Genomic DNA, 55,412 nt, shown 5'->3' on the forward strand with positions numbered 1-55,412 from the left:
GCCAAGCCCGGGGTCTCGAACCTGCTCGTGATCTACGCGGCCCTGACCGGCCGCCAGATCCCGTCCATCGAGGACGAGTACGCCGGCCGCGGCTACGGCGACTTCAAGAAGGGTCTCGCCGAGGTCGTCGTGAACGAGTTCGGCCCGGTCCGTTCCCGTGCTCTCGAACTGCTGGACGACCCCGCCGAGCTCGACCGCGTCCTCGCCGTCAACGCCGGCAAGGCGTCCGAGGTCGCCGAGCGCACGCTCGCCGACGTCTACGACAAGGTCGGCCTCCTCCGCCGCTCCCGCTGACGCCGGACGGATGCTGCGGCCCCGCGCCGCAGCATCCGTCCCCTCTCGTTCTGGCATCTGCCGCCGTCGCGATCACCGCAGCCGGCCGCCACCCGCCAGCCGCCGGCTGTTCGCAACTCAGGATCGATGCTCGCCAACCCGGGGATCAGCACCTCGAACCCGCATCCGTCCTGAATTACGAACGAAGCCGCGATCCTGCTGCCGAACCCTGCGCTTCTGGCGAGCGACCCCGTGTTGTGCGCAACTCAGGATCAATGCTCGCAAAGCCCGCAAACGCGCCTCGCACGGGCGTGCGTCCTGAGTTACGAACGCGACTGCGATCGAACGCTTCGCCCCTTGGCGGCGATGGCGCGCGAGCGGGAAGAATGGCGGCCACGGGTCGCGACGAGCCCGCGCAGGGCGGAGAGCACTTCGTCCGGTCGCTCCATGATGTCCTTTGCGGTCAAGCGCAGAACCGCGAATCCGCGCTGCGCGAGCCTGAGGTCGCGGGTGTAGTCCTTGACTCGCTGGTCCCAGTCGGCGTGATGTTGCCGGCTGTCGCACTCCACCACGAGCCAGCCGTTGGCGACGATGTCCACGAAGCCGACACCGTCGAACTCGACCTGCAGATCGACCGTGCATCCCAGTCCGAGAAGCATCAGTCGCACGAGCGTCTCCGGACCGGATTGTGCCCTGCCGTCGACGAGTGACCGGAGCACCTCGTACTTTGCGGGAAGGATGTCGAAGATGGTCGCGACGTCTTCGGTCTGTATGAGGCCCTTGTTCACGGCGCTGTCGATCGAGGCGATGGCCGCCCGCGGCGCCTGGCAAAGTACGGCATGAGCGAGTGCCACGACGACGCTCGCGCATGTGGCAGCGCCCGCATCCTCGCGAGGCGCGAGCCAGTGGAGCCGGGTCCCGTGGAGCTTCGCCAAGTTGAGCCGATGAGAGCGATCATGCGGCGACCGCATCCGGCTCATCCGTGGCGCCAGTTGCACGTGAAGTCGGCTGTTCGTCAGCACGAAGACCTCGTGCAGCCTCAGCAACGACAGACAGGTGAGCCGCCCACCCACTCGCACCGCACGGACAACCTCGTCCGGAGCGTCAGCCGGCAAGTAGCGGTCACGTCGTGCACGGATGAGCTCACCCGCCTTGACCGCAGCCGTGATCTGACGGCCGGACAGGCCGTCGGCCAACAGGTCGGCCCGCGTTCGATGAGTGTGCCACACGCTTCAGACGTTGGCGGAGCGCGCCCGGAGTGGGGCGGCAAACGTCAGAACCTGTGGGGGAACCCCTCGGTGAGCCTGTTGGGGAGGAGAGGACATGTTCGTAACTCAGGACGGTTGCCGTCTGCGGACTCGTCCGTGCTCGTCAGGAGACAACCATCCTGAGTTGCGAACCGAGGTTCGGCCCTGACCAGTGCCGCGACGCGCGGCGGCGCGCTGGCGCGGTGGCGGGCGTGCGGCAAGCCTTGGCCTGTACCGCGGACGGCCGGCGATCCCCGCCAGTCGGCTCCGGTTGCCGGGGAGGGGGCGGGGCCGCTGCGGGCACCCCATAGGGTGGGCGGATGGAGCCCGTGACCCTGCGCACCGCGCGCCTGGAGCTGTCCGCACCGCGCACGGACGACGTCGACGCGATCTACGAGGCATGCCAGGACCCCCACATTCAGCGGTACACGCGCGTGCCGTCGCCGTACACGCGCGAGGACGCCGAGAAGTTCATCGGCGCGGTCGCAGAGCAGTGGGCGGGCGAGCAGCACCGCACGTGGGTCATCCGCGAGGGTGCGACGCTCGTCGGCACGATCGGGTTCTACCGCCTCGACGGGCAGGGCAACGGCGAGATCGGGTACTGGATCGCTCCGGGCCGGCGCGGTGGCGGACGCCTCCGCGAAGCCGCGAACGCCGTGATCGACTGGGCCTTCTCGCCCGACGGCGCGGGCCTCACCCGCATCGAGTGGCGTGCGGTCGTCGGCAACGAGGCATCGGCGCGCGTGGCCCGCGCGCTGGGCTTCCGCTTCGAGGGAACCCTCCGCCAGGCCCTGGTCAGCGCCAACGGTCGCGACGACGGCTGGATCGCGGGACTCCTGAAGCAGGACGAACGGATGCCGCGGCCCTGGCCCGTCCTCGGGGACTGACGACCGGGCCGCTCAGGTTGCGCGGCCGCGTCCTGCCGACCGCCGTCGACCGGCCCGCGTGTCGCCGCGGCATGACAGGATGAGCGCATGCCCGAGATGCCCGAGGTGCAGGGACTCGTCGACTTCCTCGGCGAGCGGCTGGCCGGCGTGCAGATCACGCGCGCGACCGTCGCGAACATCGCCGCGCTGAAGACGTACGACCCGCCGATCGATGCCCTCCACGGCCAGGAGATCACGGGCGCCTCGCGCCACGGAAAGTTCATCGACCTCGCGACGACGGGCCCCCACCTCGTGTTCCACCTCGCGAAGGCGGGCTGGCTCCGCTGGTACGACGAGCTGCCGAAGACGATCATCCGCCCCGGCAAGACGCCGATCGCGCTGCGGGTGGCCCTGTCGGACGGAGCGGGGTTCGACCTCACCGAGGCCGGCACGAAGAAGTCCCTCGCCGTCTACGTCGTGCGCGAACCCGCCGATGTGCCCGGCATCGCCCGCCTCGGCCCCGACCCGCTCGATCCCTCCTTCACCCGCGACACCTTCGCCGAGCTGATCGCGGGTCGCCGCACGCAGATCAAGGGGGTGCTGCGCGACCAGATGATCATCGCGGGCGTCGGCAACGCCTACTCCGACGAGATCCTGCACGCGGCGAAGATGTCGCCGTACGCGCTCGCCTCGTCGCTGTCGGACGACGACGTCACGCGCCTGTTCGACGCCATGACCGCGACCTTGACGGATGCTGTCGCCGAGGCATCCGGAAAGCCACCTGCCGAGCTGAAGGACGCGAAGCGCCGGGGCATGCAGGTCCACGGGCGAAGGGGCGAGAAATGCCCGGTGTGCGGCGACGAGGTGCGCAGCGTGTTCTTCGCCGACAACTCGCTCGAGTACTGCCCCACGTGCCAGACCGGCGGAAAGATCCTCGCCGATCGCCGCCTCTCGCGCCTGCTGAAGTAGGGCGTCAGTCCCCTGTCGTGCCCATCAGCACTCGGGCGTCGTCGTCGACCCAGTCGAGCGACTTCGACACGGCCTTGCGCCACTGCCGGTAGCGGCGCTCGCGCTCGTCCTCGGGCATGCGCGGCTCGAATCGCACGTCTTCCCGCCAGTGCGCGCGCAGCTCGTCCAGGCTGCTCCACACGCCGGTCGCGAGACCCGCGGCGTACGCGGCGCCGAGCGCGGTCGTCTCGACGACCTTCGGGCGCACGACGGGGATGCCGAGGATGTCTGCCTGGAACTGCATCAGGAGGTCGTCGCGCGTCATGCCTCCGTCGACGCGCAGCTCGTCGAGCGTGCGGCCGGTGTCGGCGACGACCGCCTCGATGACGTCGCGCGTCTGGAACGCCGTCGACTCGAGCGCCGCGCGGGCGATGTGCGCCTTGTTGACGTAGCGCGTGAGGCCGACCAGTGCGCCGCGCGCGTCGGGGCGCCAGTACGGCGCGAACAGCCCCGAGAACGCCGGCACGAAGTAGGCGCCGCCGTTGTCGTCCACGCTCGCCGCGAGCGTCTCGACGTCTTCGGACCGCTGGATGATGCCGAGGTTGTCGCGCAGCCACTGCACGAGCGAGCCGGTCACCGCGATCGATCCTTCGAGTGCGTAGCGCGCGGGCTCGTCGCCGATCCGGTAGCCGACGGTGGTGATGAGGCCGCTGCCGGAACGCACGATCTCGGTCCCGGTGTTCACGAGGAGGAAGTTCCCGGTGCCGTAGGTGTTCTTCGACTCCCCCGCGTCGAACGCGGCCTGACCGAAGGTCGCCGCCTGCTGGTCGCCCAGGATGCCGGCGATGGGCACCCCGTCGAGCACCGAGGGCAGCGAGGAGTGCCCGACGACCTCGGACGAAGAGCGGATCTCGGGCATCATCGCGCGCGGGATGCCCCACACGGCGAGCAGCTCGTCCGACCAGTCGAGGGTGCGCAGATCCATCAGCAGCGTGCGCGATGCGTTGGTGACGTCGGTGACGTGGATGCCGCCCCGCGCGCCGCCGGTGAGGTTCCACGCCACCCACGTGTCGGGCGTGCCGAACAGCAGCTCGCCGGCTTCGGCGGCGGCGCGCGCGCCGTCCACGTTGTCGAGGATCCACGCGACCTTCGACGCCGAGAAGTAGGTCGCGAGCGGCAGCCCGGTGGTGTCGGCGAAACGATCGGCACCGCCCTCGCCCGCCAGTTCGTCGATGCGCGGCTGCGTGCGGGTGTCCTGCCACACGAGCGCGTTGTGCACGGGGCGCCCGGTGCGCTTCTCCCAGACGATGGCCGTCTCGCGCTGGTTGGTCACGCCGATCGCGGCGACGTCGGATGCTGCGAGCCCGGCGCGCGAGAGACACGACGCGATGACCCACTCGGTGTTGGTCCAGATCTCGACGGGGTCGTGCTCCACGCGTCCGGCCCGGGGGAAGATCTGCTCGTGCTCGCGCTGCGACACGGCGACCACGCCGCCGCCGGCGTCGAACACGATCGCGCGGGTCGAGGTCGTGCCCTGGTCGATGGACAGCACGTGGTCGGGCAACGTCGTCTCCTTGCTCGGCGGGCGGCATCGCCCGCGCGGTGGGCGGCGCGCCGAGGCGCGCGTGCGGTCAGGCTATCGCGCGCCGGTCGGCGTCCAGGACGGATCCGCGGCATGGACCCGGGCGAGCGCGCGCTCCACCTCGAGGGCCGTTCGTGCGGCGTCCCAGTCGAGCACCGGCGCGACCGCTTCCGCCGCCGCGGCCACCCCGTCCGCCGTCGCCTCGCCGACGAAGGCGATGCTGGTGCGCCGCAGCAGGAGATCGTCGAGGTGGGCGACGTCCTCGGTCGCCGCGAGGTGGCGCAGCTCGGCCGAGCTGTAGCCGGGCAGGTGCTCGAGCAGCGCGTCGTCGGGGTCTGCGGCGATCGCGTCGACGACGGCCTCGGCGACCGTGCCGTAGCGGTCGAGCAGCATCGCCACGCGGGCGGCGGGCACGTCGCCGGCATGCGCCGCGATCCACTGCTGACGCGTGCGCTCCGTCGTGGGGTAGCCGCGTCCACCGCCGATCGGCACTCCGCGGGTCGAGGTGCGGCGCGGGCGTGCGAGCAGATCCAGCACGCGGTCGGCGAGATGTTCGGCCGACGCCCGGAACGTCGTCCATTTGCCGCCGATGAGGCTCAGGACCGTGGCATCCCCACCGACCAGCGGCGCAGACTCGACGCGGTAGTCACGAGAGACGAATCCCGGCGAGACGTCGTCATGGCCGGGGAGCGGCCGCACGCCGGCGAACCGGTAGACGATCTGCGAGCGCTCGACCGGGATCGTCGGCAGCACCTGCCCGATCAGCTCGATGAAGTAGTCGACCTCCGCCTCGGTGCAGACGACGGGGTCGGCCATGTCGTGCTCGAGGTCGGTGGTGCCGACGAGGACGCGCCCCTTGAGCGGGTAGATGAGCACGATGCGGCCGTCCTCGTTCTCGAAGAACAGCTCCCGGCCGCCGGTCGCCGCGAGAAGCTCGGGGTGGTCGAGCACGATGTGCGAGCCCTTCGTCCCGCCCATGTACCGCGTCGGGTCGCCGAGGGCGAGGTTCGTGAGGTCGGTCCACGGACCGCTCGCGTTGACGATGACGGATGCCGTGAACCGGGTCTCCTCACCGGTCAGCGCGTCGCGCAGCACGACCCGCCCGCCGTCGACGCCGACGGCCGCGGTGTAGTTGGCGGCGCGGGCGCGGTCGCCGCCGGCGGCGCGCCCGTCACGGAGCACGTCGATGGCGAGGCGCTCGGGATCGTGGAGGGACGCGTCCCAGTACGTCGCTGTGTACTTCACGTCGGGGTTCAGTCGAGGCAGCTGCGCGAGCGACCGCTTGCGCCCGTGGAACGTGTGCCGCGGCACGGTGCCCGTGCCGAACACGCCGCCGCCACGCGAGAACGAGTCGTAGATCACGAGACCGATCTTGATGAGCGCGGCACCGCGCTCGTGGTGCCGGCCGCCGTGGCGCAGGAATCGCAGTGGCGCCGACAGCACCCCCGAGAACGTCGAGAAGATCGGGATGGTGGTCTGCAGCGGCCGCACGTAGTGCGGGGCGATGCGCAGCAGCCCGTTGCGCTCGGTCACCGCCTCGTGCACGAGCCGGAACTCACCGTTCTCGAGGTAGCGGATGCCGCCATGGATCATGTGCGACGAGGCCGCCGACGCGCCGCTGACGAAATCGTCGCGCTCCACGAGCGCGACGTCCACCCCCTGCATCGCGAGGTCGCGGAAGGTGGCGAGGCCGTTGATGCCGCCGCCGACGATCAGCACGTCCGCATACGGCCGCTCCGCCAGCGTCGTCCGTCCTCGTTCCGCAGCCCGTGCCGCCATCGCGTCCCCCATCGTCGTGCTGTCCGCTCTTCTATGATGGCACCGCTGGACGTCCTTGCAGGCGAGATGCACATACGTGCACGATGAGACCATGGACCAGATCGGCGACGCCCGCACGATGCAGCGTGCGCTCACGGCCGCGCACCTCTATTACGTGCAGGACCGCACCATGGACGCGATCGCGCGGGAGCTCGGCACGTCGCGCTCGACGGTGTCGCGGCTGCTCACGCACGCCCGCGCGACGGGGATCGTCGACATCCGCATCCGGTCTCCCTTCGCCGCGCCGCAGCGCCTCGAAGAACGCCTGGCGGAGCGCTTCGGCATCCTCGCGCAGGTCGTTCCCGTCCCCGACGACGCCACCGAGGTCGACCGTCTCCAGCGCGTCGCCGTCGCAGCCGCGCACGCGCTCCTCGACCTCGTGCAGGACGACATGACCGTGGGCGTCGCGTGGGGCTCGACGACCGCGGCGGTGAGCAGGCATCTCGTTCCGACGTCGGTGCACGGCGCGACATTCGTGCAGCTGAACGGCTCGGGCAACACCCATTCGACGGGCCTCCTGTACGCGAGCGAGATCCTGAGCCGGTTCGCCGCCGCGTACGACGGGAGCGCCCAGCAGTTCCCCGTCCCCGCGTTCTTCGACGACCCCGCCACGAAGGACGCGATGTGGCGTGAACGCAGCACGCGGCGCATCCTCGACATGCTGCCCACGATGGACCTCGTGCTCTTCAGCACCGGGTCGGCCGGCTCCCGCGTACCGAGCCACGTGTACAGCGGCGGCTATCTCGAGCCCGCCGAGCTCGACCAGCTCACCGAGGAGGGCGTCGTCGGCGATGTGGCGACGGTCTTCTACCGCGCCGACGGCTCGAGCGACGGCATCGCCCTGAACGACCGGGCCACCGGACCCAGCCTCGACCTGCTGCGCGGCATCCCCCGACGCGTCTGCGTCGTATCGGGGGTGTCGAAGCTCGCGAGCCTCCGAGGCGCCCTCGCGGCGCGGATCGCGACCGATCTCGTCGTCGACGAGGCGACGGCGCGGGCCCTCCTGGAGTGAGGTTCCGGCGACACGGCGTGCGCCTCGACTTCATGCGACGACATGGAATGAATGGACGGATGCCGCGTTGACTACACTCGTGAGCATCAACGTGCTCCGGGGTCGGTGAGAATCCGAACCGGCGGTGACAGTCCGCGAGCCAAGGCATCAGCATTCGATTCGGATGCCGCCGCGGCCGATCCGGTGGAATTCCGGAACCGACGGTGATGCGACTGGTCTCCTCAGGAGGCGGGTCGCTAGTCCGGATGGGAGGCAGCACTGAGGCGACGCCATGCGCGCCTCCGCTTCCCGTGCCCCGGAGCGTCGAGAACGACGAGACGAGGGGCCGGATGGCGAGCACAGCGGAACACGACGCGATGCGTCGGGCGCTGACGATCGCGCAGCGCGGTCCGCGCGGGGTCAACCCGCAGGTCGGCGCGCTCCTGCTGTCCCCCGACGGCGAGGTGCTCGCCGAGGGCTGGCACCGCGGCGCCGGAACCCCGCACGCCGAGGTCGACGCACTGGCGAAGCTCGCCCCGGGCGCCGCGCGCGGCGCGACCGCGATCGTGACTCTCGAGCCCTGCAACCACACGGGGCGCACCGGACCCTGCTCCGAGGCGCTCATCGCGGCGGGCATCACGCGGGTCGTGTACGCCATCGCGGACCCCGGCGACCACTCCTCAGGCGGTGGGACGCGCCTGCGCGCGGCCGGCGTCGAGGTCGAGGCTGGCCTCCTCGCCGCAGAGGCGACCGTCCTCCTCGACTCGTGGCTGACCGTCCAGCGCCTGGGCCGCCCGCACGTGACCGTCAAGTGGGCGCAGAGCCTCGACGGCCGGGCAGCCGCGTCCGACGGCACGAGCCAGTGGATCACCGGACCGCGGGCGCGCTCCGATGTCCACCGACGCCGCTCCGCGGCCGACGCGATCGTCGCCGGCACCGGGACGGTCCTCGCGGACGACCCGGCGCTCACCGCGCGCGCCGAGGACGGCTCGCTCCTCGCGCACCAGCCGGTTCCCGTGGTCGTCGGCGCACGTGCCGTGCCCGACGCGGCGGCCGTGCGGCAGCATCCCCATGCCTTCCTGCAGTACCCCGGCGACGACGCCTCGGGCGGCCTGCCCGCCATGCTCGAAGACCTGCGCCGCCGCGGCGTGCAGCGCGTCTTCGTCGAGGGCGGCCCCGCCGTCGCCGCGTCGTTCCTGCGTGAGCGGCTCGCCGACGAGCTGCTCGTCTACATCGCACCGGTGCTGCTCGGCGGCGACCGCCTCGCACTGCAGGACATCGGGGTCACGACCATCGGCGAGGCACGACGCCTTGCCGTGGCATCCGTCATACCCCTCGGCGACGATCTGCTGCTCGTCGCCTCCCCCACGTCGGAAGGAGACGAGTGATGTTCACCGGAATCGTCGAAGAGGTCGGCGAGGTCACCGCCGTGGCGCCGTCGGGAGACGGCGTGCGCGTGACGGTGCGCGGGCCGAAGGCCGTGTCGGATGCTGCGCACGGCGACTCGATCTCCGTCAGCGGCGTGTGCCTCACCGTCGTCGATCAGGGGCCCGACTGGTTCACCGCCGACGTGATGAAGCAGACGCTCGACATGTCGACGCTGGAGGGCGTCGCCCCGGGCCGCGTCGTGAACCTCGAACGCGCGACGGCCGCGCATGGCCGTCTCGGCGGGCACATCGTGCAGGGCCACATCGACGGCACCGGCGAGGTGCTCGAGGTGCGCCCGGGCGCCGAGTGGCAGGTGCTGCGCATCTCGGTGCCCGCCGAGCTCGCACCCCTCGTCGTCGACAAGGGCTCGATCGCCGTCGACGGCGTCTCGCTCACGGTGAGCGGCGCCAGCCCCGCCGCCCCCGGCGACGGCTGGTTCGAGGTCTCCCTCATCCCCGAGACCCTCGCCGCGACGACGCTCGGCGCCCGTGTGCCGGGCGACCGCGTCAACCTCGAGACCGACATACTGGCGCGCCACGTGCAGCGGCTGCTCTCTTTCACGGCACCGGCCGCGCCCGAACTGCCCGCGGACTCGTCCGCACCCACGGAAGGAGGCTCGAAATGAGCCTTGCCACGATCCCCGACGCCCTGGAGGCGCTGCGCGCCGGCCGGCCCGTCATCGTCGCCGACGATGAGAACCGCGAGAACGAGGGCGACGTCATCCTCTCGGCGCAGCTCGCCACGCCCGAGTGGGTCGCGTGGACCGTCCGCTGGACGAGCGGCTTCCTATGCGCGCCGATGCCCGCCGACTGGGCCGACCGCCTCGACCTGCCACCGATGGTGGAGAACAACGAGGACGCGCGGGGCACGGCCTACACGGTGAGCGTGGACGCCGCCGACCGCGTGTCGACGGGCATCAGCGCCGCCGACCGCGCCCACACGCTCAACGTGCTCGCGGACCCCGAGTCGACCCCCACGAGCGTGATCCGCCCCGGCCACATCCTGCCGCTGCGCGCCGTCGACGGCGGCGTGCGCGAGCGTGCCGGCCACACCGAGGCCGCCGTCGAGCTCATGAAGCTCGCCGACCTCGCACCGGTCGGCGTCATCGGCGAGGTCGTCGCCGAGGACGGCAGCATGATGCGCCTGCCCGGCCTGCAGGAGCTGGGGGCAGAGTACGGCATCCCGGTCATCACGATCGAGCAGCTCGCCGCCTACCTCGACGAGAACGTGCCGTGCGACCCCGCGATCCGCAACGCCCACAAGCGCCGCGTGAGCCTTCGTGCCGAGGCGCACGTGCCCACCGCGCACGGCGAGTTCCGGTTCCTCGCGTACAAGGACCGCATCACCGGCACCGACCACATCGCCGTCGTCTCGGGCGAGCTCGGCGACGCGCCGCTCGTGCGCGTGCACTCGGAGTGCCTCACGGGTGAGGCGTTCGGCTCGCTCAAGTGCGAATGCGGCCCGCAGCTCGAGGCCGCGCTGGACGCCATCGAGCAGGACGGCGGCGTGGTCATCTACATGCGCGGCCACGAGGGTCGCGGGATCGGCCTCATCAACAAGCTCCGCGCCTACTCGCTGCAGGAGCGCGGCCTCGACACCGTCGACGCCAACCTCGCGCTGGGCCTTCCGGCCGACGCCCGCGACTACGCGGCGGCCGCCGGCATCCTCACCGACCTCGGCATCGAGAAGGTGCGCCTGCTGACCAACAACACCGACAAGGTCAAGCAGCTGCGGGAGCTCGGCCTCGACATCGTCGAGCAGGTGCCGCTCCTGGTCGGCGTCGGCCCGAACAACCACCAGTACCTGGAGACGAAGCGCGACCGCATGGGCCACCTCATCGCGGAAGAGGACCTGGCCGACGCGCTGGCGCAGATGCACGAAGGAGCAGAACGATGAGCGGCAAGGGCGCACCCGAGGCGACCGCACCCGTCGACGGCAGCGGACTCGACGTGGTCGTCGTCGCGGGCACGTGGCACGAGACGATCACCGACGGCCTGATCGCCGGCGCCGAGCGCGCCGCCGCGGCCGCGGGCGCCTCGCACCGGCTGGTGCGCGTGCCCGGGTCGTTCGAGCTCCCCGTCGTGGCGAAGGCGGCGCTGGAGGCCGGAGCCGACGCGGTCGTGGCGCTGGGCGTCATCATCCGCGGCGGCACGCCCCACTTCGAGTTCGTCTCGAACGCGGCGACCGACGGCCTGACGCGGGTCGCGCTCGACACCGGCAAGCCGGTCGGCTTCGGCGTGCTGACGCTCGATGACGAGGCTCAGGGCATCGCCCGCGCGGGACTCGAGGGCTCCGTCGAGGACAAGGGCTTCGAAGCCGCCGACGCGGCCATCCGCACCGCCGTCGTGCTCCGCGACCTGCGCGCCTGACGCCGTGCGGAGATCTACCCTTTCGCGATTCCCAGACTTCTGGAAACCCGCGAGAGGGGAGATCTCCGCACATCTGGCGACCAAGCAACCTTCAGCTAGACTGATGGCATGGAAATCCTCCGCCACGTCGTCGTGCTCGTCCACCTCGTGGGCTTCGCCATCCTCTTCGGCGCCTGGGTCGTCGAAGCGGTGAACGGAAAGCACCAGATCACGCGCCTCATGAACTGGGGCCTCGCGATCGCCGGCCTCGCCGGCCTCATCCTCGCCGCCCCGTGGGGCATCGATTACGAGCTGAACTACGTCAAGATCGGCGTGAAGCTCGTCATCCTCGTCGTCATCGGCGCGCTCCTCGGCATCGGCGCGGGCCGGCAGCGCAAGACCGGCTCGGTGCCCGGCGCGATCTTCTGGTCGATCGGCGTGCTGACCTTCGCGAACGCCGCGATCGCCGTGCTCTGGCGCTGACCGCCTGATTCACGGAACGGATGCTGCAGCCCTGGGCCGCAGCATCCGTTTTCCGTCTCCGCGCACGGCGCGCGATCGCGGGAGTAGGCTGGTTGTTCGTGCCGGGCGACCACGCCTGCACCCACGGTGATCCAGTGCAGTGCCGCCCGACGCGTCACCCTGCGCCCGGCGACCGCCCACCGCCGCATCCCATCCGGATGCCCCGCTCCGCGCATGCCCAGGTGAATATGTCCTCCCCCACCACCGCCACCACGGCGGCTCCTGCCAATCCCCGTTCCCGCGTCATCCTGGCGAGCCTCGTCGGCACCACGATCGAGTTCTACGACTTCTACGTCTACGCGACCGCCGCCGTCCTCGTCTTCCCGATCCTCTTCTTCCCGACCGGCAACGACACCACGTCGCTGCTGCTGTCGTTCAGCGTCTTCGGCGCCGCGATGATCGCGCGTCCGCTCGGCGCCATCGTCTTCGGCCACTTCGGCGACCGGTTCGGCCGCAAGGCGACCCTCGTCGCGTCGCTGCTCACGATGGGTATCGCGACCTTCCTCATCGGGTGCCTGCCGACGTTCAACGAGATCGGCGTGTGGGCCGCGGTGCTGCTGCTCGTGCTGCGACTCGCCCAGGGCTTCGCGCTCGGTGGCGAGTGGTCGGGAGCAGCCCTCGTCGCGACCGAGAACGCGCCCAAGGGCAAGCGCGCCTGGTACGGCACGTTCCCGCAGCTGGGCGCACCGCTCGGCTTCATCATCGCGAACTCGGTGTTCCTGGCGATCAACTACCTGCTCCCCCACCCGGATGGCGCCGGTCAGCGGTCGGCCGACTTCCTCGCGTGGGGCTGGCGCGTGCCGTTCCTGTTCTCAGCCGTCATGGTGGTCATCGGCCTGTGGGTGCGTCTGCGCCTCGTCGAGTCCGAGACGTTCGTCAAGGCCGAGGAGAAGGGCGCGATCCGCAAGTTCCCGCTCGGCACCGTCATCCGTCACCACTGGTGGCACCTGATCCTCGGCACGTTCATCATGCTGGCGACCTACGTGCTGTTCTACCTGATGACGAACTTCACGCTGTCGTACGGCACCAAGGCCGCCGACCTCGAGACCGCATCGGCCGCCGCGCAGAAGGCCGCTGAGGCGGCCGGCCAGTCGTTCGACCCGGCCGCTTTCGCCGCGCAGTTCTACCCGGGCCTCGGCTTCGGCTACACCGACTTCGTGCTGATGCAGATCATCGGCGTCGTGTTCTTCGGCATCTTCACGCTGCTGTCCGGCCCGATCGCCGACGCGATCGGCCGCCGCCGGCTGCTCCTGTGGGTGACCGCGCTCATCATCGTGTTCGGTCTGACGTTCAACCTGTTCCTTTCGCCGCAGCTCGACCCGAAGTTCACGGGCGCACTCACCCAGGCGTTCCTCATCTTCGGGTTCATGCTGATGGGCTCGACCTTCGGCCCGATGGGAGCCGTGCTGCCGGAGCTCTTCCCCACGAACGTCCGCTACTCGGGCTCGGCCATCTCGTACAACGTGTCGTCGATCCTCGGTGCGGCGCTCGCCCCGATCGTCGCGGTCGCGCTGTGGGCCGGCGCCGACGGCAGCCCGTGGCTCGTCGGCGTCTACCTCTCGGCGATGGGTGTGCTGACGTTCATCGCCCTCCTCCTCTCACCCGAGACGAAGGACGTCGACTACGACGCAGACCTGGGCGTGGGAGCCACCGGCTCGCTCTGACCCCGGCTTCGCAGGACGACGGATGCTGCAGCCCCGCGCGGGCTGCAGCATCCGTCGTCTTCGCATCCCGCGGCCCGAACGCCTCGCACTGCCCGCGTCAGATCGCGTCGGTGCCGTCGCGCATGGCGCGATCGCGCGCGAGCTGCGCCTCGCGACGCGCCAGGCGACGCTGCCGCAGAGTCTCGCGATCGGCGGTGCGCTCCTTCTCTTCGCGCTCCCGCTGCCTGCCTCCGAAGTGCGCCGACGCCAGGAGCATCGCGGTCAGCACCAGCGCCAGCGCGCGGGCGATCCACAGGAGCGTCTCGGACTCGACCGTGTAGCCGAACGGGATGCCGAGCAGCGCGAACAGCACCGGCAGGGCGCCCGCGCGGCCGGGCGGCAGGTCGTCGAGGGCGAAGGCGCCGACGAACACGAAAGTGGTGAGCAGCGCGCCGGCGGTGCCCCAGAACAGCAGCCACCCGCCGCCCGGCTTGCCGGTGACGAGGTGCAGGATGCCGCGTCCGAGCGCCTCGAGCGGCAGGAGGAACAGGAACAGCGCGAGGAACCCCAGGAGCGCCGCGAGGTATGCGAACACCAGGAACCACAGCACGTCGACGAAGGGCGGCCAGTCCGCTCCGGTTCCCTCGGAGAGCAGCCCCGGGGTGATGACCGCCGTCATCGCCGCGGGGAGGTACCACATCAGCCTCGTGCGGGAGTCGCGCCCATCGCCGGTGCGCGCCCACCAGATCCGGATGTAGACCGCGACGAGCACCATGAGCACCCCGAAGGCGCCCACGATCTCGCCCAGGCTGTCATCCCAGGGCAGGCTGCCGAACCCGATCGAGACGACGACGGCCGACGCGATGCCGATCGCGCAGAGGACGAGTTCGACGACCAGCACGGGATCAGTCGAGGAACAGCGCGCGGAGGCGCTTCGTGGTGAACACCAGGCCGATCGCGATCATCACGACGTAGTAGAGGACGTGCCACCACATCTCGGGCGTGAGGATGCCGGTCGTGAGTCCGCGGACGAGCTCGACGCCATGCCACAGCGGGAACGCCATGATGATGTGCTGGATCCACTCGGGGTAGATCGTGATCGGGTACAGCGTCGCCGAGAACAGGAACATCGGCAGCAGCACGAAGTTGATCCAGTCCATCTGCTGGAACGTCTTCATATAGCTCGTGACGGCCATGCCGAGGCTCGCGAACCCGAACGCGATGAGCAGCACCGCGGGCAGGGCGAGGATCGCCGTCCACGCGAGGTTGAGGCCGAGGATCTGCATGATGATCATGAACCCGCTCGCGTACAGCAGGCCGCGCAGCAGCGCGTACAGGATCTCGCCCAGCGCGACATCGAGCGGACCGAGCGACGTCGCGAGCATGCCCTCGTAGAGCTTGCCGTAGTTGAGCTTGAAGAAGACGTTCCACGTCGAGTCGTAGATCGCCCCGTTCATCGCCGAGACGGCGAGGAGCGCCGGTGCGATGAACGCCGCGTACGGCACCTCGACGCCGCTGGAGGTCTGCACGTCGCCGATGAGGGCGCCCAGGCCGATGCCCATCGAGGCGAGGTAGAACACGGGCTCGAAGAAGCCCGAGAGCACGACGGCCCAGCTCGACGAGCGCGCGGCGATGAGGCCGCGCTGGACGACGGACTGCGGGTTGCCCGCCCAGAGGGCGCGCACCCCGCCGGCGCGGACGGCGCCGGTCTCGGTTCCGGTCGCGACGCTCATTCGCCCAGCCTCCTCTGGAAGATGCGGCGGCCGATGAGGTACCCGCCGATCGAGAGCAGGAGCAGGTAGCCGACGTGGACGACGATCGCGAACGGATCGATCGGCAGGCCGTAGGTGACGACGCGGCCGAGCTCGGTCGCGTGCCACAGCGGCGACACCCAGCCGATCCACTGCAGCCACAGCGGCAGCGTGTCGAGCGGATAGAAGGTGCCGGAGAACAGGAACATCGGCATGAAGACGAAGCGCTGCACGAGTGCGATCTGGCCCTTGTCGTCGGTGATCGACGCGGCGTAGGCCATGTACGGGATGCCGAACGAGAGGCCCGCGAGCAGGCCGATGGGGATCGTGAGCCAGCCCGTCTGCGGGTCGGGCACCGCCTGGAACAGCCACAGGAACAGGTAGTACGCGACCGTGACGACGATGATGCGCGCCGAGGCGCCGGCGACGACGCCGCCGGCGATCTGCCCGGGTGTGAGTCCGGTCGCGCTGAACCCGAAGAAGTACCGGCGCCACTTGAACCCGGCCATCACCGGATACGAGAACTCCTCGGACGCGACCGAGATCGCGGCGGTCATGAGGAGCGCCGGCGCGACGAACACGAGGTACGAGACCTCGACGCCGTTCTGGGTGATCGGAGCGTCGATGAGCGCGGCGAGGCCGACGGCGAGCCCCAGCAGATAGAGGATCGGCTGGCCGAGCGCGCCGACGATGATCGTCCAGCCGTATGCGCGCATGGCTCGGACCATGTGCTCGGTGACGTACCACGTGCCGAATGCGCGGGGCTTGCGACCCCACTGCATCGCCTCGGCGCGCAGCTCGTCGAGCGACGGCTGCACGCGCGTCGCGGAGGCCGGAGCGGCGCCGGAGTCTTCGGGAGGGAGCGTCATTCGATCAGCGACCTTCCGGTGAGCCGGAGGAAGACGTCCTCGAGGCTGGAGCGACGCACGAGCGACGTGATCGGGGTGAGACCTCGATGCGCCACGGTCTCGAGTGCCGCCTCGCCGTCGTTCGCGTACACGAGGATACGGTCGGGAAGCACCTCGACGCGGTCGCCGATGCCCTCGAGCTGCGGGGCGACCTGCTCGTTGCGGTCGGAGCCGAAGCGCACCTCGAGCACCTCGCGGCTGGAGTGCTCGCGGATGAGCGAGGCCGGCGTGCCCTCAGCCATGATGCGGCCCTTGTCGACGACGATCAGCCGGTCGCACAGCTGCTCGGCCTCGTCCATGTAGTGCGTCGTCAACACGAGCGTCGTGCCGCGCTCCTTCAGCCGGAACAGGCGGTCCCACAGCACGTGGCGCGCCTGCGGGTCGAGACCGGTGGTCGGCTCGTCGAGCAGCAGGATGCGCGGGTCGTTGATGAGGCCGCGTGCGATCGTGAGCCGGCGCTTCATGCCGCCGGACAGCTGCTCGACCTTGCTCTTCGCCTTGTCTTCGAGCTGCGCGAACGCGAGGAGCTCGTCGGCCTTCTGGTGGCACACCTTGCCGGGCAGCCCGAAGTAGCGCCCGTAGATGTAGAGGTTCTCGCGCGCGTTGAGCTCGCCGTCGAGGTTGTCCTGCTGGGGCACCACACCCAGGCGCGAGCGGATCTCAGGGCCGTAGCGGTCGGGGTCGAGCCCGAGGATCGTGAGGTCGCCTGCGGTACGCGTCGACACCGCGCCGACCATCTTCATCGTCGTGGACTTGCCGGCGCCGTTCGGGCCCAGGAGGCCGAACGACTCGCCCGGCGCCACCTCGAACGACAGTCCGTCGACGGCGAGGAAGTCGGGCTTGCCTTTGACCTTGTAGGCCTTGACGAGGTTCTCAGCGGTGATCACGGGGGCGGGCACCGGACTACCCTAACGCCCCGCTCCGACACGCCCATGCCCGCACCCACACCCGTCCTCGCCCCCTTCCCCCTCGTTCGGAGAGAATGCGTCAACGCACGTTGACACGCCCCACCGCGTCAACTACGGTTGACGACGGATGCCGCGGCCCGCGGCATCCGTCATCGGAAACGAGGGGCGCGCGATGAGCGGCGACGAACTGACCACCCTGATCGGGGCGGCCGGCGAGCGCGAGCCGATCGCGGAGCTGCACCGTCTCGCCGAGGTGCGCCGCGAGCTCGCCCGCGCCGAAGAGGTGCAGGTGCGCAAGGCCCGCAACCTCGGCTTCTCGTGGCAGGCGATCGCGGGCGCCCTCGGCGTGAGCCGACAGGCCGTCCACAAGAAGTACGGTCGAAGGTAAGCCCCTTCACGAACGAGGTACACCCATGCCCTCCGCCGATCTCGACGAAGCCCCCGCCCCCGCGGCCTCCCCTGCGGAATCCCCGCGCGCCCGGCGCGGGCGCTCCCGCCGCGGCAAGGCCGAAGAGGGGCCGCGCGCGACCTTCTCGCAGCTGCTCCCCTACCTGTTCGAGCACAAGCGCACGCTGGCCGTCGTGGTGGTGCTGAGCATCCTGAGCGCAGGTGCCTCGCTCATCCAGCCACTGCTGGTGGGCCAGGTGATCACACGGGTGCAGGAGGGCCTCGATCTGGGCCTGCTCATCTGGGCGCTCGTCGGGTTCGTCGTGCTGGCCTCCCTCATCTCGGGCTGGCAGCACTACCTCCTGCAGCGCACGGGCACCGCCGTCGTGTACTCGAGCCGCCGCCGGCTCATCTCCCGCATCCTGCACCTGCCGATCAGCGAGTTCGATGCGCGCCGGACCGGCGACCTCGTCTCCCGCGTCGGCAGCGACACCACGCTGCTGTACGCCGCCCTCACGCAGGGGCTCGCGGACTCCGTCGGCAACGCCCTGCTGTTCGTCGGTGCACTCGTCGCGATGGCGATCATCGACCCGCTGCTGCTCGCGATCATCGTGCTGGTGATCGGCGTCTCGGTGCTCGGCGTGGTCGCGCTGAGCGGCCGCATCCGCACGGCGTCGACCGAGCAGCAGGAGAAGGTGGGCGCCCTCGCGTCGGGCGTCGAACGCGCCGTCGGCTCGATCCGCACCGTTCGCGCGTCGGGCGCGACCACTCGCGAGGTCGACGCCGTCACGGCGCAGGCGACCGAGGCCTACACGGTCGGCGTGCGCATCGCGAAGGTCTCGGCGCTCGTGGTGCCGATCGCGGGCATCGCGCTGCAGGTGTCGCTGCTCGTGGTCATCGGACTCGGCGGCTTCCGCGTCGCGACCGGCGCACTGTCGATCGCGAGCCTCGTGACCTTCATCATGTTCCTCTTCATGCTCATCGCACCGCTCGGCTCGTTCTTCGGCGCGATCACGTCCGTCAGCCAGGCACTCGGCGCCCTGGGCCGCATCCAGGAGGTGCTCGACCTCCCCACCGAGTCGCAGGACGACGCCGCCGTCGCCGCACGCGCCCTCCGACAGGCTCAGGGACCGGTCGCTGAGCCCGTCGAAGCGGCCGCGATCGAGTTCCGCGACGTGCGGTTCCGCTACCCCGCGAACGTCGTCGAGGCGCGCCGCAAGGCCGAGTCCGAGGCGCTGGCGGTGCTCGAGAGCGCGCACGTCGACACGTCGACGATCGTGCTCGGCGACGGGGCGGGCGACACCGGCCTCGAAGAGCTGACGGATGCTGCAGCATCCGTGTCCGCAGACGCCGACGTGCTGCGGGGCGTGTCGTTCTCGGTCCCGCGCGGGGCGCGCGTCGCGCTCGTGGGTCCGTCGGGCGCCGGCAAGAGCACGACCCTCGCGCTCATCGAGCGCTTCTACGACCCGACCGGCGGTGCGATCCTGCTCGACGGTGCGGACGTGCGCGCCCTCGACCGCGAGGACCTGCGCGCGCAGCTCGGGTACGTCGAGCAGGACGCCCCGACGCTGGCTGGGACGATCGGCGACAACCTGCGACTCGCGTCGCCCGAGGCGTCCGACGCGGAGTGCGAAGCGGTGCTGCGCGCGGTGAACCTCGGCGACGTGCTCGACCGCAACCCGCTCGGGGTCGACGCGCCGGTCGGTGAATCGGGCGTCATGCTCTCGGGTGGCGAGCGCCAGCGGCTCGCGATCGCCCGCGCACTGCTGGCCGCTCCCCCGATCCTGCTGCTCGACGAGTCCACGTCGTCGCTGGACGGCCTCAACGAGCAGCGCATGCGCGAGGCGATCGACGCGGTCGCCGCAGGACGCACGCTCATCGTGATCGCGCACCGCCTGTCGACGGTCGTCGACAGCGACCACATCGTCGTCATGGAGCACGGCCGCGTCGTCGGCCAGGGCACCCACTCGGAGCTCGTGCAGACCACCCCGCTGTACCGCGACCTTGCGAAGCACCAGCTCCTGGTCTGACGGAGACATGCGGGCGCCCGGCCCCTCTGCCAAGAAGAGGGCCGGGCGCCGGTCTGTGCGACGGCTCTCCGTCGCGGGAAGCGGATGCCTCGACCCTCTCGCACAGGTGGGGCCGGGGCATCCGTCTCCAGATCTTTCAGGCGCGCTGCAGGCGGTACCGGAGCGCTGCGAGCTCGGCCCACAGCGGGGCGGGCACGCGACCTTCGAAGGTGCGGTAGAACTCCTCGGTCAGGTCCGCCTCGTGCAGCCACCGCTGCGGGTCGACTTCGAACAGCTCGTCGAGGTCGGCCTGCGAGACATCGATGCCGTCGAGGTCGAGGTCCTCGCCGCGGGGCAGGCGGCCGATCGGGCTGTCGACCGCGCCGACCTCGCCCTCGATGCGGCGGATGATCCAGTCGATCACGCGCGAGTTGTCGCCGAAGCCCGGCCACAGGAAGCGGCCGTCCGCGCCCTTGCGGAACCAGTTGACCTGGAACACGCGCGGCGCGCGGTCGAAGCGCAGCTTCTGCCCGACCTGCAGCCAGTGCCCGAAGTAGTCGGCCATGTTGTAGCCGCAGAACGGCAGCATGGCGAACGGGTCGCGGCGCAGCTCGCCGACCGTGCCCTCCTGGGCCGCCGTCTTCTCCGACGAGATGTTCGAGCCCATGAAGACGCCGTGGGTCCAATCGGTGGCCTCGATCACGAGCGGCACGTTGGTGGCGCGACGGCCGCCGAAGAGGATCGCGTCGAGCGGCACGCCCTGCGGCGCGTCCCAGTCGTCGGCGATCTGCGGGCACTGGGCCGCGGCGACGGTGAAGCGCGAGTTCGGGTGGGCGGCGGGACGACCGGATGCCGGGGTCCAGGGCTTGCCCTCCCAGTCGGTGAGCTCGGCCGGGGCCTCGTCGGTGAGTCCCTCCCACCACACGTCGCCGTCGGGGCGCAGCGCCACGTTCGTGAAGATCGTGTTGCCCCACAGCGTCTCGACCGCCGTGACGTTCGTGGACACGCCGGTTCCCGGCGCCACGCCGAAGAACCCGGCCTCGGGGTTGATGGCCCAGAGGCGCCCGTCCTCGCCGGGGCGCAGCCACGCGATGTCGTCGCCGAGCGTCTCGACGCGCCAGCCCGGGATCGTCGGGCGGAGCATCGCGAGGTTGGTCTTGCCGCACGCCGACGGGAAGGCGGCCGCGATGTGGTAGGCCCGGCCCGCCGGGTCGATCACGCGGATGAGGAGCATGTGCTCGGCGAGCCAGCCCTCGTCGCGGCCGATGACCGACGCGATGCGCAGGGCGAAGCACTTCTTCGCGAGGATCGCGTTGCCCCCGTACCCCGAGCCGAACGACCAGACCTCGAGGGTGTCGGGGAAGTGCACGATGTACTTCTCGTCGTTGCAGGGCCACGCGACATCGGCCTGGCCGGGCTGCAGCGGGGCGCCGACCGAGTGCACGGTCTTGACCCAGTGCGCACCGCCGGCGATCTCGCGCAGCACGTCGGTGCCGACGCGCGTCATGATGCCGATCGAGGTGACGGCGTAGGCGCTGTCGGTCACCTGCACGCCGATGTGCGACAGCGGACCGCCGACAGGCCCCATGGAGAACGGCACGACGTACATCGTGCGGCCCCTCATCGACCCCTCGAACAGCGGCGTGATGGTGGCGCGGATCTCGTCCGGAGCGGCCCAGTTGTTCGTGGGGCCGGCGTCCTCCTCGCGCTCGGACGCGATGAACGTGCGCGCCTCGGTGCGTGCGACGTCGCTCGGGTGCGAACGGGCGAGGTACGAGCCCGGGCGCCACTCGGGGTTGAGCTTGATGAGCTTGCCCTCGGCGACCATCTCGTGCAGCAGCGCGTCGTTCTCGGCGCGCGAGCCGTCGACCCAGTGGATGCGTGCGGGCTGCGTGAGGGCGGCGATCTCGTCGACCCACGCGCGCAGTGCGACCATGCCTTCGCCCTGAACGGTCGGCGCTTCGCCATACGTCCGGGTGAGGGTGGGACGGGCGGAGGTGGAGCCTTCGGTTCGGGTGAAGATGTCGGCAAGGGCCATGGTGTCGCTCCTCGTTGATTCGACCGTCAGATGGTTTCGACGATGCAGATTCATGCTCTTCCTCTACTTTCGGGGGTTGCCGTCGCCTCTTCCCACGAAATGTGGTGTCAAGAGTTGCAAATCTTTCGCTACGATCAAGGAATGCCCCCCACCGCTCTGGAACTGTCGACCCTGGGCCACCGCATCCGTCATCAGCGTCTCGCCCACGGCTACACGCTCGATGAGCTCGGCGCCCTGGTCGGGGTCGCCGGGAGCCAGCTCAGCCTGATCGAGAACGGCAAGCGCGAGCCCAAGCTGTCGCTGCTCCAGGCGATCGCGTCGACGACCGGGGTCGAGGTCGGCGACCTCCTCTCGGCGGAGCCGCCCAACCGCCGTGCCGCGCTCGAGATCGAGCTCGAGCGCGCGCAGTCGGGGTCGGTCTTCCGCCAGCTGGGCGTCACACCGATCAAGGTCACCAAGGGCATGAGCGACGACACGATCGAATCGGTGCTGGGCCTGCACCGCGAACTGCAGCGCCGCGAGCGCGAGGCGATCGCCACTCCCGAAGAGGCGCGCCGGGCGAACACCGAGCTGCGTCTCATGATGCGCGAGCGCGACAACTACCTCCCTGACATCGAGAAGCTCGCCGAGAAGCAGCTCAAGGCGGCGGGGCACGTGTCAGGCGCCCTCACGCACCGGACCGTCAGCATCATGGCCGAGAAGCTCGGCTTCGAACTCATCTACGTGAACGACCTGCCCCACTCGACGCGCTCGGTCACCGACCTCGAGCACGGCCGCATCTATCTGCCCCCGGCATCCATCCCCGGCGGTCATGGCCTCCGGTCGATGGCGCTGCAGGCGATGGCGCACCGGCTGCTCGGCCACAAGCGGCCGACCGACTATGCGGACTTCCTGCAGCAGCGCCTCGAGATCAACTACTACGCGGCGTGCTGCCTCATGCCCGAGACCGCGTCGGTGGCCTTCCTGCAGCAGGCGAAGAAGGACCGCAACCTCGCGGTCGAGGACTTCCGCGATGCGTTCGGCGTGACCCACGAGGCCGCCGGCATGCGCCTCACGAACCTCGCGACCCACCACCTCGGCATCAAGCTGCACTTCCTGCGCGTCGACGGCTCGGGTGCCATCTCGCGGGTCTACGAGAACGACGACCTGCCGTTGCCGATGGACGTAACCGGGGCCGTCGACGGCCAGATCGCGTGCCGCAAGTTCTCGGCACGCGCCGCCTTCTCGGAGCAGAACCGCACCACCGAGCACTATCAGTACACCGACACCCCCGCCGGAACGTACTGGTGCTCGACCCAGACCGGCACCACGGCGGAGGGCGAGTTCTCGATCACGGTCGGCGTGCCGTTCGACGACGCGCGCTGGTTCCGCGGGCGCGAGACGCAGAAGCGCGCGACCTCGACGTGTCCCGACGAGTCGTGCTGCCGCCGCGTGGCGTCCGACGTTTCGGAACGCTGGTCGGGCAAGGCGTGGCCGAGTGCGCGCGTCCACATGCAGATGTTCTCGCCGCTCCCCCGGGGTGCCTTCCCCGGCGTCGACGACAACGAGGTCTACGACTTCCTCGACCGCCACGCCTGACCCATCGACGCGAGGGACGGATGCCGCGGCCCGTGGGCCCACGCGCCCCGAGGCTCCGCGCAGCGCGGAGCGATGCGTGGAGAGGGCGTGGGGAGCATCGTCGCGTGCTATGCCGTGATGAAGTCGCGGTAGCGGTCGAGTGCGGCGGCGATCTCGTCGTCGGTCGCGGCGCCGGGGGCGAACAGCTCGGGCACGGGCGATTCGGCGTGGCGCCCCACCGCGAGCGAGTGCGTCCAGACACCGACCGCCTCGCCGCGGGCGACGAGGATCGGCCGCACGATGCCGTTCATGCTCGGCCCGATCGCGCTGAGGAACTCCGGCGCGCACGGCACGGTGCGGTCGACGTACGACAGGTAATACTCCTCGAACGGCGGCAGCGCGACGACATCGGGCGCTTTCGCGCTGCGCCGTGGCGCCGGGCCGGCGACGACGTACTGCGGCTCGGGTTCGTCGGCGACGATGCGAAGGCGATCGGATGCCGCATCCGCCGCCGCGCGCGACACCCCGAGTGGAAGCCCGGTCCACCATGCGAAGTCCCTCGCACCGGCGGGGCCGTGCGAGGCGATGTAGCGGGCGAAGAACTCCGCCATCGGATCGGCCGGGGTCGCCGCATCCGTGATCCACTCGTCGGCGAGCACGAAGTACTGCTCGCGCGTCGGCCCCTTCTCACGCGGCACGACCGGCCCCTGGCACAGCACGGCGCGCAGCGACAGCGCGACCAGCAGGTGGTAGCCCCGCTGACCCGCGGTGGACACGCCGCCCGCCTCCCAGACCTCGAACAGCTCCTTGCGGGTGAGGCGGTTTCCGCCGCCGAGCGCGGCCCGCGCCAGGCGCTCGGCGCGGTCGGCCACATCGGCGTCGATCCCCTCGTTGCGGTGCACCGCCGCCGCCTGCCGGCGCTGGCGCTCGGCGGTGAGGGAGAGGACCCATTCCAGGTCGGCGGTCGGGATCGTGTGGATCGTCCCGCGCATCGTCCACGTGCGCACGATCTCTCCGCGGCCGTAGGCGGCGTCGACGTCGCGGACCGTCGTGCGGCCGCGCACGCGCGTCGCGAGCGCCCAGCGTCCGCCCCAGAACTCCTGGCTCTGCGTCGCGAGCATGTGCCGCGCCGCGTCGGCGACGGTGGCCGCGGGGGCGCTCAAGCGATGCGACCGGAGCCGCTCGTACCGCAGGGTCGAAGCTGGGCCCACGCGCCCGGAGGCTCCGGGCGACGCGCCAGCGGCGTCTGGAGAAGGAGTGGGGACCACTCGCCCATCATGGCCCAGGCGGCGGACGCCCGGTGTCCGCGATCCTCAGCGCTTATGGGCGGCGTCGTATGCGGCGCGGGAGTCCTCGATGCGCGGATGGTTCTCGATGGCCCAGTCGGCAAGGGCCATCGAGAGTGCCCGCTACGGGATCGTCCAGGTCGCCGGCGGCTTGACGGGGTCGCGGAGCCAGATCTGGAAGAACCCGTCCAGGTCCTTTCCGGACGTCTCCTCGAACACCGCCTGGAAGCCCTCGCTCGTGCCGGTGGAGTCGTCGTACCTCTCCAGCCAGAGCCGAGCGCCCGCGAAGAACGCCTCGTCGCCGACCTCGACCCGCAGCGCCTGCAGCGTCGCCGCGCCACGGTTGTACACCTGCGTAGCGAAGAGGCCGAGGGCGCCCGGGTCGCCGATCGGCAGTGCCCAGTAGTCGGGTGTGCGGGCCGGCGCGTACCAGGCGTTGTATGCCTGCTGGGTCGAGATGCCCCCGGTGCGCTCGGTCCACATCCACGCCGCGTACGTCGCCCAGCCCTCGTTGAGCCAGATGTCCTGCCACCGCTCGGGGCTGACGCTGTTGCCGAACCACTGGTGGGCCAGCTCGTGGGCGACCGTGCCCTGACTGGCCTGGCTGGAGTACACCGGGCGCGTCTGGGTCTCGAGGGCGTAGCCGACGGAGTCGTTGTCGACGATGGCCCCGAACGAGCCGAACGGATACGGCCCGAACTGCGATTCGAAGTAGTCGATCATCGCCGGCTGCTGCGCGAGACTGGCGTTCGTCGTCGCAAGGCGCTGCGGGGTCAACTTGGTGTCCACCGCGTCGATGATCGGCACCCCGCTTGCCGAGGTGTACGTCTGGCGAAGCTCGAAGTCGCCGACGGATGCCGTCGTCAGATAGCTCGCCTGCTGGTCGGGGGCGTCCCAGTACCACGTGGTCCATCCCGCGGTCGTCGTCGCCGGCTTCGGCTGTGTGCCGTTCGCGACCGCCACCTTGCCCTCCGGCACTGTGATGGCGAAGCTGTAGCTCGCTTTGTCGGTCGGGTGGTCGCTGACCGGGTACCAGGTCATCGATCCCTCGGGTTCGCTCGCGACAATGGCGCCGTCGCGCGTCGTGACCCACCCGTAGAGCGCATCCTCGATGTCGAGGGGCCGCGTGGTGGTGCCGCCGTACCCGATGACCACGCGCACCGTCTGGCCGGTCTTGATCTTCGGGCGCGGCTGGATCGTGAGCTCCCAGACGCGGTTCGCGTCGTCCTGCACGTGCCAGAAGGCCGCCCCGTCGACGGTGGCGCCGGGTGCGGGCGGGGCGACGGATGCCGCGGCCTTGCCGCCGATGGCGACCGACTGCACCGTCATCCCGCGCAGATCGAGATTGAACCGGTCGAGGTCCTGCAGCGCGACGAGGTCGATCGTGGCGACCCCGCTGAACTGCCCCTCGAGGGGCGCCGGTGCGGCCGCCGGGGGCGTGTAGGTCACCGCGAGATCGTAGTGCTGGACGTCGTAGCCGCCGTTCCCGGAGGAGGGGAAGTAGGCATCGCCCGCACCGACCGCTCCCGCGGTGTATCTCGGCTGCCCGGGCTTGTCAGGTGCCGCCGCGGCACTCGAAACGCCGGTCGCCGCCACGACCAGCACGACGGCGGTGACCGTCGCGCCGATCCTCATTCGCATGCCGCCCATCGCTGGTATCCCTTCGGCTCGACGCGCATTGCACCGGACTCTAGTGGGTGCCGCGTCGGCGGGATAGACCCCGGATCGTCGCTTCGCCGACGGCCCGGGGCATCCGCTCGCGCCGGAGTCCGTCGCTCCCCATTCCCGCCTGGTTGACGAGGACCGCGGGCGAAGGGACGCTGAGCGCTCGGCGCGGTTCTCTGGCAGAGTGCTGGAGTGCCGTCGCCCCAGTCGCTCAGCGAAGCCGACCGTCGGCTCGTGGCTGCGTGGGCGGCGGACTGCGCCGAACGCGTCCTCCCGCTGTTCGAGGCCGATGCCCCGGCGGACGATCGCGCCCGTGACGCCATCGACCGGTCTCGCGCTTTCGCGCGCGGCGAGCTCACGGCAGCGGGTGAGATCCGCCGTCGGTTCGTCGCCGGCCGCGCCGCCCACTCGGCGACGTCGGCCGCAGGGGTCGCCGCTGCGCGGGCGGCCGCGCAGGCGGCCGGTGTCGCCCATATGGGGGCGCACGCCCTCGGCGCCGCCGCCTACGCCGCGAGAGCCGCGAGGTCGGCGCCGGCGGACCACGGCGACGCCGCCGCTGCGGACGAATTCGCGTGGCAGCTCGCGCACATGAGCCCGCACGTCGCATCCGCCCTGCGACTCCTCCCGCCGCTGGGGGACGACTCGGCCGGCCCGCTCGGCCCGGGTCTGCTCGCCTCCGGCGACCTCGGAGACCACATCAGGCGGATCCAGGCGGCGCTGCGCGATACCCCGAGCTGATGACGCCGATCGGCCCGTGCGAGCGCGGGTCAGGCGGCCGGCGGCGGGACCGTCTTGCGCATCACGGTCTTGCTCTTGCCGATGTGCCGCTCGAACGTGAACCCCGCCTTCTCGAACATCGCCCTCGTGCCGTTGTGGAGGAACGAGGACGAGGTCTTCTTTCCGGGAGTGAGCTCGTTGGGGAACGAGACCACTTCTCCGCCGCCCGCCTGCGCGATCAGCTCCAGCGCGCCGTCCAGAGCCTCCCGCGCGACCCCCGAGCGCCGGTGATCGCGGTCGACGAAGAAGCACGTGATGCGCCACGGCGCCGGGGCGGTCTCGCCCGCGTCGTACTCCTTGCGGTGGTAGATGCCGGGCAGCTCGGCCGGACTGCCGTACTCGCACCACGCGATCGCGTCGTCGCCGTCGAAGACGAGCGCGGCGTGAGCCACGCCCTCCGCCACGAGGCGCTCCTTGAACGTCGCCCGGTCGTACTCGCTCTTGACGGTGGCGTCCGTGTCGCCGTGGAAGTACGAGCAGTAGCAGCCGCCCCAGACCCCGTTGTGCTTCTGCGCGAGCGCGAGCCACGCGGGGAAGGTCTCCGGTGTGAGCGGCTTGATCACGTGCGCGGTCGTCACGCCCGTCTACCTCGGACCCGACCGCGCCGCGGTGATGATCCGCGCCAGCGCCCAGCCGGCAGCCGACACCAGGGGCACGCTGACGATGACCATGGCCACCACGTTCGGCTGGAACCGCGGCCCGTTCGGCCCGCTCACATACGCGCCGATCGGCAGCACATACCCGCCGCCACCGCCGCCGCTGCCTTCGCCCTCACCTGCCGGCACGGACCCGCGCTGCGGCCATGTGCCCGAACCGCCGCCGCCGCCGAAACCGAAGACGACCAATGCCGCCGGCGTCACCTGCCGCCCGCCGACATCGACGGTCTCGCCGAACGCCAGCTTGGCACCCCAGGACGGTACGGATCCCGTCAGACTCTCGATCGGTGACTCCATCGGCGAATGCCTCCGCTCCTGTCTGGAAATGAGCCCGATTGCGAACCACGCCTCTCACACCCCGGCGCTGACACCCAACATAGGGAGCCCTGCCGGACGCCACCAGGGCTATTCGGCACACCGCACTCCGCCCAGCGTCGCGGGGTGTCGGGCGACGGACCCGCGGAGTACCCTCTGAACCGTGATCGGCGAGGAGCAGATCTTCGGCTCGACGGGGACGAACGACGACTTCTGCGTCGCCGTGCTGGCCCATTGGGGCGTCTGAATCGATGCGCGGATCCGGCCGGACCCGCGCATCGGCAGCCGATCGGCCTATTCGGGCGCGTACTTGAACGAGAGCTGGATCCGGGCACGGAACAGCAGGGCCCCGTCGTCGCCGACGACGACGTCCTGCTTCGTCACCTCGGCGATGCGCAGATCGTGCAGCGATCCCGCGGCAGTGCTGATGGCTTCTCGGGCAGCCTCCTCCCAGGACGAGGCACTCGTGCCGATGACGTCGATCACTCGGTAAACACTCATCGCTGACCCCTCATCGCTCGATGCGGACAGCTCCCATACTGATCCCGCTCGCGCCGGTATGGAAGGGGTGCACGCCCACCGCGGAGGCGGTTCCCCCGCGAAGACGAGGAGAGAGGATGCCCCCTCCCGGGGCATCCTCTCTCCTCATGTCATCGATTCAGGCGTGGGTCAGAACGGGTTCGGAGTGAGGGTGTACTTGGTCTGCAGGTACTCGTGGATGCCCTCGGCACCGCCCTCGCGGCCGAGGCCCGACATCTTCCAGCCGCCGAATGGGGCGGCGGCGTTGGAGACGACGCCCATGTTGAGGCCCATCATGCCGGTCTCGAGCCGCTCGATCATGCGCTGGCCGCGGGCGAGGCTCTCGGTGAACACGTAGGACACCAGGCCGTACTCGGTGTCGTTCGCGAGGCGGACGGCCTCGTCCTCGTCGTCGAAGGGGACGATCGCGAGGACCGGCCCGAAGATCTCCTCGCGGAGGATGTCCGATCCCGCTCGCACGTCGGTGACGACGGTGGGCTCGTAGAACGTGCCGGGACCGTCGACCTCGTTGCCGCCGGTGGCCACCTTCGCGCCGCGCGACACAGCGTCCTGCACGAGCTGCGACGCCTTCGCGACGGCGCGGTCGTCGATCAGCGGACCGATGGTCACGCCTTCTTCGGTGCCGCGACCGATCTTGAACCCGTTGACGCGCTCGGTGACGCGGCGGGCGAACTCGTCGGCGACGGAGCGGTGCACGATGAACCGGTTCGCGGCCGTGCAGGCCTGACCGATGTTGCGGAACTTCGCCGCGATCGCGCCGTCGACCGCCTTGTCGAGGTCGGCGTCGTCGAACACCACGAACGGCGCGTTGCCGCCGAGCTCCATCGACGTGCGGATCACGCCCTGCGCGGCCTGCTCGAGCAGGCGCTGCCCGACCTGGGTCGAGCCGGTGAACGACAGCTTCCGCAGCCGCGGGTCGCGGATGATCGGCTCGGACACGGCGCCCGAGGTCGAGGTCGTGAAGACGTTGACGACACCGGCGGGCACGCCCGCGTCTTCGAGCAGCTTCGCGAACGCGAGGGTCGTGAGGGGGGTCAGCTCCGCGGGCTTGATGACGACGGTGCAGCCGGCGGCGAGCGCCGGCGCGATCTTGCGGGTCGCCATGGCGAGCGGGAAGTTCCACGGGGTGATGAGGAAGCACGGGCCGACCGGGTGCTGCGACACGATCATGCGGCCGGTGCCCTCCGGGTTCGCGCCGTAACGGCCCTGCACCCGCGAGGTCTCCTCGCTGAACCAGCGCAGGAACTCGCCGCCGTACGCGACCTCGCCGCGCGCCTCGGCCAGGGGCTTGCCCATCTCGATCGTCATCAGCAGCGCGAAGTCCTCCTTGCGCTCCTGCAGCAGGTCGAACGCGCGCCGCAGGATCTCGGCGCGCTCCCGCGCCGGGGTCGCCGCCCACGCCGGGAACGCCTCGACAGCGGCGTCGAGGGCCGCCTTGCCGTCCTCGGGCGACGCGTTCGCGATCTCCTTGACGACGTCGCCGTTCGACGGGTCGTAGACCTTCAGCGTCTTGCCGCCGGAGGCCGCACGCCACTGCCCGCCGATGAACAGCCCGTCGGGGACGGACGCCAGCAGCTCGGACTCACGGGTTTCGGTGATCGTCGTCGTCACGAGGACTCCCTTGTCGGTTCCGGATGCCTCGGCACCCTCTTCGTCGTTGGTCTGGGGCTATTCTGCCCGCGGCCGCCATTGCCGGCCGATGTACATCCTGTACAGTTCGCTGTCATGTTTCGCCCGCCCGCACAGCGGTTGCGCCATCTCGGCTCTGCCCCTCAATCGAGGACGCGCGCGAGCGCCGGAGCGTGCTGATCGACGAAGGCGCCCGCGAGGAACGCCGTGAGCTCGTCGGTCGCCGTGAGCGGGAGCACCGCCGCGACGTACTGGTCGGGACGCACGACGACGACCACGCCGTCGCGCGAGAGCCCGCGCTCCTCGAAGATGTCGTCGGTGGTCCAGGCGCTGGGCGCGGCCGCGTACACCTTCTCCCAGTCGGTGAGCCCGAGGGGTCCGGTCTTCGGCAGGAACAGCTCGGGCACGCGGGCGATGTCGACATCCTCGTGCGCCTGCTGGTAGATCACCTTGACATCGAAGACGGCGTCGACGTCGGCGCCCTCCGGCGTGAAGCGCTGCACGGGCGACTCGGGCGACGCCACGAACGCGGCCCAGTCGGCGAGCACGGATGGCTCGCCCGCCGCGGGCGCGTCGGCGAAGGCGTAGATGCGCCAGCGGCCGTCGGCTTTCGCGTGGTGGCCGAGGTGGACCGGATTGCCGTCGCACACGCGCACGACCTCCGCGGACGTGAACCGCTTGCCCAGCGGGAAGCCGTCGGCGAGCGCCTGGTGCGCAGCATCCGTCACGATCATCGACGCGCCGTACTGGGTCATGAACCCGGACGGGAACTCGGCGGTGCCGAGGTAGAAGGTGGCGAGCTCCTGCGGGTCGGAGATCTCCTCGGGCTTGCGGGCCATGAGGGTCGACCACTCGCGGTCGAAGTCGATGAGCTGCTGCGCGACCGGCTGGCGCTCGGCCGAGTAGGTCGACAGCAGGGACGCGGGGCTGAGCCCCGTGAGCACGTGCCCCAGCTTCCAGCCGAGGTTGAAGCCGTCCTGCATCGAGACGTTCATGCCCTGGCCGGCCTTGGCGCTGTGCGTGTGGCACGCGTCGCCGGTGAGGAAGACGCGCGGGTCGTGGCCCTGGTCGACGTCGACGTCGTCGAACTTGTCGGTGACGCGGTGGCCGACCTCGTAGACGCTGTGCCACGCCACCTGCTTCACGTCGAGCGAGTACGGGTGGAGGATGTCGTTCGCCTTGCGGATGATCTCGTCGATCGGCGTCTGGCGCACGCGGTGGTCGTCATCGGCGGCAACCGCGCCGAGGTCGACGTAGACACGGCAGAGGTAGCCGCCCTCGCGCGGGATGAGGAGGATGTTGCCAGCCTCGGCATTGATGGCGCACTTCGTCCGCCAGTCGGGGAAGTCGGTGTTGACGAGCACGTCCATGACGCCCCACGCGTGCGCCGAGAAGGCGCCGACGTGCTTGCGGCCGATCGCCTCGCGCACCCCGCTGCGCGCGCCGTCGCAGCCGACGACGTACTTGGCGCGAACGGTGCGCTCCTCGCCGGCGTGCTCCCCCGCGGTGTGGCGGACCCGCACCTCGACGGGGAACTCGCCGCCCTCATGCACGGTGAGCCCCACGAACTCGACGCCGTAGTCCGGCAGGATGCGGCCCGGTCCGTGGGCGGCGGCCTCGGCGAAGTAGTCGAGCACGCGCGCCTGGTTCACGATGAGGTGCGGGAACTCGCTGATCTTGAAGGCGTAGTCCTCGGTGCGCGCCGTGCGGATGATGTTGTCGCGGTTCTCGGGGTCGGGGCCCCAGAAGTTCATCCAGGCGATGTTGTACGCCTCGGCGATGATGCGCTCGGCGAACCCGAACGCCTGGAACGTCTCGACGCTGCGCGGCTGGATGCCGTCGGCCTGCCCCAGCACCAGTCGCCCGTCGCGGCGCTCGATCAGCCGGGTCGTGACACCGGGGAACTGCGACATCTGGGCGGCGAGGAGCATGCCGGCGGGGCCGGAGCCGACGATCAGCACGTCCATCTCGTCGGGCAGCTCGGTCGGGCGGTCGATGCCCGTCCCGGCGGCGTCCTGCACGCGCGGGTCGGCGGAGACGTAGCCGTGGTGGTGGAACTGCATCGGTGTCCTCCTCGGACGACGGTGTCGAGGGCTCGTCGCGTTGGGGTGCTTGCTGCGAGCGTAGACGTGTTCTATATTCGAACACGCCGTTCTACTATTGAACAGATCGTATACGAAGGGATGCCGCATGACAAGGCTCGACGGCACGACAGCGCCCGCGTCGCAGACGCTGAGCCGCGGCATCCGGATCCTCGAAGTGCTCGCCGACGCGCGCGGTCCCCTCTCGATCGACGAGATCGCTCAGCGCCTCGAGGTGCACCGTTCGGTCGCCTACCGGCTGCTGCGCACCCTGGAGGATCACGGGCTCGTCGAGCGCGACGCCGCCGGACGCATCGAGCTGGGGGCACGGCTCGCCGCGCTCGCGGCGGGCGTGGCGCACGACCTCCAGGCCGAGGCGCTCCCCGAGCTCACCGCGGTCGCGGGCGACCTCGGGGCGACCTGCTTCCTCGCCGTGCTCGACCACGAGGAGTGCGTCACGCTCTCCAGCGTCGAGCCGCGCCACGCCGTGAATCCCGTCGCGCAGCGGCCGGGGACGCGGCATCCGATCACGCGCGGCGCGCCGGGCAAGGCGATCCTGTCGCTGCTTCCGACGTCGTCATGGCCGGCTGACGTGGCGCCGGAGCTCGCGGCGCAGGTGACGGATGCTGCCACCCGCGGCTACGCGACCAGCCACGACGAAGTCATCCCGAGCCTGCGGGCGGTCGCGGTGCCGCTCGTCGTACGAGGCCGAGGGCCCGCGGCGATCGCCGTGGTGTTCGTCGCGAGCGCACACTCGGACGAGGAGATCGCGGCGCGTCTCATCCGGTCGGCGAGCGCGATCCGCGAGGCGCTCGGCGGCTGACGCGCATTCGCGACGACGAACCTCGTTCGCGGGGACAAACCGCGCGAGGAGCGGTTTCTCCCTCGAACGCGGTGTCTGAGCGGTGCGGTCGCTCAGCGCGAGAGGAACGCGTCGACGGCGGTGCGGAACGCCTCGGGCTGCTCGACCCAGGGGTAGTGTCCGCAATCCTCCAGCACGACGGACTCGCCGTTGCGGAAGAGCCGCGCCGCGGCCACGACCGGCGCGCAGCCGGTGAGGGCGTCCTCCGCGCCGGCGATCACGAGCACGGACGCGGGCGTCTCGGCGAGGAGGCCGGGAAAGCCGTCGGGTGGCGGTGAGGAGAAGTACGCGCGCGCCGCCGGGACCGCACGCGCACCCACCCGGGCGTGGGCGCGCTCGACGGCACCCCAGTGCGCGTAGCCGGCCGCGGCGGTGTCGGCGTCCCACGCGGCGAAGGCCTCCTCGTCGTCGAGCGGCGCCGGCACCGACAGGTGGGCGAAGGCAGGCTCGAAGTCGGAGTCACCGGCACGGCGCGCGGCGATCTCCGCCACGTCGGAAGGCTCATCGACGAGGTGGGCGACCGGAGGCGTCACGAGCACGAGGCGTCCGACCCGGTCAGGGTGGCGCGCCGCGAACGCGGTCGCGACGCGTGTGCCGGCGGAGTGCGCGACGACGTCGAGACGGTCGACGCCGAGGTGCGCGCGCAGCGCGTCGAGGTCATCGCCCTGCGCCCACCACGAGGCGGCGGAATCGTCGGCGGGCAGCGGCGAGCGGCCGACGCCGCGAAGGTGCAGGGTGAGGCGACGGCGACCGGCGCCGATGCCCGCGAGGTCGCCCAGATAGACCGGATGGCGCGCCGCGCCGCCCGATACGAAGACGACCGGCGCGCCCTCACCGGCCTCGTCGTAGAAGAGTTCGGCGCCGTCGGCGGCGCGATACGTGGGCACGCGTCAGACCGTGGTCGGGTACTCGGTGACGAGGCGGATGTTGTGCTCGGCGACGCGCTGCGGCACGCCCGCGAACGCCTCGGCCCGACCCGCCGAGGCGAGGTACTCCTTCTCGAGGGCGAGGAACGCCTCGGCGTCGCCGGGGGCGCTGACCGCCCACACGAACTCGTTGGTCTCGGGAATGCCGTAGGCGAACTCGATCTGGAAGCCGGCGGCGGGCCGCACCTTCGGCATCCACTCGTGCCACCACGCGACGAACGCGTCGTACTCCCCGTCGACGAGCGTGTACCGGCGGAGCTGAGTCGTCTTCATGACTCCCATCTTGGCTCAAGACCTATACTCGACTCGTCCGGTGGCATCGAAGCCCGTCGGTGCTCGAAAAATGGGCACGCAGCGCGCACGCGCGAGACACATACGGCTCTTGATCCGTTCCGTCTCGAAAGGCACCGCCATGTCTCCCGCCATGAGCACCGTCTCGGCGCACGTCGCCCTCACCCTCGCCCGCCACGTCGACCACGTCTTCGGCGTGATGGGCAACGGCAACGCGTACTTCCTCGACGCGCTCGAGCGCTCCACCGACGTGCACTTCACCGCCGTGCGCCACGAGGCCGGCGGGGTCGTCGCCGCCGACGCGTACCACCGGGCGTCCGGCCGGCTGGCCGCCGCGACCGCCACCTACGGAGCCGGATTCACGAACACGCTCACCGCCCTCGCCGAGGCGGTGCAGGCGCACGTGCCGCTCGTGCTCGTGGTCGGCGACGAGCCGACCTCCGGCCCGCGCCCGTGGGACGTCGACCAGATCGCCCTCGCCTCGGCCGTCGGCGCGCGCACCTATACCGTCGGGCGAGCGGATGCTGCGGCCACCACGATCATCGCCATCGAGCACGCGCTCACCTACCGGGTGCCCACGGTGCTCGCGATCCCGTACGACGTCGCCGCGCGCGACGCGGGCCCCGTCGGCGCGGCACCGGAGCCGCGGCTGCCCGCGCCCCTGGTGCCGGCGGGCCCGTTCGCCGAGGGCGCCGTGGCGGGGCTCGTCGAGGCACTGGCCTCGGCCGAGCGGCCGTTCCTCCTCGCCGGGCGCGGCGCCTGGATCTCGGGCGCCGGGGCGGCGCTGGGCGAGGTCGCCGACGCGGTCGGAGCCGTCACGGCGTCGACGGCCCTCGGCCGCGGGATCTTCCCGCGCGCCGAGTTCGACCTCGGCGTGACCGGCGGCTTCGGTGCCGAGGGCGCCATGGAACTGGTGCGCGACGCCGACGTCGCCGTCGTGTTCGGGGCGTCCCTCAACCAGTTCACGATGCGCTTCGGCGACCTCTTCGCACCCGGTACCCGCGTCTTCCAGGTCGACGTCGCACCGGCCGCGACCCACCCGCACGTGGGTGGTTTCGTGCGTGGCGATGCCGCCGCGGTGGCGCGCGCGGTCGCGGACGGCCTGCGGTCCCGGGGCGGCTCGGCGAGCGGCTGGCGCGAGTCCGTCGACCCCGGGCGGCTGCGCGCATACGAGCCCGGCGACGGCGTGGCGCCCGACGGTCGCCTGGACCCCCGCACGGTCGCGGCGCGCATCGGCGAGCTGCTGCCCGAGGATCGCGTCGTCGTGTCGGACGGCGGTCACTTCATCGGCTGGGCGAACATGTACTGGCCCGTCGCATCGCCCGACCGCATGACGATGGTCGGCACCGCGTTCCAGTCGATCGGCCTCGGCTGGCCGTCGGTGCCCGGAGCGGCGCTCGCGAAGCCGTCGGCGACCGTCGTGCTCACCACCGGAGACGGCGGCGGCCTCATGGCCCTCGCCGACCTCGAGACCGCCGTCCGCGTCGCCGGAGGCCGCGGGCTCGCGGTCGTCTGGAACGACGCCGCCTACGGCGCGGAGATCAACCTGTACGGCCTCAAGGGGCTCGCGAAGGAGCCCATGCTCATCCCCGAGGTCGACTTCGCCGCGCTCGCGGGCGGCGTCGGCGCCGAGGGGGTCGTCGTGCGCACCCTGGCCGACCTGGACCGGCTCGCGGAGTGGGCGGCCGAGCCCGCAGCATCCCGTCGCTTTCTCGTGCTCGACTGCCGCATCTCGGGCGAGGTCGTCGCGCCCTACCAGCGCGAGATCATCCGTGTGAACTCCTGACCGATCTCTGCGACCCGCCACGGCATGCCCGTCGCCCCGCGCGATCTTGGCGAGTCGCCGATTCCGTCGGGGAGGCGTGCGGGTCAGGCAGGCGCGGTCACTCGCCGCGGAACTCCGGCTTGCGCTTCTGCTGGAACGAGGCGAAGCCCTCGCGGTAGTCGGCGGTCGACCGGAGGGCCTCCTGGCCGCGGGCCTCTTCGGCGACGGCATCCCAGAGCCGCGCGTCGCGCAGGCGCGCGATGAGGCGCTTCGAGGCGACGAAGGCGGCGGTCGCCCCGGAGGCGACCCGCGCGGCGCGCTCGCGCGTGAAGGCGAGCACCTCGTCGGCCGGCATCGCGCGACTGAACAGACCTGCCCCGACGGCCTCCGCGCCGGTGAGGAGGTCACCGGTGTAGATCAGGTCGAGCGCGCGATGCGCACCGAGCCGCTCGTACAGGAGCGCATGACCGCCCGAGTCGAGCATCGCGCCGAGGTTCGCGAACGGCGAGCCGACCTTCGCCGAATCGGCGACGTAGACGACATCGGTCGCGATCGCGAGCCCGAGACCGACGCCGAGGCACGCCCCCTGGACCGCCGCGAACGTGGGCGCGGGGAAGTCCGCCATGCGGCGCATCAGCCGCTCGACCTCGCCGAGGTACCCCGGCACATCGTCGGTCTCGGGGTCGACGCCGGCGATGTCGCGGCCGGCGCAGAACGCGCGGCCCTCCCCGCGCAGCACGAGAGCGCGGACCCCGGATGCTGCCGCCTCGGCGTATGCGTCGTCCAGCTGCCGCAGTGCCTCGAGGGAGAGCGCGTTGAGCTTGTCGGGGGCGTTCAGGGCGATCTCGGCGACCGCGCCGTCGACGGCGAGCTCGATCATTCGTTCCTCCTAGACGTCGTAGTCGACGACGACGGTATCGGTCGTCGGGTGCGACTGGCAGGTGAGCACGTACCCGCGCTCGAGCTCGTCGGGTTCGAGCGCGTAGTTCTCGGTCATCGTGACGGATCCCTGCAGAAGGCGCGCACGGCATGTGCCGCACACGCCCCCGGCGCACGCGAAGGGCACGTCGGGTCTCACCCGCAGCGCCGCGTTCAGGATCGACTCGTGCGCGGCGAGCGGGCTGTCGACCGCCTGCGACTGCCCGTCGAGCGTGAACTCGATCCGGTGCACCGGCTCGTCCTCCGCCACCACGACCGGCCGGCCCGCCGCGGGTTCGGCCCGCTCCCCCTCCCCCGTGGTGAACAGCTCGTAGCGCACGTGCGCGGGGTCGACGCCGATGTCGGCGAGGGTGTCGCGACAGAGCTGCACGAGCTCGAACGGTCCGCACAGGAACCACTCGTCGACCGTGTCGGGCAGCACGAGGTCGCCCAGGATGCGCCGCAGCCGCGGCTCGTCGATGCGCCCCGACAGCAGCGGCGCGGTGCGCTGCTCGCGCGAGAGCACGTGGTGCAGGGCGAGCCTGGTCGGGTAGCGGTCCTTCAGGTCGGAGAGCTCGTCGAGGAACATCACGTCGAGACTCGAGCGGTTCGTGTACACGAGCGTGAACCGCGAGGTGCGCGAACGTGCGAGCACCGTGGCGGCGAGCGCCATCAAGGGCGTGATGCCCGACCCCGCGGCGATCCCCGCCACATGCGCGTCGTCGAGATCGGCGAGCTTCGAGGTGAACGTGCCCTGCGGGCTCATCACGTCGATCTCGTCGCCGACCTTCAGCCCGGTCTGCGCCCAGGTCGAGAACCGGCCCCCCGAATCGCGCTTGATCGCGACGCTGATCGTGCGGGGGCCGTCTCCGCCGCCACCGGCGTCCTCCGCGCGGCACAGCGAGTACGACCGGCGCACCTCGTGCCCGTCGAGCATCGTGCGCAGGGCCACATGCTGGCCGGCGAGGTAGTCGAACTCGTCCCGCGCCTCCTCGGGGATCGCGAACGTCACCTCGACCGAGGCATCCGTCAACGGCCGCACGGCGGCGACTCGCAGCGTATGGAACCGCGCGCGATGCTTGGCGCCGCGCGGTCCGCCGACCGCGGTGGTGAGCAGCGTCTCGGCGATGCGCGCGTTCTCGGCCTGCGTCCCGGCTCCCTGAGCCTGCCGAAGTCGGTGATGCCGCATCAGTGCACCTTGAAGTGGTCGAAGGGCTCGAGGCACGCGCGGCACTCGTACAGCGCCTTGCACGACGTCGACCCGAACCGCGCGATCTCGCGCGTGTCGAGCGACCCGCAGCGCGGGCACCGCACCGAGAGCTGCAGCCTGATCGGCCCAGTCACGGCGGCCCGCCCGGTCGGCGGCGCGATGCCGTACTCGACGAGCTTGTGCTTGCCGGCATCCGTCATCCAGTCCGTGGTCCACGCGGGGGCCAGCACCAGCCGCACGTCGACGTCGTCGAAGCCCGCCGAGGTGAGCGCGAGGACGACGTCGTCGCGGATCGCGTCCATCGCGGGGCAGCCCGAGTACGTCGGCGTGATCGTCACCGTCACGCGCCCCGCCTCGACGGCGACGTCGCGCAGCACGCCGAGGTCCTCGATCGTGAGCACCGGGACCTCGGGATCGAGAACGGATGCCGCCACCTCCCACGCGCGGGCGGCTGTCGTCGCCGTGGCACTCACCACGTCGCCCCCGGGTGCTGCCGGGCGAGCACCTGCATCTCGGCGAGGAGGTAGCCCAGCGTCGGGAAGTGCGAGCCGCGGCGCCCGCCGCCCGATGACATCGGCGTGGCCGGCACTTCGACCTCCGCCTCCGCGAAGACCGCGGCGATGACCGCGTCGAACGCGGGCTGCAGCGTCGACGGCCGCACCGCTATGCCCTCGAGGCGGTCGGTCAGAGGCTCGTCGCGGAAGAGCTCGCCCACGTACGGCCACACGTCCCCGATCGCCCGGATCATGCGCCGACGCGACTCGTCGGTGCCGCCCGCCAGGCGCAGCGTCCACTGCACCGCGTGGTCGCGGTGGTACTCGACCTCCTTCACCGCCTTCGCGGCGATCGCGGCGAGCGTCTCGTCGGAGGACTCCTGCAGCGCCGCATAGAGCTCGAAAAGGTACACGGATGCTGCCAACTGGCGCGCGATCGTCTGCGCGAAGTCTCCGTTCGGCTGCTCGAACAGCCACGCGCTGCGGAACTCCGGCTCGTCGCGCCAGTAGGCGAGATCATCCTCCGACCGGTCGTCGTAGGTCCCGGCGTAGCGCAGGAAGGAACGCGCGTGCCCCAGCAGGTCGAGCGCGATGTTGGCGAGCGCGACGTCCTCCTCGAGCTCGGGGGCGCGCGCGATCCACGCGCCGAGCTGCTGCGACAGCACGAGCGCGTCGTCGCCGAGCCACAGCGCGTACTCGGCGACGTCCGCCGTCGCCGCGCGGCCCTCGCCGCCGGCCAGCTCGGCCGACAGCTCGATGCGCTCGACCGTCACCTCGCCGTGCGCATCGGCGCTCGCTCCGATTCCCTCCTGGACGCTCACAGGTGAGGCACCCCCTCCGACGCCGTGTAGTACCTGGCGTGACGGTAGTTCTTGCCCGCGGGGCTCTCGAAGAACGCGCCCTTCGCATCGGGGTCGCTCGTCGTGATCGCGTCGGCCGGCACGACCCAGATCGACGTGCCCTCGCCCCGGCGGGTGTACAGGTCGCGGGCGTTGCGCAGCGCGAGCTCGGCATCCGGCGCATGGAGCGAACCGGCGTGCACGTGGCTGAGCCCGCGGTTCGCACGCACGAACACCTCCCACAGCGGCCACGACTCGCGCGGCGAGGCACCTGGAGTGGTCATGACGCGGCTCCCTTCATCGTCTCGGCCTCGCGCAGCTGCTGCTTGCGGGCGTACTCCGCGGCGGCCTCACGCACCCACGCACCGTCCTCGTGGGCGCTCCGGCGATTGCGGATGCGCTCCACGTTCATCGGGCCGCGGCCGGCGAGCACCTCGTGGAACTCGGTCCAGTCGATCTCGCTCGTGTGCCACCTCCCCGCCGCCTCGTCCCAGCGCAGCTCGGGGTCGGGAAGCGTCACGCCCAGCACCTCGGCCTGGGGCACCAGCATCCCGATGAACCGCTGCCGCAGGTCGTCGTTCGAGAAGCGCTTGATCTTCCACGCCATCGACTGCGCAGAGTTGGGCGACTCGTCGTCAGGGGGCCCGAACATCATGAGCGACGGCCAGTACCAGCGGTCCACAGCATCCTGAGCCATCTCGCGCTGCGCGGGCGAGCCCTGCATGAGCGTCAGCAGGATCTCGAACCCCTGCCGCTGGTGGAACGACTCCTCCTTGCAGATGCGGACCATCGCGCGCCCGTACGGGCCGTACGACGCGCGGCACAGCGGCACCTGGTTGCAGATCGCGGCGCCGTCCACGAGCCACCCGATGGCCCCCATGTCGGCCCAGGTCGGCGTCGGGTAGTTGAAGATCGACGAGTACCGGGCGCGCCCCTCGATGAGCTGCTCGGTCATCTCGTCGCGCGTGATGCCGAGCGTCTGCGCGGCCGAGTACAGGTACAGGCCGTGCCCGGCCTCATCCTGCACCTTCGCCATCAGGATCGCCTTGCGCTTGAGACTCGGCGCCCGCGTGATCCAGTTGCCCTCGGGCTGCATCCCGATGATCTCGGAGTGCGCGTGCTGCGAGATCTGCCGGATCAGCGTCTTGCGGTAGGCCGCCGGCATCCAGTCCCGCGGCTCGATGCGCGAGTCGGCCTCGATGATCGCGTCGAAGGCGGCCTGCTCAGCCGCCTCGTCGATCAGCAGCTCTGTCGTCATCGTCGACTCCTTATTTACAGACCGTTCGTTCAGTAAAGTCTACCCGGTGACGGATGCTGCGGCACCGCCGCCGGCCGCATCGTCGGGGTGGGTGCGGCGCGTGGTCACGGACCGGCCGCGGAACTCCGCGACGACGTCCCCGGTCTCGTCGGTCACCGTGACGTCGTAGAGGCCGTTGCGGCCCGAGAGGATGCGGCGCCGGGCGTGCGCGGTCAGGGCCTGCCCGGCGTGCGTCGCCTTGAGGAACGAGATGTCGGCGCCCGCGGCCACCGTCACGTCGTCGTCCTCGTTGCAGGCCATGGCGAACGCGGTGTCCGCGAGCGCGAACACCATCCCGCCGTGCGTGATCGCGAACCCGTTCGTCATGTCGTCGCGCACCCGCATCGACACGACGGCCTCGCCGGGCTCGTCGCGCTCGACGACGATGCCGAGTGCGGCCGACGCGCGGTCGCGCTGCAGCATGCGCCGCTGCCCGGCGAAGTGCACGGCGGGGTCGGTCATGACGTCACGTCCACGCTGTCGAAATCGGCACCCGCTGCGCACCCGGTGGCGCCGTCGCAGCCCTCGCTGCTGAAACCAGCATCCGCTGCCGAACACTTCGACCGCGGACGCCGATTTCGACCGCGCGAAGCGCACGCGGGCATCACGCCGTGACCTCGGCGGACGCGGGCGACTCGGATGCTGCGGAGGCGGCAGCATCCGTGTCCGCCGTCTTCGCGACCAGCGTGAGGACGTCGTACGTCGCGACGATGTCGTCGCGCTGGTTGAGGATGACCGCGTCCCACCGCACCTCGCCGTACCCGTCGGTCTCGCGCGGCGTGATCTGCTTGGCCGTGAGCACCACGCGGATCTCGTCACCCGGCGAGACGGGCGTCATGAAGCGCAGGTTCTCGAGGCCGTAGTTGGCGAGCACCGGACCCGGCTCGGGGTCGACGAAGAGCCCTGCCGCCCACGACACGAGCAGGTACCCGTGCGCGACGCGACCGGGGAAGAACGGGTTGGCGGCCGCGGCCTCCTCGTCCATGTGGGCGTAGAAGAGGTCGCCCGTGAAGTTCGCGAACGTCTCGATGTCGTCGAGCGTGACCGGGCGCGAGGGCGACGCGATCTGGTCGCCGACGGCCAGCTCCGCGAGCGACTTGCGGAAGGGGTGCCGGTCGGAGCGGGATGCCGCGCCCTGGTGCCACACCCCGGTCAGGGCCGTCAGCATCGCGGGTGAGCCCTGCACCGCCGTGCGCTGCATGTGGTGCAGCACCGCGCGGATGCCGCCGAGCTCCTCGCCCCCGCCCGCGCGGCCGGGACCGCCGTGCACGAGATGCGGAACGGGCGCGCCGTGGCCCGTCGAGCTGCGGGCGTCGTCGCGGTCGAGGAAGAGCAGGCGTCCGTTGTACGCGGCCGTGCGCGCGAGCAGGGTCGCGGCGACAGCAGGGTCGGCCGTCGCGACGCTCGTCACGAGAGACCCGCCGCCGCGTCCCACGAGCTCGGCCGCCTCGTCCACCGTGCGGTACGCGAGCACGCTCGCCACCGGCCCGAACGCCTCCACCTCGTGGACCGCGGCCGGCAGTGCGTCGCCGTCGCCGTCGAAGCCCACGAGAATGGGCGCGACGAAGGCACCGTCGGGGGCACGACCGGTCGAGCCGTCGGCGAGGGTCACCTCCGGGGCATCCGTCGTCCCCAGCACGATCCGGCCGCCCGCCGCCTCGAGCGCTCCAACCGCTTTCAGCACCTCCTCGCGCTGCGCGAGCGACACCAGCGGTCCCATCGTGACGCCCTCGGCGTGGGGATCGCCGACGACCACGCGCTCGGCGATCTTCTCGCGCAGCGCGGTCACGAGAGGATCGACGACATCGGCCGGAACGATGGCGCGGCGGATCGCCGTGCACTTCTGCCCGGCCTTGGTCGTGAGCTCGACCATCAGCTGCTTCACGTACGCGTCGAACTCGGGCGTCCCCGGCACGGCGTCGGGGCCCAGCACCGAGGCGTTGATCGAGTCGGTCTCGGTCGTGAACCGGACCCCCGGGCCGGCCTGCGCCCGCAGGCGCTCGGCCGTCGAGGCGCTCCCCGTGAAGCCGACCAGGTCACCGAGCCGCAGGTGCTCGAAGAGCCCGGGCACGGCGCCGCTCGCCAGCTGCAGCGAGCCGGCCGGCAGCAGTCCCGTCTCGACGAGGATGCGCACCCACGCCTCGGCGACGTACGCGGTCGGCGTCGCCGGCTTCACCAGCGTCGGCACGCCCGCGAGGAACGCGGGAGCGAACTTCTCGAGGGCGCCCCACATCGGGAAGTTGAAGGCGTTGATCTGCACCGCGACACCGGGCAGCCGCGTGTAGACGTGGCGGCCGAGGAACGAGCCGTCCTTCGACAGCGGCTCGACGGGCCCGTCGAGGTACACCTGCCCGTTCGGCAGCTCGCGACGACCCTTGGACGAGTAGGTGAACAGCACGCCGATCCCGCCGTCGACGTCGCTCAGCGAGTCACGGACGGTCGCTCCCGCGCGCTTCGAGAGCTCGTACAGCTCCTCCTTGCGCGCGGTGAGCGCGATGCCGAACTGCTTCAGCAGCAGCGCGCGCTGATGGAACGTCAGGGCTCCGAGGCTCTGCTGGCCGACCGTGCGAGCGTGGTCGAGAGCTCCCGCCAGGTCGATCCCCTGCGTGTCGAGGTACGTCACGACCTCGCCGGTCGACGCGTCGAGCACCGCCGTGGCGTCATCGCCCGTGTCGGGCAGCCACCACCCGTCGCGCAGGTAGCTGGGAAGGATGTTCGTCACTTCTCACTCCATTCGTAGAAGCCACGGCCGGTCTTGCGGCCGAGATGTCCGTCGGCGACGAGGCGCCGCAGCAGCTCCGGGGGCGCGAACCGCTCCCCCAGCGTCCGGTGCAGCTCCTCGGCGATGCCGAGCCGCACGTCGAGGCCGACGAGGTCGGTGGTGCGCAGCGGACCGACCGGATGCCGGTACCCGAGCTCCATCGCGGCGTCGATGTCGGCGGCGCTCGCGACGCCCTCCTCGAGCATGCGGATCGCCTCGAGCCCGAGCGCGACACCCAGTCGACTGGAGGCGAACCCCGGGCTGTCGCGCACCACGATCGCCGTCTTGCCGAGCGCCTCGACCCAGGCGCGGGCGTCGTCGACGAGCGCGGGCGCCGTCCCTGTGCCCGTCACGACCTCGACGAGCTGCGACGAGGGCACGGGATTGAAGAAGTGCAGACCGAGGAAGCGGTCGGGCCGGGTCAGGTCCGAGGCGAGGTCGTCGATCGAGATCGACGAGGTGTTCGTCGCCAGCGCGGCGTCGCCGTGGACGACGCGCTCCGCGCGCCGGAGCGCGTGGACCTTGAGCTCCCGGTCCTCGGGCACCGCCTCGATGACGAGCGCGCAGCCGGCCAGGGCTGCGGCATCCGTCTCCGTCGTCAGCGAGGCGGCGAGCGCATCGAAACCGCGGTCGGTCGTGCCCCGTTCCACGCTGCGGCGCACGCTCTCTCGAAGGCGAGCGGATGCCGCCGCCGCCGCGTCCGCGTCGCGCTCCACGACGACCACCTCGGCGCCGGCGAGCACGAAGGCGTGCGCGATCCCGGCGCCCATGCGCCCGCCCCCGATCACTCCGACCCGCTCCGGCACGCTCATCGCCCCTTCTTCCTGTCGAGGAAGGCGGTCATGCGGCGCTCCTTCTCGGGGCTCTCGAAGAGCTGCGCCTGCAGCTCGAGCTCCAGCTCGGGGTGCGCAGCGGGGGGCGCGAGCAGCGCCGTCTTCGTATGGCGGGTCGCGAGCGCGTCGTTGCGGGCGATACGGTCGGCGATCGCGTGCGCCGCGGCCAGCAGGTCGCCCGGCTCGAAGAGCGACGAGACGAGCCCCCACGCGACGGCGGTCTCGGCATCCAGGATCCGCCCCGTCAGCAGCATCTCGGCAGCCCGCGCCTCGCCGACGATCTCACGCAACCGCCACGTCGCCCCGGCGGCGGCGATGATGCCGAGGCCGGTCTCGGGGTTGCCGATCTGCAGGCGCGGCGTGCCGATGCGGATGTCGGCGGCGTACGCGAACTCGGCGCCGCCGCCGAGCGCGTACCCGTCGATCGCGGCGATGACCGGCATCGGGAGGTTCCGCACACGCTGGAACGCCCGGGTGTTGATCCCGCGGCGGGCGTCGGCGGCCCGGCGCTCGCGCAGCTGTGCGATGTCGGCGCCCGACGCGAACACCCCGTCGCCGCCGATGAGGATGAGCGTCCGCGGCTCGCGCTCCAGCTCCTTGCACAGCTCGTGCAGGCGGTCGACGGTGTCCTGGTCGATGGCATTGCGCACGTCGGGCCGCGACAGCGTGGCGACGACCCGGTCGTCTCGGCGCTGGACGAGCAGCGGCTCAGGCATCCGGCGTCCTCTCGATCCGCTCCCTCACGGTCGCCTCCATATTACCTGATCGTTCGTTCAGTAAACCTGCCCCTGCGCCGCTCGTCGGGAAGTGAGGGTGCGACGGATGCCGCGGCCAGGGTGCCAGACTGGGCGCATGTCCGCGAGCGCCGAGACCTCACCCGCACGCCGCGGGCGGCCCGGGTACGACCGCGAGCAGGTACTGGGCGTCGCGGTCGCGCTCTTCAACGAGCAGGGCTACGACGCCACCTCGGTCGCCGATCTCGCGACCCGCCTCGGGCTCACCAAGTCGGCGCTGTACCACCACTTCGACTCGAAGGAGCAGCTGCTCGCCCTCGCCCTCGACGAGGCGCTCGACGGGCTCGAGGGCGTCCTGGAGACGCCCGAGTCCGGAGAGGGGTCGGCGGTGGAGCGGCTCGGAGCCGTGCTGCGCGGGGCGGTGCGGGTGCTCGTCGACAAGCTGCCCTACGTCACGCTGCTGCTGCGCGTGCGCGGCAACAGCGACGTGGAGCGCGCCGCGCTCGAGCGCCGGCGCGCGTTCGACCATCGCGTGACCGCGCTCGTCGCCGAGGCGCAGCGCGCGGGCGAGATGCGCGCCGACGTCGACGGCGCGGTCGCCACGCGCCTCGTGTTCGGCATGGTCAACTCGATCGTCGAGTGGTACCGCCCCGGCGGGCCGGTCGACCGCGAGCGCCTCGCCCATGACGTCGTCGCGGTCGCCCTCGACGGCATGCGCACCCGCTGAGGCGCTACGCCTCGGCGACCGGCGCGAACACCTTTCCCGGGTTCATGATGCCGGCGGGGTCGAAGACCGCCTTGATCCCTCGCTGAAGATCCAGCTGCCGCGGTCCGAGCTCGTCGCCGAGCCAGCGACGCTTGAGCAGCCCGATGCCGTGCTCGCCGCTCAGGGTGCCGCCGAGCTCGAGCGCGTGGGCGAAGATCTCGCCCGCCGCATCCCACACCGCATCCGGCACCTCGTCGAGGCCTCTGTCGAGCACGAACGTGGGGTGGAGGTTGCCGTCTCCGGCATGGCACGGGGTGGCGATGAAGACGCCGTAGCGCGCGGCGATCTCGTCGATCCCCTGGTACATGTCGGCGATCCGGTCCCGGGGGACGGCGACGTCCTCCACGAGGATCGTGCCGCGCGCCTCGACGGCGAGGAAACCCGAGCGGCGGACGTCGACGAGGGATGCCGCGGCCTCCGGGTCGTCGGTCACCTCGAGGGATCGCGCACCGGCGCCGCGCAGGATCTCGGCGATCCGCTCCGCCTCGGCGACGGCGTCCGGGCCGTCGGTCTGCACGAGGAGATACGCCGCGCCCGCCGACACCATGTCTTCGCCCGTGTAGTCGCTGACCGCCTGCAGGAGGGCGGCGTCCATCAGCTCCATGATCGCGGGACGCTCGCCGGCGGCCGTCACCCCCGAAGCCGCCCGTGCCGCTGCGGCCGCGTCGGCGAAGTAGGCGCCGATCGTCGGGACGACCCCGGTCACCATCGGACGCACCTTCAGCGTGCACTCGGTGATGATGCCGAGCGTGCCCTCCGATCCGATGAAGAGGGCGCACAGGTCGAGCCCCGACACGCCCTTCACCGTGCGATGGCCGACGGTGATCACCTCCCCGTCCGCGAGCACCACCGTGAGCGCCAGGACGGCCTCCCGCGTCACGCCGTACTTGGCGCACAGCAGCCCGCCGGCGTTCATCGCGATGTTGCCGCCCACCGTCGAGATCGCCTTCGACGCGGGATCCGGCGGCCACCACAGACCGTGCTCCGCGAGCACCGCGTTGAGGTCCCCGTTGAGGATCCCGGGCTGCACGACCGCGAGCTGGTTGCCGACCGAGATCTCGACCATCGACGTCATCCGGTCGGTGGCGACCACGATCTGGCCACGGCCCGCGACCGCGCCGCCGGCGAGGCCGGTGCCCGCACCGCGCGGCACCACCGGAACGGAGTACCGCGAGGCGATGCGGCAGATCTCCTGCACCTCGGCGGTGCTGCGCGGATGCAACACCAGTTCCGCGATCCCCGCGGACCGCGTACCCGACCGGTCGGTCGAGTACGCGGCGCGGGCCGCGTCGTCGGCGTCCACCCCGCCGGGGACCGCGTCGCGCAGGGCGGCGACGGCCTCGGCGGGGAGCGCCGTGGTCACGGCGGTGGAGCTCACGCCTTGGACAGGCCGTAGATCGGGCTCTGCTCCTGCTCGGCCTCGCGCTCCGGCCCGAGCGGGATGCCGCTGCGGTCGCGCAGCAGCAGCGTCGCGACGAGGCCCAGGAGCGTCATGCCGGCGAGGTACCAGGTGACCGACACGGTCGTGCCCGTCGCCTGGACGAGCGCCGTGGCGATGGTCGGGGCGAACGCGCCGCCGAGGATCGCGCCGATCGCGTACGAGATCGAGACGCCCGAGAAGCGGATCGAGGCCGGGAACAGCTCCGAGTACAGCGCCGCCTGCGGACCGTACGTGAACCCGAGGCCGATCGTGAGGATCGCGAGGCCCAGGAAGAGCAGCCAGATGTTGCCCGTGTTCACGAGCGGGAACAGCGTGAACACACCGATCAGCTGCAGGATCCAGCCGATGATGTACGTCGTGCGACGGCCGATGCGGTCGGAGAGGACGCCTGCCGCGAAGGTCGACAGCAGCCACGTGACGGCCGAGCCGGCGACGGCCCACAGCACCGGACCGCGCTCGAGCGCCAGCGGTCCCTCGGGGTTGGTGGAGTAGTTCTGGATGTAGCCGCCCGTGGTCATGTAACCCACGGCGTTGTTGCCGGCGAACACGAACGCCGCGATGATCACGAGCAGCAGGTGCTTGCGGAACAGCTGGACGATCGGCATGCGCGCCTTCTCCTTGCGCTCGGCCAGCTCGGTGAACACCGGGCTCTCCTCGACGCGACGGCGCACGTACCAGCCGACCAGGATGAGCACCACGCTCAGGAGGAACGGCACGCGCCAGCCCCACTCGAGGAACGCGTCGCCGGGGGCGATCATCGCCATGACGGCCATCACGCCGGAGGCCAGCAGCAGGCCGAGAGGAACGCCGATCTGCGGCGAGGCGCCGAACGCGCCGCGGCGCTGCTTCGGGGCGTGCTCGACGGCCATGAGGACCGCACCGCCCCATTCGCCGCCGGCGGACAGGCCCTGGAGGATGCGCAGGAGCACCAGCAGGATCGGCGCGGCCACGCCGATGGCCTCGTACGTCGGGAGGATGCCGATGAGCGCGGTCGCCGCGCCCATCAGGATCAGCGTCCACATCAGCACGACCTTGCGGCCGTACTTGTCGCCGAAGTGCCCCGCGAGGAAGGCGCCGAGCGGGCGGAACAGGAAGCTCACGCCCACCGTGGCGAAGGAGATCAGCACGCTGTTGGCACCCAGCGGGGCGAAGAACAGCTGCCCGAACACCAGACCGGCTGCGGACGCGTAGATGAAGAAGTCGTACCACTCGACGGTCGTGCCGACGACCGTGGCGAAGACGACGCGGCGCCGATCGGCCGGTGTGGCGATCGTGCCGGTGGGGGTGAATCCCTGTGGGGGACGGGCTGTGCTCATCAGTGACTCCTGCGTCGGGGGTGACATCTTCGTCGCCGGCGTGCCGAGATCGGGGTGGTTGCCGGATGTCCGATGATCATATACGATTTCGCATACGACGCAAGAGGTCGACGAGTAAGGGAGCTCATGGACGAGATGACGCAGGCGACGGACCCGCGATTCGCGGCCCTTCCCGGCCGCCCGGGCAAGATCATCGCCATCCACCTGAGCTACGCGTCGCGTGCCGACCAGCGCGGACGCCGGCCACAGCATCCGTCCTACTTCTTCAAGCCCTCCAGCTCCCTGGCCGGCTCCGGCAGCACGATCGAGCGCCCGGAAGGCACCGAACTCCTCGCCTTCGAGGGCGAGATCGCGCTCGTGATCGGGCGGCCCGCCCGCCGCGTCCCGCTCGCGGAGGCGTGGGACCACGTCGCGTGGGTCACCGCCGCGAACGACTTCGGCCTCTACGACCTCCGCGCGAACGACAAGGGCTCCAACGTGCGCTCGAAGGGCGGCGACGGCTACACCCCGGTCGGCCCCTCGCTCATCGACGCGCGCACGGTCGACCAGGGCGCGCTGCGGGTGCGCACGTGGCTGAACGGCGAGCTCGTGCAGGACGACACCTCGGCGGGCATGATCTTCTCCCTCCCGCAGCTCGTCGCCGACCTGTCGCAGCACTTCACGCTCGAGACCGGCGACGTGATCCTCACGGGCACCCCCGCCGGTTCGTCGGTGGCCCGGCCCGGCGACGTCGTCGAGGTCGAGGTCGACGTGCCGGGCGGCCCGTCGTCGGGGCGCCTCGTCACCACCGTCGTGCAGGGTGAGGCGGGCTTCGACGCCGCACTCGGCTCGCTCCCCGCCGTCGACGACCTGCAGCGCACCGAGGCGTGGGGGTCGCGCGAGGCCGCGGGGCTGCCCGCCGAGGACGCGGATGCTCCGAACCCGGCCGGCGACGCGCTCGGCTCCGGCCTCTCCCCCGCGCTCCGCGCGAAGCTCGAGGCTGTGCCGGTCGCGGGCCTGTCGGCACAGCTGCGCAAGCGCGGGCTGAACAACGTGCACATCGACGGCGTGCGGCCGCTTCACCGGGACGCGAAGCTCGTCGGCACCGCCCGCACCCTCCGCTTCGTGCCGAATCGCGAAGACCTCTTCGCCGCGCACGGCGGCGGATACAACGCGCAGAAGCGCGTCTTCGACGCCGTCGGCGAGGGTGAGGTCGTGGTGATCGAGGCCCGGGGCGACGCCGGATCCGGCACGCTCGGCGACATCCTCGCGATCCGCGCGCACGCCCGCGGTGCGGCCGGCATCGTCACCGACGGAGGAGTGCGGGATGCCGCAGCCGTCGCCGCAGTCGGCATCCCGGTCTACTCGTCCGGCGCCCATCCCGCCGTCCTCGGTCGCAAGCACGTGCCCTGGGAGGGCGATGTCACCGTCGCGTGCGGGGGGACGACGGTGCAGCCGGGCGACATCCTGGTCGGAGACGGCGACGGCGTCGTCGTCATCCCACCGGAGATCGTCGAGGAGATCGTCGATGCGGCCCTCGCCCAGGAGGACGAGGACGCGTGGATCGCGCAGCGCGTCGCGGAAGGCCACCCCGTCGACGGGCTGTTCCCGATGAACGCCGACTGGCGTGCGAAGTACGACGCCGATTCGGCCACCGAGCTCGGACGGAGTCAGCAACCGGTCGACGCACAGGGACCCGAGAACGAGGAGGGCCGCGCATGACCCCGACCGACGCCGCCGTCGGCCAGGCTCCGGGATCGGAGCTGAGCAAGTCGCAGCAGGCCTACCGCTGGATCAAGGAGCGCATCGCCAACCAGGAGTTCACCCCCGGCTACCGGCTCGTGCTCGGCACCATCGCCGGCGAGCTCGACATGAGCGTCGTGCCGGTGCGCGAGGCCATCCGCCAGCTCGAGGCCGAGGGGCTCGTCACGTTCGAGCGCAACGTGGGCGCACGGGTGTCGATGGTCGACGACTCGCAGTACCGCTATAGCATGCAGGCGCTGTCGATCCTCGAGGGCACCGCGACGGCGCTCGCGGCGCGGAGGCTCACGGCCGACGACATCCGCAACGCCCGCCGCATCAACGAGCTCATGATCGAGACGCTCGAGCACTTCGACCCGCGCGCGTTCACGGCGCTCAACCAGGAGTTCCACGCCGCGCTGTTCGAGAAGTGCGCGAACCCGCGCATGCTCGACCTCGTGCACGCCGAGTGGGCGCGCCTCGGACACCTCCGCGACTCGACGTTCGCGTTCATTCCCGGCCGCGCGCAGGAGTCGGTGCGCGAGCACGAGAACATCCTCGTGCTCATCGAGACCGGCGCCCCGCTGGGCGAGATCGAGAAGGCCGCCCGGCGCCACCGCTCGGCGACGCTCGACGCCTACATGATCCACGAGCACCCCGACGAGGCGCTGGGCCTTCCCGCTTTTTGATTCACGGATGCCGGGGGCTCCGGCATCCGTCTCCCCGACCTCCGACGAAGGAGCAGCAATGACCGACACCCAGACCGTTCCCGCGACGCGGCACGTGCCCGAGGGCCTGCCCAGCCGCATCCAGCACTACATCGACGGCGAGTTCGTCGACTCGGCCGACGGCGACACGTTCGACGTGCTCGACCCCGTGACGAACGAGACGTATGTGCAGGCCGCAGCAGGCAAGAAGGCGGATATCGACCGTGCCGTCGCCGCCGCGCGGCGCGCATTCACCGAGGGACCGTGGCCCCGGATGCTCCCGCGCGAGCGCTCGCGCGTGCTCCACCGCATCGCCGACATCGTGGAGTCCCGCGATGCACGCCTCGCCGAGCTGGAGTCGTTCGACTCGGGCCTGCCGATCACGCAGGCGCTCGGCCAGGCCCGCCGGGCGGCCGAGAACTTCCGGTTCTTCGCCGACCTGATCGTGGCGCAGGCCGACGACGCCTACAAGGTGCCGGGCCGCCAGATGAACTACGTCAACCGCAAGCCGATCGGCGTCGCCGGGCTCATCACGCCGTGGAACACCCCGTTCATGCTCGAGTCGTGGAAGCTCGGCCCCGCGCTCGCCACCGGCAACACGGTGGTGCTCAAGCCCGCCGAGTTCACGCCGCTGTCGGCGTCGCTGTGGGCCGGCATCTTCGAGGAGGCGGGGCTGCCGAAGGGCGTGTTCAACCTCGTCAACGGGCTCGGTGAGGACGCCGGCGACGCGCTGGTCAAGCACCCCGACGTGCCGCTGATCTCGTTCACCGGCGAATCCCGCACCGGGCAGATCATCTTCGGCAACGCCGCGCCGTTCCTGAAGGGCCTGTCGATGGAGCTCGGCGGGAAGAGCCCGGCCGTCGTGTTCGCCGACGCCGACCTCGAGGCGGCGATCGACGCCACCATCTTCGGGGTGTTCTCCCTCAACGGCGAGCGCTGCACCGCCGGCTCGCGCATCCTCGTGGAGCGGCCGATCTACGACGAGTTCGTCGAGCGCTACGCCGCACAGGCCGACCGCGTCGTGGTCGGCTACCCGCACGACCCGGCCACCGAGGTCGGTGCGCTCGTGCACCCCGAGCACTACGACAAGGTCGTCTCGTACATCGAGATCGGCAAGTCCGAGGCCCGCCTGGTCGCCGGCGGGGGCCGTCCCGACGGATTCGACGAAGGCAACTTCGTGCGCCCCACGGTGTTCGCCGACGTCGCTCCCGACGCCCGCATCTTCCAGGAGGAGATCTTCGGCCCGGTCGTCGCGATCACCCCGTTCGACACCGACGAGGAGGCGCTCGAGCTCGCCAACGGCGTGCGCTACGGCCTCGCCGCGTACGTCTGGACCAACGACCTCAAGCGCGCCCACAACTTCTCGCAGGCCATCGAGGCCGGCATGGTGTGGCTGAACTCGAACAACGTGCGCGACCTCCGGACCCCGTTCGGCGGCGTCAAGGCCTCCGGACTCGGGCACGAGGGCGGCTACCGCTCCATCGACTTCTACACCGACCAGCAGGCCGTGCACATCACGCTCGGCCCCGCCCACAACCCCACCTTCGGAAAGGCGGATGCCACCGGCCACTGAGGGCCGCAGCATCCATCGCCAGAATCCCACGCAAGGACGCGACATGACCCACCGTGACCAGATGACCCGCACCTCCTCCGGCTTCTACGTGAGCCAGGAGGCGCCGATCCTCTCCGACAACCCGATCCCCACGCCGCAGGCGAGCCCGCCCGACATCCTGCGCTGCGCGTACATGGAGCTCGTCGTCACCGACCTGCTCGCCTCCCGCGAGTTCTACGTCGACGTGCTCGGCCTCTACGTCACCGAGGAGGACGAGAACACGATCTACCTCCGGTCGACCGAGGAGTTCATCCACCACAACCTCGTGCTGCGGCAAGGGCCGGTGGCCGCGGTCGCCGCGTTCTCGTACCGCGTGCGCACCCCCGAGGACCTCGACAAGGCCGTCGCCTTCTACGACGAGCTCGGCTGCCGCATCGAGCGCCGCCCCGGCGGGTTCACCAAGGGCATCGGCGACTCGGTGCGCGTGACCGACCCGCTCGGCTTCCCGTACGAGTTCTTCTACGCCACCGAGCACGTCGAGCGCCTGTCGTGGCGGTACGACCTGCACACCCCCGGCGAGCTCGTGCGCCTGGACCACTTCAACCAGGTCACCCCCGACGTGCCCCGCGCCGTGAACTTCATGCAGTCGCTCGGGTTCCGCGTCACGGAGGACATCCAGGACGAAGAGGGCACGGTCTACGCCGCGTGGATGCGCCGCAAGCCCACCGTGCACGACACCGCGATGACCGGCGGCGACGGCCCGCGCATGCACCACGTCGCGTTCGCCACCCACGAGAAGCACAACATCCTCGCGATCTGCGACAAGCTCGGCGCCCTCCGCCGCTCCGACGCGATCGAGCGCGGCCCCGGCCGCCACGGCGTCTCCAACGCGTTCTACCTGTACCTGCGCGACCCCGACGGGCACCGCGTCGAGATCTACACGCAGGACTACTACACCGGCGACCCCGACAACCCCGTCGTCACGTGGGACGTCCACGACAACCAGCGCCGCGACTGGTGGGGCAACCCGGTCGTGCCGTCCTGGTACACCGAGGCCTCGCGCGTGCTCGACCTCGACGGCAACCCGCAGCCCGTCGTCGCCCGCACGGATTCGTCCGAGATGGCAGTCACGATCGGCGCCGACGGCTTCTCGTACACGCGGCCCGACGACCAGGCCGAAGAGATGCCCAGCTGGAAGCAGGGCGAGTACAAACTCGGCCACCAGCTGTAGCCGAGGCATCCGTCCTCCTGCTCACCCGTCACGAAGTGCCGACGCGCACGACACTTTTCGACAGGTGAGCAGGAGGGCCCGAGCCTCAGGCCACCCATCCCCACTGCTCACCTGTCACGATGTGCCTGCTCGGACAGCAGATGACGGGCGAGCAGGAAGACCTCGACTCCAGGAGAGACGGATGCTGCACCCCGACGACATCGCCGCAATCGCGGCCGAGCTGGCCGAGGCCGACCGCACGCACGGCGTGATCCCGCGCATCACGGCGCGGTACCCGGACGCGACGGTCGAGGACTCGTACGCGATCCAGGGGGTGTGGCGCGACCAGAACATCGCCGCCGGGCGCACGCTCGTCGGCCGCAAGATCGGGCTCACGTCGAAGGCGATGCAGCAGGCCACCGGCATCACCGAGCCCGACTACGGCGTGATGTTCGACGACACCGTGTACCGCTCCGGCGCCGAGATCCCCGTCGACCTCTTCTCGAACGTCCGCGTCGAGGTGGAGCTCGCCTTCGTGCTCAAGGAGCCGCTCGAAGGCCCCGACTGCACGCTCGACGACGCCCTCGCGGCGATCGACTACGCCGTGCCGGCTCTCGAGGTGCTGAACTCGCACATCGAGCTCGAGGGCCGCACCATCGTCGACACCATCTCCGACAACGCCGCCTACGGCGCGATGGTGCTCGGCGACGTGCGCAAGCGTCCCGACGAGATCGATCTGCGCTGGGTGCCGGGCGTCCTCAGCCGCAACGGCGAGATCGAAGAGACCGGCGTCGCCGCCGGCGTGCTCGGCCACCCCGCGACCGGGGTGGCGTGGCTCGCGAACAAGTTCCACCAGCACGGCGCGCGCCTCGAGGCGGGCGAGATCATCCTCGCCGGCTCGTTCACCCGCCCCATGTGGGTGTCGCGGGGCGATACGGTCGAGTGCGACTACGGACCCATGGGAGTGATCGAATGCCGCTTCGTCTGAGCCCGACCTTCCGCGACGCCCTCGCTGAGGCGCACCGCCCGCTCGCGGGCATCTGGGTGTGCACGGGCTCGCCGCTCGTGGCCGAGATCTGCGCGGGCTCAGGCCTCGACTGGGTGCTCGTCGACATGGAGCACTCCCCCAACGGCCTCGAGTCGGTGCTCGCTCAACTGCAGGCCGTCGCCGCCTACCCGGTCACCCCGGTCGTGCGCGTGCCGATCGGCGACGTGGTGACGATCAAGCAGGTGCTCGATCTCGGTGCCCAGAACCTGCTCGTGCCCATGGTGTCTTCGAGGACGGATGCTGAAGCCGTCGTCGCGGCCGTGCGCTATCCCCCGCGCGGCACCCGTGGCGTGGGCTCCGCGCTGGCGCGGTCGGCCCGGTGGAACCGCGTCGACGACTACCTCCAGGACGCCGATGCGCACGTCTCGCTGTTCGTCCAGATCGAGACGACGGCCGGCGTCGAGGCGGCTGCCGAGATCGCCGCGGTCGACGGCGTGGACGGCGTCTTCGTCGGGCCTGCCGATCTCGCCGCGTCGATGGGCGTCCTCGGGCAGCAGACCCACCCCGATGTCGTCGCCGCCGCGCTGCGCACGTTCGAGGCGGTGCGCGC

52 protein-coding genes (2 of these 52 cut by a window edge) are annotated in these 55,412 nt (G+C 71.0%); 23 read left to right on the forward strand and 29 right to left on the reverse strand.

Annotation, left to right across the window (positions count from 1 at the left end; genetic code table 11):
• Window positions 1-294 carry the 3' portion of a tryptophan--tRNA ligase gene (trpS, locus tag ACFQ7C_RS10015; protein ID WP_378899887.1) on the forward strand. The gene continues 714 nt to the left of window position 1, outside the view, so only the last 294 of its 1,008 coding nucleotides appear in the window; the start codon falls outside the window, past its left edge; its stop codon occupies window positions 292-294.
• A 302-nt stretch (window positions 295-596) separates the two neighbouring features.
• Here trpS and ACFQ7C_RS10020 read toward each other — a convergent pair whose 3' ends face one another.
• Window positions 597-1,502, reverse strand: a complete 906-nt coding sequence (locus ACFQ7C_RS10020) for an endonuclease domain-containing protein (RefSeq protein WP_378899890.1) — start codon at window positions 1,500-1,502, stop codon at window positions 597-599.
• Window positions 1,503-1,840: 338 nt separating this feature from the next.
• Here ACFQ7C_RS10020 and ACFQ7C_RS10025 point away from each other — a divergent pair, with 338 nt between their 5' ends.
• Together ACFQ7C_RS10025 and ACFQ7C_RS10030 are read left to right on the forward strand one after the other, a co-directional pair.
• Window positions 1,841-2,407, forward strand: a complete 567-nt coding sequence (locus ACFQ7C_RS10025; protein ID WP_378899893.1) for a GNAT family N-acetyltransferase — start codon at window positions 1,841-1,843, stop codon at window positions 2,405-2,407.
• Window positions 2,408-2,494: 87 nt separating this feature from the next.
• A complete protein-coding gene (locus ACFQ7C_RS10030) occupies window positions 2,495-3,355 on the forward strand; it encodes an Fpg/Nei family DNA glycosylase (protein ID WP_378899896.1) in 861 nt (286 codons plus the stop codon).
• A gap of 4 nt (window positions 3,356-3,359) precedes the next feature.
• Here ACFQ7C_RS10030 and glpK read toward each other — a convergent pair whose 3' ends face one another.
• Complete coding sequence (gene glpK / locus ACFQ7C_RS10035; RefSeq protein WP_378899899.1) at window positions 3,360-4,898, reverse strand: glycerol kinase GlpK; 1,539 nt, start codon at window positions 4,896-4,898, stop codon at window positions 3,360-3,362.
• A gap of 72 nt (window positions 4,899-4,970) precedes the next feature.
• On the reverse strand, window positions 4,971-6,707 hold the full coding sequence (locus ACFQ7C_RS10040; RefSeq protein WP_378899902.1) for an FAD-dependent oxidoreductase: 1,737 nt from the start codon (window positions 6,705-6,707) through the stop codon (window positions 4,971-4,973).
• A 79-nt stretch (window positions 6,708-6,786) separates the two neighbouring features.
• On the opposite strand from ACFQ7C_RS10040, the gene ACFQ7C_RS10045 reads away from it, so the two are divergent.
• The 7 genes from ACFQ7C_RS10045 (at window position 6,787) to ACFQ7C_RS10075 (ending at window position 13,687) form a co-directional block, all read left to right on the forward strand.
• Window positions 6,787-7,746: a sugar-binding transcriptional regulator gene (locus ACFQ7C_RS10045; RefSeq protein WP_378899905.1), complete on the forward strand. Its 960-nt coding sequence runs from the start codon at window positions 6,787-6,789 to the stop codon at window positions 7,744-7,746.
• 329 nt (window positions 7,747-8,075) lie between these two features.
• A complete protein-coding gene (gene ribD / locus ACFQ7C_RS10050) occupies window positions 8,076-9,113 on the forward strand; it encodes a bifunctional diaminohydroxyphosphoribosylaminopyrimidine deaminase/5-amino-6-(5-phosphoribosylamino)uracil reductase RibD (RefSeq protein ID WP_378899907.1) in 1,038 nt (345 codons plus the stop codon).
• Entirely contained in the window at window positions 9,113-9,778 is a 666-nt protein-coding gene (locus ACFQ7C_RS10055; protein WP_378899909.1) for a riboflavin synthase, read from the forward strand. The genes ribD and ACFQ7C_RS10055 overlap by 1 nt, the downstream gene beginning before the upstream one ends.
• Window positions 9,775-11,049, forward strand: coding sequence for a GTP cyclohydrolase II (ribA, locus tag ACFQ7C_RS10060; protein ID WP_378899912.1), 1,275 nt, complete (start codon window positions 9,775-9,777; stop codon window positions 11,047-11,049). Before ACFQ7C_RS10055 ends, ribA begins: the two co-directional genes overlap by 4 nt.
• On the forward strand, window positions 11,046-11,522 hold the full coding sequence (gene ribH / locus ACFQ7C_RS10065; RefSeq protein ID WP_378899915.1) for a 6,7-dimethyl-8-ribityllumazine synthase: 477 nt from the start codon (window positions 11,046-11,048) through the stop codon (window positions 11,520-11,522). Before ribA ends, ribH begins: the two co-directional genes overlap by 4 nt.
• 108 nt (window positions 11,523-11,630) lie before the next feature.
• Window positions 11,631-11,984, forward strand: coding sequence for a Fe-S protein (locus ACFQ7C_RS10070; RefSeq protein ID WP_378899918.1), 354 nt, complete (start codon window positions 11,631-11,633; stop codon window positions 11,982-11,984).
• A gap of 227 nt (window positions 11,985-12,211) precedes the next feature.
• Window positions 12,212-13,687 (forward strand): MFS transporter, encoded by a 1,476-nt coding sequence (locus ACFQ7C_RS10075; RefSeq protein WP_378899921.1) that lies wholly within the window; start codon window positions 12,212-12,214, stop codon window positions 13,685-13,687.
• Between the two features lie 97 nt (window positions 13,688-13,784).
• Here ACFQ7C_RS10075 and ACFQ7C_RS10080 read toward each other — a convergent pair whose 3' ends face one another.
• From ACFQ7C_RS10080 to ACFQ7C_RS10095, 4 genes are read right to left on the reverse strand one after another with little or no spacing between them, the layout of a single operon-like run.
• Window positions 13,785-14,567 carry a hypothetical protein gene (locus tag ACFQ7C_RS10080; RefSeq protein ID WP_378899924.1) on the reverse strand — a complete coding sequence of 261 codons (783 nt, stop codon included), beginning with the start codon at window positions 14,565-14,567 and terminating at the stop codon, window positions 13,785-13,787.
• Window positions 14,568-14,571: 4 nt separating this feature from the next.
• Window positions 14,572-15,399 (reverse strand): ABC transporter permease, encoded by an 828-nt coding sequence (locus ACFQ7C_RS10085; protein WP_378899927.1) that lies wholly within the window; start codon window positions 15,397-15,399, stop codon window positions 14,572-14,574.
• Entirely contained in the window at window positions 15,396-16,286 is an 891-nt protein-coding gene (locus ACFQ7C_RS10090; RefSeq protein ID WP_378899930.1) for an ABC transporter permease, read from the reverse strand. Before ACFQ7C_RS10090 ends, ACFQ7C_RS10085 begins: the two co-directional genes overlap by 4 nt.
• A complete protein-coding gene (locus tag ACFQ7C_RS10095; protein WP_378899933.1) occupies window positions 16,283-17,224 on the reverse strand; it encodes an ABC transporter ATP-binding protein in 942 nt (313 codons plus the stop codon). The genes ACFQ7C_RS10090 and ACFQ7C_RS10095 overlap by 4 nt, the downstream gene beginning before the upstream one ends.
• Before the next feature lie 181 nt (window positions 17,225-17,405).
• Between ACFQ7C_RS10095 and ACFQ7C_RS10100 the strand changes: the two genes are divergently transcribed.
• Complete coding sequence (locus ACFQ7C_RS10100) at window positions 17,406-17,621, forward strand: AsnC family protein (RefSeq protein ID WP_310289187.1); 216 nt, start codon at window positions 17,406-17,408, stop codon at window positions 17,619-17,621.
• A 25-nt stretch (window positions 17,622-17,646) separates the two neighbouring features.
• Window positions 17,647-19,650, forward strand: a complete 2,004-nt coding sequence (locus ACFQ7C_RS10105) for an ABC transporter ATP-binding protein (protein ID WP_378899936.1) — start codon at window positions 17,647-17,649, stop codon at window positions 19,648-19,650.
• 136 nt (window positions 19,651-19,786) lie between these two features.
• On the opposite strand, the gene ACFQ7C_RS10110 is transcribed toward ACFQ7C_RS10105, so the two are convergent.
• On the reverse strand, window positions 19,787-21,667 hold the full coding sequence (locus ACFQ7C_RS10110; protein ID WP_378899939.1) for a phosphoenolpyruvate carboxykinase (GTP): 1,881 nt from the start codon (window positions 21,665-21,667) through the stop codon (window positions 19,787-19,789).
• 141 nt (window positions 21,668-21,808) lie between these two features.
• On the opposite strand from ACFQ7C_RS10110, the gene ACFQ7C_RS10115 reads away from it, so the two are divergent.
• Window positions 21,809-23,245 carry a helix-turn-helix domain-containing protein gene (locus tag ACFQ7C_RS10115; RefSeq protein WP_378899942.1) on the forward strand — a complete coding sequence of 479 codons (1,437 nt, stop codon included), beginning with the start codon at window positions 21,809-21,811 and terminating at the stop codon, window positions 23,243-23,245.
• A gap of 107 nt (window positions 23,246-23,352) precedes the next feature.
• On the opposite strand, the gene ACFQ7C_RS10120 is transcribed toward ACFQ7C_RS10115, so the two are convergent.
• Complete coding sequence (locus ACFQ7C_RS10120) at window positions 23,353-24,387, reverse strand: winged helix DNA-binding domain-containing protein (RefSeq protein WP_378899945.1); 1,035 nt, start codon at window positions 24,385-24,387, stop codon at window positions 23,353-23,355.
• A 246-nt stretch (window positions 24,388-24,633) separates the two neighbouring features.
• Window positions 24,634-26,160: a M1 family metallopeptidase gene (locus tag ACFQ7C_RS10125; protein ID WP_378899948.1), complete on the reverse strand. Its 1,527-nt coding sequence runs from the start codon at window positions 26,158-26,160 to the stop codon at window positions 24,634-24,636.
• A 207-nt stretch (window positions 26,161-26,367) separates the two neighbouring features.
• Here ACFQ7C_RS10125 and ACFQ7C_RS10130 point away from each other — a divergent pair, with 207 nt between their 5' ends.
• Window positions 26,368-26,913 carry a putative immunity protein gene (locus ACFQ7C_RS10130; protein WP_378899951.1) on the forward strand — a complete coding sequence of 182 codons (546 nt, stop codon included), beginning with the start codon at window positions 26,368-26,370 and terminating at the stop codon, window positions 26,911-26,913.
• 29 nt (window positions 26,914-26,942) lie between these two features.
• Here ACFQ7C_RS10130 and ACFQ7C_RS10135 read toward each other — a convergent pair whose 3' ends face one another.
• The 5 genes from ACFQ7C_RS10135 to ACFQ7C_RS10155 form a co-directional block, all read right to left on the reverse strand.
• The gene (locus ACFQ7C_RS10135) at window positions 26,943-27,530 is read right to left on the reverse strand and encodes a GNAT family N-acetyltransferase (protein ID WP_378899954.1); all 588 of its coding nucleotides are present in this window, start codon (window positions 27,528-27,530) and stop codon (window positions 26,943-26,945) included.
• 6 nt (window positions 27,531-27,536) lie between these two features.
• A complete protein-coding gene (locus ACFQ7C_RS10140) occupies window positions 27,537-27,905 on the reverse strand; it encodes a hypothetical protein (RefSeq protein WP_378899957.1) in 369 nt (122 codons plus the stop codon).
• Between the two features lie 312 nt (window positions 27,906-28,217).
• The gene (locus ACFQ7C_RS10145) at window positions 28,218-28,424 is read right to left on the reverse strand and encodes a dodecin family protein (RefSeq protein ID WP_378899960.1); all 207 of its coding nucleotides are present in this window, start codon (window positions 28,422-28,424) and stop codon (window positions 28,218-28,220) included.
• Between the two features lie 168 nt (window positions 28,425-28,592).
• On the reverse strand, window positions 28,593-30,062 hold the full coding sequence (locus ACFQ7C_RS10150; protein ID WP_378900228.1) for an NAD-dependent succinate-semialdehyde dehydrogenase: 1,470 nt from the start codon (window positions 30,060-30,062) through the stop codon (window positions 28,593-28,595).
• 173 nt (window positions 30,063-30,235) lie between these two features.
• Window positions 30,236-32,155, reverse strand: a complete 1,920-nt coding sequence (locus tag ACFQ7C_RS10155) for an FAD-binding monooxygenase (protein ID WP_378899963.1) — start codon at window positions 32,153-32,155, stop codon at window positions 30,236-30,238.
• 127 nt (window positions 32,156-32,282) lie between these two features.
• On the opposite strand from ACFQ7C_RS10155, the gene ACFQ7C_RS10160 reads away from it, so the two are divergent.
• Window positions 32,283-32,996, forward strand: a complete 714-nt coding sequence (locus ACFQ7C_RS10160) for an IclR family transcriptional regulator (protein WP_378899966.1) — start codon at window positions 32,283-32,285, stop codon at window positions 32,994-32,996.
• 92 nt (window positions 32,997-33,088) lie between these two features.
• Here the strand turns inward: ACFQ7C_RS10160 and ACFQ7C_RS10165 are convergent, their stop codons facing one another.
• A complete protein-coding gene (locus ACFQ7C_RS10165) occupies window positions 33,089-33,922 on the reverse strand; it encodes an alpha/beta fold hydrolase (protein ID WP_378899969.1) in 834 nt (277 codons plus the stop codon).
• 3 nt (window positions 33,923-33,925) lie between these two features.
• Window positions 33,926-34,234 carry a hypothetical protein gene (locus tag ACFQ7C_RS10170; RefSeq protein WP_378899972.1) on the reverse strand — a complete coding sequence of 103 codons (309 nt, stop codon included), beginning with the start codon at window positions 34,232-34,234 and terminating at the stop codon, window positions 33,926-33,928.
• A 151-nt stretch (window positions 34,235-34,385) separates the two neighbouring features.
• On the opposite strand from ACFQ7C_RS10170, the gene ACFQ7C_RS10175 reads away from it, so the two are divergent.
• On the forward strand, window positions 34,386-36,038 hold the full coding sequence (locus ACFQ7C_RS10175) for a thiamine pyrophosphate-binding protein (protein ID WP_378899975.1): 1,653 nt from the start codon (window positions 34,386-34,388) through the stop codon (window positions 36,036-36,038).
• A gap of 97 nt (window positions 36,039-36,135) precedes the next feature.
• On the opposite strand, the gene ACFQ7C_RS10180 is transcribed toward ACFQ7C_RS10175, so the two are convergent.
• The 10 genes from ACFQ7C_RS10180 to ACFQ7C_RS10225 form a co-directional block, all read right to left on the reverse strand.
• The gene (locus tag ACFQ7C_RS10180; RefSeq protein WP_378899978.1) at window positions 36,136-36,897 is read right to left on the reverse strand and encodes an enoyl-CoA hydratase/isomerase family protein; all 762 of its coding nucleotides are present in this window, start codon (window positions 36,895-36,897) and stop codon (window positions 36,136-36,138) included.
• A gap of 9 nt (window positions 36,898-36,906) precedes the next feature.
• Complete coding sequence (gene paaE, locus ACFQ7C_RS10185; RefSeq protein ID WP_378899981.1) at window positions 36,907-38,124, reverse strand: 1,2-phenylacetyl-CoA epoxidase subunit PaaE; 1,218 nt, start codon at window positions 38,122-38,124, stop codon at window positions 36,907-36,909.
• A complete protein-coding gene (paaD, locus tag ACFQ7C_RS10190) occupies window positions 38,124-38,618 on the reverse strand; it encodes a 1,2-phenylacetyl-CoA epoxidase subunit PaaD (RefSeq protein ID WP_378899984.1) in 495 nt (164 codons plus the stop codon). Before paaD ends, paaE begins: the two co-directional genes overlap by 1 nt.
• Window positions 38,615-39,460: a 1,2-phenylacetyl-CoA epoxidase subunit PaaC gene (paaC, locus tag ACFQ7C_RS10195; RefSeq protein WP_378899988.1), complete on the reverse strand. Its 846-nt coding sequence runs from the start codon at window positions 39,458-39,460 to the stop codon at window positions 38,615-38,617. The genes paaD and paaC overlap by 4 nt, the downstream gene beginning before the upstream one ends.
• A complete protein-coding gene (paaB, locus tag ACFQ7C_RS10200) occupies window positions 39,457-39,762 on the reverse strand; it encodes a 1,2-phenylacetyl-CoA epoxidase subunit PaaB (RefSeq protein WP_378899991.1) in 306 nt (101 codons plus the stop codon). Before paaB ends, paaC begins: the two co-directional genes overlap by 4 nt.
• Complete coding sequence (paaA, locus tag ACFQ7C_RS10205) at window positions 39,759-40,736, reverse strand: 1,2-phenylacetyl-CoA epoxidase subunit PaaA (protein WP_378899994.1); 978 nt, start codon at window positions 40,734-40,736, stop codon at window positions 39,759-39,761. The genes paaB and paaA overlap by 4 nt, the downstream gene beginning before the upstream one ends.
• A gap of 39 nt (window positions 40,737-40,775) precedes the next feature.
• On the reverse strand, window positions 40,776-41,237 hold the full coding sequence (paaI, locus tag ACFQ7C_RS10210) for a hydroxyphenylacetyl-CoA thioesterase PaaI (RefSeq protein WP_378899997.1): 462 nt from the start codon (window positions 41,235-41,237) through the stop codon (window positions 40,776-40,778).
• A 142-nt stretch (window positions 41,238-41,379) separates the two neighbouring features.
• Window positions 41,380-43,497, reverse strand: a complete 2,118-nt coding sequence (gene paaZ / locus ACFQ7C_RS10215) for a phenylacetic acid degradation bifunctional protein PaaZ (protein WP_378900000.1) — start codon at window positions 43,495-43,497, stop codon at window positions 41,380-41,382.
• Window positions 43,494-44,348: a 3-hydroxyacyl-CoA dehydrogenase family protein gene (locus ACFQ7C_RS10220; protein ID WP_378900003.1), complete on the reverse strand. Its 855-nt coding sequence runs from the start codon at window positions 44,346-44,348 to the stop codon at window positions 43,494-43,496. Before ACFQ7C_RS10220 ends, paaZ begins: the two co-directional genes overlap by 4 nt.
• Entirely contained in the window at window positions 44,345-45,085 is a 741-nt protein-coding gene (locus tag ACFQ7C_RS10225) for an enoyl-CoA hydratase/isomerase family protein (protein WP_378900005.1), read from the reverse strand. Before ACFQ7C_RS10225 ends, ACFQ7C_RS10220 begins: the two co-directional genes overlap by 4 nt.
• A 136-nt stretch (window positions 45,086-45,221) precedes the next feature.
• Here ACFQ7C_RS10225 and ACFQ7C_RS10230 point away from each other — a divergent pair, with 136 nt between their 5' ends.
• Complete coding sequence (locus ACFQ7C_RS10230) at window positions 45,222-45,830, forward strand: TetR/AcrR family transcriptional regulator (RefSeq protein ID WP_378900008.1); 609 nt, start codon at window positions 45,222-45,224, stop codon at window positions 45,828-45,830.
• 4 nt (window positions 45,831-45,834) lie between these two features.
• On the opposite strand, the gene ACFQ7C_RS10235 is transcribed toward ACFQ7C_RS10230, so the two are convergent.
• Window positions 45,835-47,247: an FAD-binding oxidoreductase gene (locus ACFQ7C_RS10235; RefSeq protein WP_378900015.1), complete on the reverse strand. Its 1,413-nt coding sequence runs from the start codon at window positions 47,245-47,247 to the stop codon at window positions 45,835-45,837.
• Window positions 47,244-48,626: an MFS transporter gene (locus ACFQ7C_RS10240; protein ID WP_378900018.1), complete on the reverse strand. Its 1,383-nt coding sequence runs from the start codon at window positions 48,624-48,626 to the stop codon at window positions 47,244-47,246. Before ACFQ7C_RS10240 ends, ACFQ7C_RS10235 begins: the two co-directional genes overlap by 4 nt.
• Window positions 48,627-48,761: 135 nt before the next feature.
• Between ACFQ7C_RS10240 and ACFQ7C_RS10245 the strand changes: the two genes are divergently transcribed.
• From ACFQ7C_RS10245 to ACFQ7C_RS10270, 6 genes are all read left to right on the forward strand, one after another.
• Entirely contained in the window at window positions 48,762-50,327 is a 1,566-nt protein-coding gene (locus tag ACFQ7C_RS10245; protein ID WP_378900231.1) for a fumarylacetoacetate hydrolase family protein, read from the forward strand.
• Entirely contained in the window at window positions 50,324-51,034 is a 711-nt protein-coding gene (locus ACFQ7C_RS10250; protein WP_378900021.1) for a GntR family transcriptional regulator, read from the forward strand. Before ACFQ7C_RS10245 ends, ACFQ7C_RS10250 begins: the two co-directional genes overlap by 4 nt.
• 58 nt (window positions 51,035-51,092) lie before the next feature.
• The gene (hpaE, locus tag ACFQ7C_RS10255) at window positions 51,093-52,625 is read left to right on the forward strand and encodes a 5-carboxymethyl-2-hydroxymuconate semialdehyde dehydrogenase (RefSeq protein WP_378900024.1); all 1,533 of its coding nucleotides are present in this window, start codon (window positions 51,093-51,095) and stop codon (window positions 52,623-52,625) included.
• Between the two features lie 43 nt (window positions 52,626-52,668).
• Window positions 52,669-53,835, forward strand: a complete 1,167-nt coding sequence (gene hpaD, locus ACFQ7C_RS10260; protein WP_378900027.1) for a 3,4-dihydroxyphenylacetate 2,3-dioxygenase — start codon at window positions 52,669-52,671, stop codon at window positions 53,833-53,835.
• Between the two features lie 181 nt (window positions 53,836-54,016).
• Entirely contained in the window at window positions 54,017-54,802 is a 786-nt protein-coding gene (locus tag ACFQ7C_RS10265) for a 2-keto-4-pentenoate hydratase (RefSeq protein WP_378900030.1), read from the forward strand.
• Window positions 54,787-55,412: the 5' portion of an HpcH/HpaI aldolase/citrate lyase family protein gene (locus ACFQ7C_RS10270; RefSeq protein WP_378900033.1), read on the forward strand. The gene runs 193 nt beyond the window's last position; 626 of the gene's 819 nt are visible here — the first part of the coding sequence; the start codon lies at window positions 54,787-54,789; its stop codon lies beyond the right edge, outside the window. The genes ACFQ7C_RS10265 and ACFQ7C_RS10270 overlap by 16 nt, the downstream gene beginning before the upstream one ends.

The sequence above is a fragment of the Microbacterium sp. NPDC056569 genome, from assembly GCF_042793475.1.
In the GTDB taxonomy this organism is placed as follows: domain Bacteria; phylum Actinomycetota; class Actinomycetes; order Actinomycetales; family Microbacteriaceae; genus Microbacterium.

What these genes read in the sequence shown, in the direction of transcription:
- paaI (WP_378899997.1), bottom strand. Translation starts at nt 41,237, where the DNA reads ATGACCGACCCCGCCGTGCACTTCGCCGGGCAGCGGCGCATGCTGCAG.
- ACFQ7C_RS10085 (WP_378899927.1), bottom strand. Translation starts at nt 15,399, where the DNA reads ATGAGCGTCGCGACCGGAACCGAGACCGGCGCCGTCCGCGCCGGCGGG.
- ACFQ7C_RS10055 (WP_378899909.1), top strand. Translation starts at nt 9,113, where the DNA reads ATGTTCACCGGAATCGTCGAAGAGGTCGGCGAGGTCACCGCCGTGGCG.
- ACFQ7C_RS10045 (WP_378899905.1), top strand. Translation starts at nt 6,787, where the DNA reads ATGGACCAGATCGGCGACGCCCGCACGATGCAGCGTGCGCTCACGGCC.
- ACFQ7C_RS10075 (WP_378899921.1), top strand. Translation starts at nt 12,212, where the DNA reads ATGTCCTCCCCCACCACCGCCACCACGGCGGCTCCTGCCAATCCCCGT.
- ACFQ7C_RS10160 (WP_378899966.1), top strand. Translation starts at nt 32,283, where the DNA reads ATGACAAGGCTCGACGGCACGACAGCGCCCGCGTCGCAGACGCTGAGC.
- ACFQ7C_RS10220 (WP_378900003.1), bottom strand. Translation starts at nt 44,348, where the DNA reads ATGAGCGTGCCGGAGCGGGTCGGAGTGATCGGGGGCGGGCGCATGGGC.
- ribD (WP_378899907.1), top strand. Translation starts at nt 8,076, where the DNA reads ATGGCGAGCACAGCGGAACACGACGCGATGCGTCGGGCGCTGACGATC.
- ACFQ7C_RS10125 (WP_378899948.1), bottom strand. Translation starts at nt 26,160, where the DNA reads ATGGGCGGCATGCGAATGAGGATCGGCGCGACGGTCACCGCCGTCGTG.
- ACFQ7C_RS10155 (WP_378899963.1), bottom strand. Translation starts at nt 32,155, where the DNA reads ATGCAGTTCCACCACCACGGCTACGTCTCCGCCGACCCGCGCGTGCAG.
- ACFQ7C_RS10230 (WP_378900008.1), top strand. Translation starts at nt 45,222, where the DNA reads ATGTCCGCGAGCGCCGAGACCTCACCCGCACGCCGCGGGCGGCCCGGG.
- ACFQ7C_RS10040 (WP_378899902.1), bottom strand. Translation starts at nt 6,707, where the DNA reads ATGGGGGACGCGATGGCGGCACGGGCTGCGGAACGAGGACGGACGACG.
- ACFQ7C_RS10245 (WP_378900231.1), top strand. Translation starts at nt 48,762, where the DNA reads ATGACGCAGGCGACGGACCCGCGATTCGCGGCCCTTCCCGGCCGCCCG.
- ACFQ7C_RS10025 (WP_378899893.1), top strand. Translation starts at nt 1,841, where the DNA reads ATGGAGCCCGTGACCCTGCGCACCGCGCGCCTGGAGCTGTCCGCACCG.
- ACFQ7C_RS10105 (WP_378899936.1), top strand. Translation starts at nt 17,647, where the DNA reads ATGCCCTCCGCCGATCTCGACGAAGCCCCCGCCCCCGCGGCCTCCCCT.
- ACFQ7C_RS10110 (WP_378899939.1), bottom strand. Translation starts at nt 21,667, where the DNA reads ATGGCCCTTGCCGACATCTTCACCCGAACCGAAGGCTCCACCTCCGCC.
- hpaD (WP_378900027.1), top strand. Translation starts at nt 52,669, where the DNA reads ATGACCCACCGTGACCAGATGACCCGCACCTCCTCCGGCTTCTACGTG.
- ACFQ7C_RS10175 (WP_378899975.1), top strand. Translation starts at nt 34,386, where the DNA reads ATGAGCACCGTCTCGGCGCACGTCGCCCTCACCCTCGCCCGCCACGTC.
- ACFQ7C_RS10265 (WP_378900030.1), top strand. Translation starts at nt 54,017, where the DNA reads ATGCTGCACCCCGACGACATCGCCGCAATCGCGGCCGAGCTGGCCGAG.
- ACFQ7C_RS10250 (WP_378900021.1), top strand. Translation starts at nt 50,324, where the DNA reads ATGACCCCGACCGACGCCGCCGTCGGCCAGGCTCCGGGATCGGAGCTG.
- paaA (WP_378899994.1), bottom strand. Translation starts at nt 40,736, where the DNA reads ATGACGACAGAGCTGCTGATCGACGAGGCGGCTGAGCAGGCCGCCTTC.
- paaB (WP_378899991.1), bottom strand. Translation starts at nt 39,762, where the DNA reads ATGACCACTCCAGGTGCCTCGCCGCGCGAGTCGTGGCCGCTGTGGGAG.
- paaE (WP_378899981.1), bottom strand. Translation starts at nt 38,124, where the DNA reads ATGCGGCATCACCGACTTCGGCAGGCTCAGGGAGCCGGGACGCAGGCC.
- ribA (WP_378899912.1), top strand. Translation starts at nt 9,775, where the DNA reads ATGAGCCTTGCCACGATCCCCGACGCCCTGGAGGCGCTGCGCGCCGGC.
- ribH (WP_378899915.1), top strand. Translation starts at nt 11,046, where the DNA reads ATGAGCGGCAAGGGCGCACCCGAGGCGACCGCACCCGTCGACGGCAGC.
- ACFQ7C_RS10225 (WP_378900005.1), bottom strand. Translation starts at nt 45,085, where the DNA reads ATGCCTGAGCCGCTGCTCGTCCAGCGCCGAGACGACCGGGTCGTCGCC.
- ACFQ7C_RS10240 (WP_378900018.1), bottom strand. Translation starts at nt 48,626, where the DNA reads ATGAGCACAGCCCGTCCCCCACAGGGATTCACCCCCACCGGCACGATC.
- ACFQ7C_RS10030 (WP_378899896.1), top strand. Translation starts at nt 2,495, where the DNA reads ATGCCCGAGATGCCCGAGGTGCAGGGACTCGTCGACTTCCTCGGCGAG.
- ACFQ7C_RS10090 (WP_378899930.1), bottom strand. Translation starts at nt 16,286, where the DNA reads ATGACGCTCCCTCCCGAAGACTCCGGCGCCGCTCCGGCCTCCGCGACG.
- ACFQ7C_RS10170 (WP_378899972.1), bottom strand. Translation starts at nt 34,234, where the DNA reads ATGAAGACGACTCAGCTCCGCCGGTACACGCTCGTCGACGGGGAGTAC.
- ACFQ7C_RS10070 (WP_378899918.1), top strand. Translation starts at nt 11,631, where the DNA reads ATGGAAATCCTCCGCCACGTCGTCGTGCTCGTCCACCTCGTGGGCTTC.
- ACFQ7C_RS10180 (WP_378899978.1), bottom strand. Translation starts at nt 36,897, where the DNA reads ATGATCGAGCTCGCCGTCGACGGCGCGGTCGCCGAGATCGCCCTGAAC.
- hpaE (WP_378900024.1), top strand. Translation starts at nt 51,093, where the DNA reads ATGACCGACACCCAGACCGTTCCCGCGACGCGGCACGTGCCCGAGGGC.
- ACFQ7C_RS10145 (WP_378899960.1), bottom strand. Translation starts at nt 28,424, where the DNA reads ATGAGTGTTTACCGAGTGATCGACGTCATCGGCACGAGTGCCTCGTCC.
- ACFQ7C_RS10115 (WP_378899942.1), top strand. Translation starts at nt 21,809, where the DNA reads ATGCCCCCCACCGCTCTGGAACTGTCGACCCTGGGCCACCGCATCCGT.
- ACFQ7C_RS10100 (WP_310289187.1), top strand. Translation starts at nt 17,406, where the DNA reads ATGAGCGGCGACGAACTGACCACCCTGATCGGGGCGGCCGGCGAGCGC.
- ACFQ7C_RS10140 (WP_378899957.1), bottom strand. Translation starts at nt 27,905, where the DNA reads ATGGAGTCACCGATCGAGAGTCTGACGGGATCCGTACCGTCCTGGGGT.